Raw genomic sequence first — 57,671 nt, forward strand, 5'->3', positions numbered from 1 at the left:
AACAGCCCGGATGGCAGAAAGGTAAAAGGTACGATTCACTGGGTATCCGCAGCACATGCGGTTCCTGCAACGGTCAGACTGTATGAGAATATCGTGGACGAGGAAAAAGGGGTATACAATGAGGATGGAAGTCTGAACCTCAATCCGAATTCACTGACTGTGTTAAAGAACTGTATGGTGGAGGAGAATCTTGCTGGGGCAAAGGCTTACGACAGTTTCCAGTTTGTACGCCAGGGATTCTTCTGTGTGGATGCAAAGGATTCGACGCCGGAGCAGCTGGTGTTCAACCGCATTGTGTCACTGAAGAGTTCATTCAAGCTGCCAACTGCGTAGGACGCGGTCTGAGATTTAGGAGGAATAGATATGAATTTATTATCCGGTTTGGAAAAATTTGGTTTAAAGGCAGAGGATACCACGAATCTTTTTGCGGAAGAGAAGAAAGAAGTCGTGGGAGAGGACGGCACAAAGCAGGAGGCGGCGCCGACAGAAGAAAGCTTTCTTCTGGACAAGGCTGTGCGTTGTGCAGTGTGTGACAAGGTATTTAAGACAAAGATGATCAAGAGTGGAAGATTAAAGCGTCTTGAGTCCGATATGGATCTGCGCCCGCGCTATGAGCACATCGACACCTTAAAGTACAGTGTGATTTCCTGTCCGTACTGCGGTTATACCGCGATTACGCGCTATTTTGAACACCTGTCCTCCATGCAGGTCAAGATGATCAAGGAGAAGATCTGCGTGAATTTCAAGCCGGCGGACAATGTGGAGCCGACGCTGATCGATTATGATACCGCGATCGAGCGCTACAAGCTGGCACTGTTCAACACGATTGTGAAAAAAGGAAAGAACAGCGAGAAGGCGTACACCTGCCTGAATCTTGCATGGCTGCTGCGCGGCAAGCGTGAGTCTTTAGACGCGAAGGATCCGAAGATGGCAGAGCAGATCAAGGAGTGCAGGGAGCAGGAAGAGGCGTTCTATGCACAGGCGTATGAAGGATTTACAAAGGCGGTATCCACAGAGACCTATCCGATGTGCGGCATGGATGAGTGCACGATGGATTACCTGCTCGCGACGATGGCATACCACTACAAAAAGTACGATGTTGCATCGAAGTGCATTGCAAGAATCCTGCAGTCCGCAGCGGCGTCCAAGAAGATGAAGGACCGCGCGTATGAACTCAAGGAGCGCATTGTCGAGGAGATCAAGAGAAGCAAGGCATAACGACGGATAAGGTTTTATAATGATAGAGATTATGATGAACTTACAGGGGGGAGCGAAAGCTCCCCTCTATGAGAAAATATACGAATACATCAAGAGTGAGATTACAGACGGCAGGATTCCGAGAGGGGAACGGCTGCCGTCCACGCGTCTTCTGGCGAAGAATCTTGCAGTGAGCAGAAGCACCGTAGAGATGGCATACGATCAGCTCCTGGCAGAGGGATATATACAAGCGGAACCCTGCCGGGGTTTTTTTGTATGCGACATCGCGGAGCTGTACCGGCTTCAGGGAAACAGCGCTGGAGAAACGGGACGGGTACACAGAGCGGAAAAACCGGTCTGTCTGGTTGATTTTTCCCCGTATGCGATTGATACCCGCAGTTTTCCGTACAACGTCTGGCGGAAGATCAGCCGGAATGTGCTGTTGGATGACAGCGAGGAACTGCTGATGGCGGGGGACGGACAGGGGGAGTACAGCCTGCGCAGTGAGATTGCGGACTATCTGCATCACGCCAGAGGTGTGAACTGCCGCCCGGAAAACATTGTGCTCGGAGCCGGTAATGAGTATCTGGAGATTCTGCTTACGCAGCTTCTTGGGAAAAATAAGACTGTGCTCATGGAGAACCCAGGATATCCGCAGGCATACCACACGTTTCGGAATATGGGATACCGGGTGGTGACGGTGCCAGCGGACGAGCAGGGGCTTAGCGGCGGTACGGTGCGCGCCGTAGAGCCGGAACTGGTCTATATGATGCCATCACATCAGTTTCCGACCGGCAGCGTCATGCCTCTTGGAAGGAGACTTGAACTTCTTGCGTGGGCGGCAGAGCGGGAGGAGCGCTATCTGATCGAGGACGATCATGACAGCGAGTACCGCTACCGCGGAAAGCCGATTCCATCGCTGCAGAGCGTGGATGGACTTGGAAAGGTGATTTACCTTGGGACATTTTCCAAAAGCATCGCGCCGTCTCTGCGTATCAGCTATATGGTGCTGCCACAGCAGCTGATGGAGCGCTACCGCGCCGTCTGCGGATTTTATTCGACGACGGTGCCGCGCATGCAGCAGGAGATTCTCCGGGAGTTCTTGCGGGACGGGCATTTTGAGCGGCATCTTAATAAGATGCGCGGTATTTACCGCGGCAGGCATGATTTCCTGATCGGTGAACTGAAAAAAAGAAGCTGGGTGCTCTCAGTCAGCGGAGACCATGCGGGACTCCATGTGCTCGTGGAGGCAGATACCGGATGCAGCGAGAGGGAGATCTGTGAGCGTGCGGCTGCGCAGGGCGTGAAAGTATCGGGGCTCGGCGAATATGCGCTGACGAAAGAGAATGGCAGTGACAGAAAATGTCCGGTGCTGCTGCTTGGATATGGCAGCCTGACCGAGCAGGAGATCCAGATGGGGCTTGCCGTGCTGGATGCGATACTGGATGCGCAGGAAAGCGCATGATCAGGAAGAAAATTATCGGAATGTGAATAACCGGACAGAAAAGGAACCCCCGGAAATCTGCCGAAACGGCAGATTTCCGGGGGTTCTTGTGTAAGCAATCCGGATGTACGATTTATTCGTATTTGTTTTTCTCGCCGATTTCCTGCATCTTCATTGCACGAACTTTTAACGGCAGTCCGAACAGTGTGATGAATCCGGAAGCATCGTGGTGATCGTAGAGATCGCCGGTGGTGAAGCTTGCCAAGGACTCGCTGTAGAGAGAATACGGGGAGGTCGTTCCGGCCTTGATGATGTTGCCCTTGTAAAGCTTGAACTTGACTTCACCGGTCACATATTCCTGTGTGGAGGTGACAAATGCTTTCACTGCGTCGCAGAGAGGGGTGTACCATTTGCCCTCGTATACGATCTGAGCGAGCTTGTTGCCCATATCCTTTTTCACTTCCATGGTAGCACGGTCAAGTACCAGCTCCTCGAGCTGCTGATGTGCTTCCATCAGAATGGTTCCGCCAGGAGTCTCATAGACACCGCGGGACTTCATGCCGACAACACGGTTCTCCACGATGTCGATGATGCCGACGCCGTGTTTGCCGCCGAGACGGTTCAACTCACGGATAATATCGGAAACCTTCATCTTCTTGCCGTTGACGGAGGTCGGAACACCTTTCTCGAAGGTCATGGTCACATACTCGCCCTCCTCAGGAGCTTTTTCCGGGGAGACGCCGAGTACCAGAAGGTGATCGTAGTTCGGCTCACAGGCAGGATCCTCGAGCTCAAGACCCTCGTGGCTGATATGCCAGATGTTGCGGTCACGGCTGTAGCTGGTGTCTGCGGAGAACGGAAGATGAATGCCGTGTGCCTGGCAGTATGCGATCTCATCCTCGCGGGACTGCATGGTCCACTTGTCGTCTCTCCATGCAGCGATAATCTTGAGATCCGGAGCGAGAGCCTTGATGGCAAGCTCAAAACGGATCTGGTCGTTTCCTTTTCCGGTAGCGCCGTGGCAGATGGCGGTAGCACCTTCTTTTCTTGCGATCTCAACCAGCTTCTTGCCGATTAACGGACGTGCCATGGAAGTGCCGAGCAGATATTTGTTCTCGTAGATGGCGTTTGCCTGTACGCACGGCATGATGTAGTCATCGCAGAACTCGTCGATGATGTCGACGATGTAAAGCTTGGAAGCTCCGCAGGAGATGGCTCTTTCTTCCAGACCGTCCAGTTCTTCCTCCTGACCGCAGTCGATGCAGCAGCAGATGACTTCGTAATCGTAATTCTCCTTTAACCAGGGAATGATGGCGGTGGTGTCCAGACCGCCGGAGTAAGCTAAGATAACTTTTTCTTTCATGGGCTTTTTTCCTTTCTGTAAATCATTAACTGCAATCAATATACAACATATGCAACGGAAAAGCAAGTGAAAAAATATACATATATTTCAAATAAAAATGCATATACATGTACAAAGCATACAGAATGAAAATAGGGAAAACCTATATAAATTAAGGAAAAAAGAAATCTAAAACAAGAAAAACGTTGCATAAATAGTAAAACAATGCTTGCATAAAAGAAAAAACGGATGTATAATTATGCAAGAATATTTCTAAAAAACGGACAAAAAATACTTTACTATGGCAAAGAGGTAGACTAATATAGGGATATAGTGTGAAAAGATTTTTTGCAGGAAAAGGAAAGGCGGAATACGAACATGATAAAGGCAGGAATCATAGGTGCGACCGGTTATGCGGGAAATGAGCTGGTGCGTCTTCTGATGGGACATAAAGAAGTGGAAATCAAATGGTACGGTTCCAGAAGTTATATAGATCAGAAATACGCAGAAGTATATCAGAACATGTTTGAGATCGTGGATGACGTGTGTATGGACGACAATATGGAAGCACTGGCAGAGCAGGTGGATGTGATCTTTACGGCGACGCCGCAGGGATTTCTGGCAGGCGTCTTAAACGAAGGACTTCTTGAGAAGACAAAGATCATCGATCTGTCCGCGGATTTCCGTATCAAGGACGTTGCGGTGTATGAGAAATGGTATAAGATCGAGCATAAGAGCCCGCAGTTTATCGGGGAGGCGGTGTACGGCCTTTGCGAAGTGAACCGCGATAAAGTGAAAAATGCCAGACTGGTTGCCAATCCGGGCTGCTACACCACCTGTTCGATTCTGACGGCATATCCGCTGGTGAAGGAAGGGCTGATCGATCCGGATACCCTTATCATTGATGCGAAGTCCGGTACCTCCGGCGCAGGGCGCGGTGCGAAGCTGCCGAATCTGTTCTGTGAGGTCAATGAGAATATGAAGGCGTACGGTGTCACGAGCCACAGACATACACCGGAGATTGAAGAGCAGCTCGGCTACGCGGCAGGCAGACCGGTTGTTGTGAATTTTACGCCGCATCTGGTGCCGATGAACCGCGGAATTCTGGCGACAGAATATGCCACCCTGACGAAAAAGGCGGACGGAAGTCTTCCTTCTTACGAGGAGATCAAGGCGGCTTACGATAAGTATTATGCGAAGGAAAAGTTCGTCCGCGTGCTTCCGAAGGATGCGTGCCCGGAGACCAAATGGGTCGAGGGAAGCAATTATGTGGATATCGGTTTTAAGATCGATGAGCGCACGGGCAGAATCGTGATGATGGGAGCGCTTGACAATCTGGTCAAGGGTGCGGCCGGACAGGCAGTGCAGAACATGAATCTGCTGTTTGGATTTGACGAGGCGGAAGGGCTTTGTCTGGTGCCGATGTTCCCGTAGATACAGAGCGAAAACAGAACCCGGGAAGGATTTTCCACGGAAGGAAGCAGCGGGAAAATGAACCGGAAATGATAAAGAGAAGAGATGGAAGTATGAAAGAGACAGAACCGGTCATCCGCGTGATGACAATGGATGATTTTGAGACGGTACATGCGTTATGGATGGAGATTCACGGGTTTGGAATCCGCAGCATCGATGATTCCAGAGAGGGCGTGGAGCGTTTTATAAGACGTAATCCGACCACCAGCATGGTAGCGGTGGCGGAGGGAAAGATTGTGGGCGCGATTCTCTGCGGACATGACGGGAGAAGAGGCTGCCTGTATCATGTATGCGTGCAGGAGGCGTACCGCAAGCACGGGATCGGACAGAAACTCGTGGGTGCCTGCGTGGATGCGCTTGCGGCAGAGCATATCAACAAGATCAACCTGATTGCATTCAAGAAAAATGAAGTCGGAAACCGTTTCTGGCAGGGACTCGGGTGGACTTTCCGCGAGGATGTCAACTATTACGAATATGTCACAAACGAGGATAATATCACGACCTATAATCCATAGGAAGAAAAGGAGTGCGGAATGATAAAGATGATAAAGGGCGGAGTGACCGCCGCAAAAGGATTTTGTGCTGCCAGCACGGCGGCTGGTATCAAATATCAGAACAGACAGGACATGGCAATGCTCTACAGCGAGGTTCCCTGTGCGGTGGCGGGAACTTTTACCACGAATCTGGTGAAGGCTGCCCCGGTAAAGTGGGATCAGAAGATTGTATACGAGAGCAAAAAGGCGCAGGCGGTTGTGATCAATGCGGGGATTGCCAATGCGTGTACCGGCGAGGAGGGAATGCGCTACTGCAGACAGACGGCGGAGAAAGTCGGTGAACTGCTTCCGGTTCCGGAAGATCAGGTGCTCGTGGCATCGACCGGAGTGATCGGCATGCAGCTTCCGATGGAGCGCATCTGTGCGGGAATTGAGGCGATGGTTCCGGCATTGTCGGGTGAGACAGAGAGCGGTCATGCGGCGGCACAGGCGATCATGACGACGGATACCCACGAGAAGGAGATTGCGGTGGAAGTCATGCTTGGCGGCGTTCCTGTTACGATCGGCGGCATGTGCAAAGGCTCGGGCATGATTCATCCGAACATGTGCACGATGTTGAGTTTTGTGACAACGGATGCGGCGATCGCACAGCCCCTGCTTTTAGAAGCGCTGCAGGCAGATGTCTGCGACACCTATAATATGATCTCCGTGGACGGCGACACTTCCACCAATGATACCTGTCTGCTTTTAGCGAACGGGATGGCGGAGAATCCGGTCATTTCAGAGAAAAATGAGGATTACGACAGGTTCTGCGAGGCATTGCGGACAGTCAATGAATATCTGGCGAAGCAGATGGCAGGCGACGGCGAGGGAGCCACGGCGCTGTTTGAGGTGAAGGTCATCGGAGCAGAGACGAAGGAGCAGGCGAAGATCATCAGCAAGTCGGTCATCACATCGAATCTGACCAAGGCGGCAATCTACGGACACGATGCAAACTGGGGAAGAATTCTCTGTGCGATGGGTTACTCGGGCGCACAGTTTGATCCGGAGAAGGTGGATCTGTTCTTTGAGAGTGCGGCAGGAAAAATGCAGATCATAAAGGACGGCGTGGCACTTGACTACAGCGAGGAGGAGGCGACGAAGATCCTCTCGGAGCCGGAGGTGACGGCGATCGCGGATATCAAGATGGGCACGGAGGAGGCGACGGCGTGGGGCTGTGATCTGACATATGATTATGTCAAGATCAACGCGGATTACCGTTCCTAAGCAGAGACGTAAAAATTCAGGGAGAGTGGAGAGAAAATGGACGAGAAAAATATGCAGGAAATTCTGGCAAAGGCGGAAGTGCTGATCGAGGCGCTCCCTTATATACAGCGTTTTAACCGCAAGATCATTGTGGTAAAGTACGGCGGAAGCGCCATGGTGGACGAGGAGTTAAAGCGCCATGTGATCCAGGATGTGACCCTCTTAAAACTGGTTGGATTCAAGCCGATCATCGTGCACGGCGGAGGCAAGGAGATCAGCCGCTGGGTTGGAAAAGTCGGCATGGAGCCGGTGTTTGTCAACGGACTCCGCAAGACGGATGAGGCGACGATGGAGATTGCGGAGATGGTCTTAAATAAGGTCAACAAATCTCTGGTCAAGCTGGTGGAAGAGCTGGGTGTCAATGCAATCGGCATCAGCGGCAAGGACGGCGGACTGCTCAAGGTGGAGAAAAAATATTCCAACGGGGAGGACATCGGATTTGTCGGTGAGATCACGGAGGTCAATCCGAAGATCCTCTACGATCTTCTGGAGAAGGATTTTCTGCCGATCGTGTGTCCGGTCGGAATGGATGATGCCTACAACAGCTACAATATCAACGCGGATGATGCGGCTTGTGCGATTGCAAAGGCGGTCAGCGCGGAGAAGCTTGCATTTTTGACGGACATTGAGGGTGTATACAAGGATCCTTCGGACAAGAGCACGCTCATCTCGGAACTGACCATCGACGAGGCGAGAGCATTGATCGGCGACGGCTTTATCGGGGGCGGTATGCTGCCGAAACTGAACAACTGCATCGACGCCATTGAAAACGGCGTGTCCAGAGTACATATTTTAGACGGGCGGATCGCACATTGTCTGCTCCTTGAGATCTTTACCAACAGAGGTATCGGTACGGCGATCCTTAGTGAGAAAGAGAAGAGGTATTACAATGAATAAAGAGACATGCATGAAAGAGGCGGAGGAGAGCATCCTCCATACCTATAACCGTTTCCCGGTGGTGTTTGACCATGGGGAGGGTGTATACCTGTATGACACGGACGGAAAAGAATATCTGGATTTTGCGGCGGGAATCGCCGTGCAGGCATTTGGGTATCATAACAGGGAGTACAGCGAGGCGCTAAAGACGCAGGTGGATAAGCTGATGCACACGTCCAACCTGTTTTACAACGAGCCGATCACAAGCGCGGCGAAACGTGTCTTAAAGGCAAGCCGGATGGATCGCGTCTTTTTTACGAACAGTGGCACGGAGGCAATCGAGGGAGCCTTAAAAGCCGCAAAGAAATACGCGTACACCAGGGACGGTCATGCAGGGCATGAGATCATTGCCATGAATCACTCGTTCCATGGCAGAAGTCTCGGAGCACTCTCGGTAACCGGCAATAAACATTACCAGGAACCGTTTGAACCGCTGATCCCGGGAATCCGTTTCGCGGAATTTAATCAGTTAGACAGCGTAAAAGCTTTGATAAATGAGAAAACCTGTGCTATTATTTTGGAGACGGTACAGGGCGAGGGTGGAATCTACCCGGCAACCGACGAATTCCTTCAGGGGGTGCGTGCACTCTGCGATGAGCATGACATTCTGCTGATCTTAGATGAGATCCAGTGCGGCATGGGGCGCACCGGCGAGATGTTCGCATGGCAGCACTACGGTGTGAAACCGGACATTATGACCAGCGCGAAGGCGCTTGGATGCGGTGTTCCGGTGGGAGCATTCCTGATGACTGAGCGCGTGGCGGAAAAGTCGCTGGCACCGGGCGATCACGGGACGACCTACGGCGGCAACCCGTTTGTCGGAGCAGCAGTTGACACCGTGCTTAAGATGATGGAGCGGGATCGGATTACAGAGCATGTAAAAGAGATCACGCCGTATCTGGAGCAGAAGCTGGATGCGCTTGTGGAAAAGTATGATTTCCTTACGGCGCGCAGAGGTCTGGGACTGATGCAGGGCGTTGTGTGTGAGAAACCGGTTGGAAAAATTGCGTCAGCAGCATTGGAACACGGACTTGTCGTGATCACGGCAGGCGCCGATGTGCTTCGTTTTGTACCTCCACTGATTATCGGGAAAGAGCATGTGGATGAGATGGCAGAGAAGCTGGATGCGGTTCTGGCAGAGATGTAATTCCCTGATAATGAGAATAAAAAAACGGATTAGGGAAATAAAATGAAACGATTATACAAAAGACTGACGGTGGCAGGACTTGTCGTTGTGCTTGGAATGACAGGAATGGCTGTTATGAATACAGCTGGATGCGGCAGCAGTGGGGAGGGTGTGTCCTCCACGGAGACGGGAGAAACGGCGGCGGATGAAGCTTACCGGAGCGCACCGGCAGACCTTACGCTGTGGTATGCGGATGACAGCTATGCAGACTTTTTTACCGAGGCGGCTGTGCGCTATTACGCTAAGACCGGGAAAAAAGTAGCCGTGCAGTATCAGGATACCATTGATTATCTTGGAACTATTTACGATAAGACCATGCAGGATGATGCATTTCCGGATGTGTACCTCTTACCGGGGGATAATCTGGAGGAAGCATACCTCTATGGTCTTGTTTCCGTGAATCAGACGGATCCGTCGGAAAACGGCGTGTTGGAAAAGGCAGTCGAGGCGGCGACCTACGAAGAGCGCGTGCTCGGGTATCCGCTGTCCTACGATGCGTGCGTGTTTATTTACCAGACGGATTATTTTACCGAGGCGCCGGCATCACTGCAGGCAATCATCGATTATTCCAATGAGAACGAGCCGGCAGAGAATGTGGAATATCTGCTGGAGTGGGATGTCAAGGATGCGTTCTATGATTTCCCGTTTGTCGGCAACAGCGTCACGTTCGCAAAGAGAGGATCGGACGAATTGGATGTCACCTACGATGATACGCTCTATCAGCTGGATCTGGAGTATTTTGACACGATATTGGCATCTTTTTCCATTGATGCGGATCAGGTGTCCGAACAGCATATCGTGAACAATTTCCGGGAAGGGCGGACTCTTTCGGCAATCCTGGATACTGATACACTCTGGCAGCTGGACGGATATGACTATGGGCTGATGCAGATGCCGGAGTTAAGCGATACGCTCTCGGCGGCGACATGTGCGTCTACCGATATGATAGTGGTCAATGATTATACAAAAGACAGTGCAGCGGCGGCAGATTTTGCACAGTTTGTGACAGTCGGCATGGCGGACGAATTGCATGGATTGTCGGGACATTACTCCGTGATTCCGTCAGAGACGCCGGATACCGTGGAGCAGACGGCGTTGGACGCGTATGAGGGGGCAGTTTTAATGCCGGATTCCAAGGATGCCAAAAATTTCTGGGTAACATTGGAAGAAACAATTTTGAAATATTTCTGAAACACTCTTGTCACGGCTGTAAAATTTCGTTAGAATATGAATATCGGGCATTGAGGACTCCTTTTATATAGAAGAAGGAGAATGCTTATGATACGAACATGGAAGAAGATAGGGGCTGGCATGATTCTGTGCATTTTTATGGCGGGATGTGGCAGTCAGAACGAGGTTTATCTGGAGACGGAAGTCTCGCAGGATACCGGGAATGTGCAGGAGACGGAAGAAACGGAGGCTGGGGAGCGTCTGGATATACTGGACGTTTCCGGCGGGGAGCAGACGGGAAGTGTGGATCTGCCGGAGGTTTCCGGTGAGGAATGGGCGGCTGAGGCAGCTCTTGCACCGGAGACGACGGAAGATGCTGATAAGGCAGACCGTGCGTCGGGAAAATGTTATGTCTATGTCTGCGGAGAGGTGGCAGAGCCGGGCGTGTACGTGTTAGAGCCCGGAGACCGCATCTATGAGGCGGTCGAGATGGCGGGCGGCATGACAGAGGATGCCGGGATGTGTGCAGTCAATCTTGCGGAGAGCGTGTACGACGGACTCATGGTGTATATTCCTGACAGCGAAGAAGCGGCCGGGATGACGGGCAGTATGACTTCTGCGGGCGGCAGTGCAGTTTCTGCGGGAGGAAGTGTGACTTCTGCGGACAGCAGTGTCAGGAACGGTGAGGGAACTTCGGGAGGGACGGCATCGTCTCCGGAAGACGGACGTCTGAATCTCAACACGGCGTCGCTGGCAGAGCTTATGACGCTTTCCGGGATCGGACAGACCAAGGCGAAGGCGGTTGTAAACTACCGGGATGCGCACGGAGGATTTTCTTCCGTTGAAGAGATTATGAATGTAGATGGAATCAAAGAGGGATTGTATAATCGGATCAGAGATCAGATAAAGGTGAAATAAATGGCGAAAAAAGTTCTTGTGGTGGATGATGAAAAGTTAATCGTAAAGGGAATCCGTTTCAGTCTGGAGCAGGACGGCATGGAAGTGGATTGCGCCTACGACGGTAAGGAAGCGCTTAAGATGGCGACAGAGAATGCATACGACATGATTCTGCTGGATATTATGCTGCCGAAGATGGACGGATTCGAGGTGTGCCAGCATATCCGCGAGTTTTCCAATATGCCGATTGTCATGCTCACAGCCAAGGGCGATGACATGGATAAGATTCTTGGACTGGAGTACGGCGCGGATGACTATATCACAAAGCCGTTCAACATTCTGGAAGTGAAGGCGAGAATCAAAGCCATCATGAGAAGAACTGCCGCATCGCAGTCCAGGAAAGAAGAATCCAAGGTGATCGAGGCGGGAGACTTAAAGCTGGACTGCGAGAGCAGAAGGCTGTTTATTCTCGGCAGGGAGGTCAATCTCACTGCAAAGGAGTTCGACCTTTTAGAACTGCTCGTGAATAATCCCAACAAGGTATATGGAAGAGAGAATCTTTTGAATCTTGTATGGGGCTATGAGTATCCGGGGGATGTCAGAACGGTGGATGTGCATGTGCGGCGTCTTCGGGAGAAGATCGAGAGCAATCCGAGCGAACCGAAATACGTTCACACAAAGTGGGGCGTCGGGTACTATTATTCACAGAATTAACGGGTGTACACAATGTCTAAATTTAAAAAATTAACCGATTTTCTCAAAAGTCTTAAGTGCAGACTGATTCTTCTCTGCATTCTGATCGGAATTGTACCGAGCGTCCTGCTGCGTGCCGGGATGCTCGGCTCTTATGAAAATCGTGCGGTGTCGATCCGCACGAGTGAGATTCTAAGCCAGGCGAAGATTCTCGCCAATCAGATCGTTTCCAATGATTATCTGAATAATGCGGAGAGTGAGTCTGCGATCAACGTGCAGTTAGAGCAGCTGTCAACGATCTATGACGGGCGTGTCATGATTATCGATGAGGAGTTCCATATCATAAAGGATACCTACAATCTTGACACCGGAAAGACGATTATTTCCGAGGAAGTGATCAAGAGTATCCAGGGGGAGGAAATCAGCAAATATGATTCCCAGAACCGTTACATTGAAATGACGATTCCGTTGGTGCATGTGGACCCGGAGACGGAGAACAAGCGGACGATCGGTGTGATTATGGTGAGCGTTTCGACCGACAGCATCAATCTGAATCTGGAATATCTGGCGCGCAATACGCTTGTCATGGAACTGATTGCGATCGTGGCGATCATCTTTGCGGGAACGTTTATCGCGATTCATCTTGTGGCGCCGTTCCATGCCATGGCAAAGTCGATCGAGGAGATTCAGACGGGATATGGGGATGACGCATTAAAGATTAACGCTTACACCGAGACCAGGCAGATCTGTGAAAAGTTCAATAAGATGTTGGGGCGCATGAAGGTGTTGGATGATTCGAGACAGGAATTTGTGTCCAATGTCTCGCATGAGCTGAAAACGCCGCTGACTTCCATGAAGGTGCTGGCGGATTCCATCAACAGCATGGAGGACGCACCGGTGGAGCTGTATCAGGAATTCATGTCGGATATCGGCAACGAGGTGGACCGTGAGACGAAGATCATCAATGATCTGCTGTCTCTGGTAAAGATGGATAAGTCTGCGGGAGATTTAAACATCACGAATGTCAACATCAACGAACTGTTAGAGCAGATTTTAAAGCGCTTAAAGCCGATTGCGGAAAAGCAGAATATCGAGCTGGTGTTGGAGAGTTTCCGACCGGTCAGTGCGGATGTGGATGAGGTAAAGATTACGCTTGCCTTTACCAACCTGATCGAAAATGCAGTCAAATATAACCGCCCGGACGGATGGGTACATGTCTCTTTGAATGCCGATCACCAGTATTTTTATCTGAAAGTGGAGGATTGCGGAATCGGTATTCCGGAGGAGTCGTTAGAGCATATTTATGAGCGTTTTTACCGTGTGGACAAGTCTCATTCCAGGGAGATTGGCGGAACGGGACTTGGACTTGCCATTACGAGGAGCGCGGTTCTGATGCACCGCGGAGCCATCAAGGTGTTCAGTACCGTGGGAGAGGGAACGATTTTCAACGTCAGAATTCCGCTGAATTATATTTCTTAGATAAGGGAGAGTCTATGAGCCGAGAAGCTTATCGATGGAGAAAAAAGTTAATATGTCTGGGACTGGCATGTCTGATGTTCCTGTCAGGCTCGCTCGCGGCGTGTGGCAGGCAGACGGAGCAGAGTGCCTATCATATCGAATATCTGAATAAGGACAAGAACCGTCTGGTGGAAGAACCTTATGAGCCTTCGGCAACCGATACCGACGGAATGATCAAGGAGTTCCTTGCGAAACTGAGTTCGGATTCGGACAATGTGGATTACCGGAAGCCGATTCCAAATGATGTGGAAATCACGAATTATTCACTGGACGGTGTGCTTTTAACCCTGCATTTTGATGAGGATTACAGCAAAATGAGTGCTGTCGATGAGGTACTGTGCCGAGCGGCGGTTGTCCGGACGATGACACAGATCGACGGGGTGGACTGCGTGGCATTTTACATTGGAGACGCACCGCTTACGGATGCGAAGGGGAATCTTGTCGGTACCATGAATCAGGACAGCTTTATCGAAAATCCGGGAGAGCAGATCAATTCCATTCAGAATACAACACTCACGCTGTATTTTTCCAATCTGGACGGGGACGGTCTGGTCAAGGAAGTGCGCGAGGATGTCTACTACAGCAGCAATATTTCCATGGAAAAACTGATTATGGAGCAGCTTTTAGACGGTCCGAAGACCAAGGATGCAAAGTCTGCGATTCCGGAGGGAACCAAGCTTGTCTCTGTGTCGGTGGTGGACGGCGTCTGCTACGTCAGCCTGGATGAAGCGTTCAAGAATCAGGATTACAAAGTAAACGAGGCAATCGTTATCTATTCGATCGTGGATTCCCTGTCGGAGCTTTCCACGATCAGCAAGGTTCAGATTTCCGTCAACGGCGATACGAGCGGAGTCTACCGCGACAATTTCCCGCTCGCGGATATGTATGACCGCAATATGGATTATGTCACGGGGGCAGAGAGCGCCTTTTCGGAAACGGAGGAACCTACCGAAACGGATTAAAGGGGGAAGTGTGTGACAAAACGGCCTTTGTGTCTTGGCGCAGCGGGCGTTCTGTCGGGGATTCTTGCGGCGGCATACGGCTGGAGCGTATTCGCGCGGGCATTGCTAGCCTGCGGCGTCCTGGCCTGCGGAATTCTTGGCGGCATTTTTGCTGACGGGTACCGTCCGGGCGACGGGATTTCCCCGTCGGAAAGAAAGAGAACGGCTTTTGGCGCCGGAGTTTTTTTGCTGATGTTTGCTCTTGGAAGCGGAAGATATTTGGAGGCGGAGGAGAGCAGGCAGGCGTATCTGGGAGAACTGCAGGATGGCATGTATGTGACCGTACAGGGACAGCTTGCGGGAAAACAGGTACAGAAAAATCGATATGTCTATGAATTAACGTCCTGTATGTTTCGGACGGATTCATCAAATTTCTTACAGGCAGAACCGGTATCGTGCGGTGGGGTTCTGATCTATTCTGATTCCGATGATTGTTCCATCGGAGATATTCTCATATATCACGGAGAGATTACATTATGGAAGCGGGCATCAAATGAGGGTGCGTTTGATGCGAAGGCTTATTATTTTGCGCGCGGATTTGATTTTGCGATGGAAGGTTCGGCACTTGATAGAAAGGTGTGTGCAAAGAGGCAGACGGCGGAAGCCCTCTGGCAGCTTGGCCAGCGGATTAAAGAGGTCTACCTTAAGACGATGGGCGAGCGCGATGCGGGGATACTGGCGACGATGGTCGTCGGCGATAGGGAGTTTTTGGATGCAGAGACGAAGAGACTCTACCAGATCGGGGGATTGTCGCACATTCTGGCGATTTCCGGACTTCATATCTCTGTGATCGGGATGGCGCTCTACCGGATGTTAAAGAAAGCGGGACTGCCGTTTGGCATGGCTGCCCTTGCAGCGGCAGGAGTGATGTACGGATACGGCGGGATGGCTGGATGGGGCGTTTCCGTGAGACGCGCGGTTCTCATGTTCCTGCTGTTTCTGGGAGCACAGGTCATCGGGAGGAGCTATGATACATTTTGTGCGCTCGCATTTGCCGCAGTGGCGCTTCTCTGGAAAAATCCCTGCCTGTTCTGGGACGCCGGATTCCGCTTTTCCTTTGTTGCAATCCTTGGCGTCGTGTGGGTCGGTCAGAGCATCTCTTATGAGAAAAAAGGGATGGGAGCGCTGCGCGGAAAAATCTTTGCGGCATCAGCGGTCTGGTTTACGACACTGCCGCTTGTGGCATGGTATTTTTATGAGATTCCGGTCTATGCGGTTTTCGTCAACCTGCTCATGCTACCGATGATGGGGGTGCTGCTCGGATTCGGAGCGGCAGGCGGAATGGTGGGACTCCTGTCGCTTCCATTGGCAAAAGGGATGCTTTTTCCATGCAGAATTCTGCTCTTTATGGGGAAGCATATATGTGCGCTTGCCGGTATGCTTCCGGGCGCCATGTGGATTGTCGGAAGACCGCAGCGCTGGCAGATCGCGGTATATTATGCGTTTCTGGGAGTTGGAACATGCTTATTGCACCGGCAGAGAGAGCAAAGGGAAAGAGAAAAGGAACACGGCAGGAGGGCAGAGCAAAAGAATGGAGGACATCCGGGCGTTTTCCTTGCCGCACTATTGCTGCTTGCCGTATTGGGAGTTTCGCGGAGCGGGGAGGCGGAACTGGATATGCTGGATGTCGGGCAGGGGGACGCCTGCTATCTGCAGACGAAGGAGGGGTACCACCTGTTTGTGGACGGAGGAAGTTCCAATGTCGGAAAGGTGGGCACTTATCGGATTCTGCCGTTTCTAAAGTACAAAGGGGTCAAAAAGATTGACTGCTGGGTGGTGTCTCATACCGATGAAGACCACATCAGCGGACTGCGGGAGATACTGTCGTCGGGATATCCCGTGGAGTATCTGGCAGTGGCGGAACAGATGCCGCGGGATGAAAACTGGGAGGAACTGGAAGCGTTGGCAGAGGATGCGGGAACAAAAGTGGTGTGGCTGAGGCGGGGCGACATCTGGCATTTTGGAAACGCAACGTTTACGGCACTGCATCCCGGTGAATCTGAGGACGCGTTTGGGGGTCAGTCTGTGGACAAAAACGAGGAGTCGCTGGTGCTTTTTTATCAGGAGGATGACTTTGCCGGTGTCTTTACCGGAGATATCGGAGCGACGCAGGAAGAGGAGATTCTGACCTGGCTGCAGAAGACAAAAACGGGAGCTGACGTGCAGAAAATCGATTTTTATAAGGCGGCGCATCACGGATCGCGCTATTCCAATTCCACCGGGTTTCTGGAGGCGCTGGCACCGGAGATCGCACTGGTGTCGTGCAGCAGAACAAACCGGTACGGACACCCCTCCAAGGAGGCTGTCGGGCATATGCAGCAGGCGGGGAGCCAGGTGTATTATACGATGGAAAGCGGCAGACTGTGCGTCAAAAAGACGGACGGACAAGCCGTCTGTCAGGGGTATCTGGAGGAAAAAGAACAGTGGTGGCAGTGAGGGAAGTTTGCGGCACTGGTAAAGGTATGATATAATGTGCGTAAGCAATGAGCAGTGCCATAAGGAGAAAATATCCGATGCAGTGCTTGCACAATGCATCGGATATTTTTGACGAATGATAGGGCGAATGCCCGTCAGTCCAAGAAATCAGGGATTTCTTGGACGTGCACTGCGAGATCAGCAGAACGCGCTACGCCCGGACTTTTGCCGGAGCATAATATGTATATGATGCCGGAGCGGCTGAAACTATTTAAGACAGGAAGAACAGGACAGAAACTTTTATGAAAACAATTGACGAAGATATCAGATCCGGAAATTTAAAACAGATCTATTTATTATATGGAACGGAAGATTATTTGAAACGCCAGTACCGGGACAAGTTAAAGAATGCGCTCACTGCGGCGGGAGAGGATTCCGGGATGGGCGGCATGCTGTCGGGCGGAGACGGCGATATGAATTTTAACCGCTTCGAGGGAAAGGACATCAACCCGAAGCAGGTTATTGATCTTGCGGAGACCCTTCCGTTTTTTGCGGAGCGCAGAGTCATTCTTATCGAGAACAGCGGTTTTTTCAAAAATGCCTGCGATGAACTGGCGGAGTATCTGGCACAGCCCGCTGCAAGCACCTATTTCGTGTTTGTGGAGGAGGAAGTGGACAAGCGTTCCAGGATGTACAAGGCAGTGAAGAACGCCGGAAAAATAGTGGAATTCGCCACCCAGACGGAAGAACTGATTACGCGCTGGGTGCTGGCGCGCCTGAAAAAAGAGGGAAAGAATATTACGGGATCGGTGATGCAGCTTTTTTTGAGTAAGACGGGATCGGATATGGGCAATATCGACCGGGAACTGGAAAAGCTGATCTGTTATACCATGGACAAAAGTGTCATTGAGGCTGCGGATGTGGAAGCGATTGCGACAGAGCAGACGACGAACCGCATTTTTGAGATGGTCAATGCGATCGCGGAACACAACCAGCGCAGGGCGCTCGATCTGTATTATGACCTTCTGACACTCAAGGAACCGCCGATGCGTATCATGTATCTGATTACCAGACAGTTCCAGATTCTGCTTCATCTGCGGGATATGGCGGGCAAGGGATTTGACAATCAGACGATGGCACAGAAGGCGGGGATTCCGCCGTTTGCCGTAAAGCGGAATCTCACCCAGGCGCGCGGTTTTGGCGCAGGGCAGTTGAGACAGGCGTTGGAGGACGGTGTGGCGCTGGAGGAAGCGGTAAAGACGGGACGGATGAACGATCAGATGGCAGTGGAGCTGTTTATCATCCGCTACAGTGCGGCAAAGCAGAAAAAATAAAAAAACACCAGTATGACGGTACTGGTGTTTTTCATACGGTTGGGTTAGGACCGTATGTTAAGATCTATTCTCTGGAATTAAGCCAGCGTGTTAACAAGCTTTGTTAAACGGGAAACTTTTCTACCAGCGTTGTTCTTGTGATATACGCCCTTGGAAGAAGCGCTCTCAATTGTGGAAATAGCTACTGTAAGGGCAGCCTTAGCAGCTTCCTTATCGTTAGCAGCAACAGCAGCCTCAACTTTCTTGATTGCTGTCTTTACTTCACTTCTGATAGATTTGTTTCTTGCAGCTCTTGTCTCTGTTACTAAAATTCTCTTCTTAGCAGATTTAATGTTAGCCAATCTGTACACCTCCAATTTGTTATGATTATGATTCTAACTGGTAACGGCACATGCAGTGCATCGTTACAATGAAATGTACATCGAAGCCGGACACGGACAGTTCAATGTAAACATACTATGATAGTATAGGCTCTTTTGAGTGACCTGTCAAGAGAAAATGCTGAAATTTGTCAGAAAAATTTGCGGATAACTTTTTTTTTCTGTGGCAGACTAGACAGAAAGAAATGTCCTGTCTGCAGGAATACAAAAAAATGGAGGAGACTATGTATCAGATACGCACCGATCTTGCATTGGAGACACAGGAAAAAATGCAGGAAGATCATGTGGAACTTAAGGGAGTCCGTTTCCTGGAGGAAAAACTCAGCCCGAACCTGACGGTCAGCACGGTTGTGATCGAGACGGAGAACGGGGCAAAGACAATGGGAAAACCCAAGGGAACATACATCACCATCGAGGCGGCAGATATGGATGAGGAGGACAAGGACTACCACAGAGAGGTATCCGAACAGCTTGCGCGGGTGATCAGACAGCTTGTGCGGTTACAAAAGGAGAGCCTCTCGGTGCTGATTGCCGGACTTGGGAATCGTGAGGTGACGCCAGATGCACTGGGACCTGGAGTGGTGGACAATCTGTTTATCACGCGGCATGTTGTGAAAGAGTATGGAAAATATGCATTTGGCAAACAGACGGTGAACCGGATCAGCAGCATTGTGCCGGGCGTGATGGCGCAGACCGGCATGGAGACGCAGGAGATCATTCACAGCATTGTAAAGGAGACAAAGCCGGATCTGGTGGTCGCGGTGGATGCGCTGGCAGCGAGGAGCACGAAACGGCTGAACCGTACGATCCAGGTGACGGATACCGGTATCAATCCGGGAAGCGGAGTGGGAAATCACAGACATGCGCTGGATGAAAAAAGTCTTGGCGTTCCGGTCATTTCCATTGGCGTACCGACCGTGGTCGATGCCGCGACAATCGTGAACGATACGATGTACAATCTGGTTACCGCGCTCACACAGAGCCAGGCGTTTGCAGCGATGGGAAATTCATTAGAAAAATTAAATGATGCGGAAAAATATGAACTCATCCGCGAACTGCTGTCGCCGAATTTAAATGCCATGTTTGTGACGCCGAAGGATATTGACGAGTCGGTCAAGAGACTCTGCTACACCATCTCGGAAGGGCTGAATCTCGCTTTTGCGGGCGGGTGCCTGCATGCGCTTTAAGGAGGGCAGATTGGCGGCATAAAAGAAATTGCCGGTGCATAAAGTAAATTATGCATGTTTATCGATACCAGTATAAAAATTATAATAGAAGTCATGATAAGAGAAAAAAGCGGAGACGAATCCTTCCGGTAACCATACTGATTGTGGCGGCGGCAGTGATATTATCCGGCGGCGTAAGACTGGAACCGGGAGAACTGGGGTTTTTGCTGCAGGAGGAGATCATGGGATTTTTCCTGCCGCAGGCTTGCGGGCAGGCGCAGGGGACGGCGGAGCTTACGATTGCAGACCGGCTTCTCGCGCACTTTTTTTTGCTCCCGGAAGAGAGTGGTGTATCTGCCGATTATCAGACGCAGGTGGAGAGTGACTGGTCCTACGAGGCTATTCTGGCGCGGGAGGCGGCGGACGAGAACTATGTGGATGCGGCGACGGGGGAAGTCATCATGACGCAGGAGGCGGCGGAGCAAAGCAGTACAAGCATGCGGGAGGGAGAGACGAAGGAGCAGACGCAGGGAACCGTACCGGAAGCTGCGGAGGGACAGCAGGCGGAAGCACAGACGGCACAGGCGGAAGCACAGATGGAACAGCAGGCGGAGACACAGGCGGCACAGGCGGCACAGACACAGACAGCACAGGCGGCACAGATACAGACGGCATTGGCTACAGAAAAGGTGGTGGTATATCCGCGGGAAAAACTGAATGATTTTGACTATCTGATTCAGAATTTTTATCAGGTGGACAGCACAACGACAATCAACAGCAGCCAGCTGAATGCCGATGCACTGCTGGGAAAAGATCTGCGCCTGTCACACGATGCATCGACGCCGCAGATCCTGATCTATCACACGCACTCGCAGGAGGGCTACGCAGATTCTGTTCCGGGGGATGCATCGACGTCGGTGGTCGGTGTCGGGGATTACCTGACAAAGCTTTTGACAGAGCAGTATGGATTCAATGTGATTCACCACAAGGGAGAATACGATGTGGGGGACAGGGATCACGCCTATTCCAAGGCAGGACCGGGGCTTGAGGCGGTGCTTGCGGAAAATCCCGGGGTGGAGGTTGTCATTGATCTGCACCGCGACGGCGTGGCGGAGAGTACAAGACTGGTTACGCAGGTCAACGGAATACAGATGGCGCAGGTCATGTTTTTTAACGGGCTGAGCAGGACGACGGCGATGGGGGATATTGATTACCTCTACAATCCTTATATTGCGGATAATCTGGCAATCTCGTTTCAGATGCAGCTAAAGGCGGCGGAGTATTATCCGGGATTTACCCGAAGGATCTACCTGAAGGGGTACCGCTACAATATGCACTACTGTCCGAAAACACTGCTGATTGAGGTGGGAGCGCAGACCAATACGGTGAGTGAGGCGATGAATGCGATGGTGCCTTTGGCAGATCTTTTGAATAAGGTGCTGACCGCACAGAGATAGCACGTCCGGTGATGGCGCAAGGCACAAAAAGAAACGCACTTGTAAGCGGCGCAGACGGGTGCTATAATAAGAATCCTCAAAAGAGAAAAAGAGGGGATACATAACAATGGAACAATTTTTGATTGACTGGGAAGGACCGGTGCTTCTGTGGATTCAGGAGCATATGCGGAATGATTTCCTCACGCCGGTACTCACGTTTCTCACACATCTGGGCGACCACGGTTATTTTTGGATTGCGCTGACGATTCTGTTCCTTCTGCTGCGGAAGACCAGGAAGGTCGGCGGATTGATGACCTGTTCACTGCTGCTCAATACGCTTGTGAACAACGTACTGCTGAAGAATCTGGTGGCGAGGACGAGACCCTACGAGGTCGTGGATGGGCTGCACAGGATCATAGAGGCGCAGAGCGATTACTCGTTCCCATCCGGGCATACGGGGAGTGCATTTGCGGTGGCAGTCGTCGTATTTCTCATGGGTCCGAGGAAGATCGGCGTTCCGGTGCTGGTGTTTGCGTTTGTGATTGCATTCTCAAGACTGTATGTCGGCGTACATTTTCCGACGGACGTACTGGGAGGAGCGCTGATCGGAGCGGTAATCGCATATCTGGTCTGTGCCGTCTACCGGAGAAAAACCGGGCAGAAGGGATCAATATGGAACTTCGAGCGCTGAATGACTTCCTTGCGATCGCGCGGGAGGAGAATATTACACGGGCGGCGGAGCAGCTTCATGTCACCCCGCCGATGTTATCCCGGCAAAGCGCCGATTTGGAAGAAGTGCCAGAAGTTCAAGCTGTGTTATAGAATGACAGGATGCATGTGTATATGGGAGCATCCCAAAGTTTGTGTAAACCTCCAAACTGATGTAAGATAAAATTACTCAGTTTGGAGGTTATTTTTATGGCAAGAAGAAAAGACAGCCCACAAAAAGCAGCAATGCGAGAAATGATGCGTGATTATCTGAAGAATAATGATATCAGCATCAAAGACGGCACCGATGTAAACAGTATCATGCGTGACATGATGTCTGTTCTTCTGGAAGGTGCTTTGGATGAGGAATTGGATGAGGAATTAGGTTATTCCAAGTATGACTATCGAAACAAAGAAACAGATAACAGTCGGAATGGGCATTCTAGCAAAACTATGCACACAAGCTATGGAGATATGGATGTAGCTACTCCAAGAGATCGTAACGGTGAGTATGAGCCTCAGCTAATCAAAAAATATCAGAATACTGTGACTCAGGACATGGAAGAAAAAATCCTTTCCATGTATGCAAAGGGAATGACTACCGGAGATATCGAATCTCACATGCGGGAACTGTATGATATTGATATTTCTGACAGTACCATCAGCCGGATTACGGATAAAATCCTTCCAATTGTAAAAGAATGGAAGGAACGTCCGTTGGAAGAAGTGTACGCTGTCGTATTTATGGATGCTATCCACTATCATGTCCGAAGTGAAGGACGCATTGTAAAACGTGCAGTCTACATTGCTCTTGGCATCGATATGAACGGAAAAAAGGACGTTCTTGGTATGTATGTTGGAGAAAACGAAAGCGCCAAGTTCTGGCTCTCCATCATGAATGGACTAAAGAACCGCGGAGTTGAGGATATCCTGATTGCATGTGTGGATGGACTAAATGGATTTCCACAAGCAATTGAAGCTGTTTATCCAAAAACAGAAATCCAGCAGTGTATCATTCATCAGATCCGTAATTCAACGAAGTTTGTTTCCTACAAAGATATCAAAAAACTGATGGCTGATCTGAAGCTTGTATATGCAGCTCCAACGGAAGAAACGGCATTAAATGAATTGGAATTATTCAAAGATAAATGGGATTCCAAGTACCCCAAGATCTATAAATCCTGGCATGATAACTGGGCTACATTATCCACATATTTCAAGTACCCGGAGGCAGTAAGGCGGCTGATTTATACCACCAATGCGATTGAAGGCTTCAACCGTCAGCTTCGGAAAGTAACCAAAAGCAAGACCGTTTTTCCATCGGATGACAGCCTTTTAAAAATGCTGTATCTTGCGACTATGGATATCACCAAGAAATGGACAGGACACCGGCAGGACTGGGGACAGATCCATTCCCAGCTTGAGATCTATTTTGAAGAACGTCTGGCTGGACGAAACCTGTAAAACAAGCTTGTTTTAGGCAGGTCTTATTGCCATGCCCAAAAACTCCTGTATAATGCAGATATGGGCAGAACCTGGAAAATCGGCTCTGCCCATTTGCAACTATTCACAAATCTTATATCAGCTTTTGTAGTTTACACAAAACTTGAAACGGTCTCTTGCAGTGGGTTCTTAATCATCAGGCATAAATTGCTGTCCCCATTCGCACATAGAGTCCAATAAAGGAATCAGTGTCTTGCCCAATTCACTTAAGCTGTATTCTGTTTTGGGAGGAATGACAGGATATATTTTTTTGATGATTAAGTTATCACTTTCAAGCTCGCGTAACTGTTGGGCAAGCATTTTGTCTGTGATAGCTGGGATTTTTTTCCGAATCTGGTTATACCGCAATGTGTCGCTACCAAGATGATATAAGATTACGGCTTTATATTTGCCTCCAATTTTTGAGATTGTTGCGTCAACAGGACAATTATATACATTTTGCATTTTATGTTTTACACTTTCTTTTTGGTTAGTATATTACAAAAAAGTACGTTCTTGTCTTTTTTATATCGAATCCATTATAATCAAATTGTCTAGACAATACAATCATAATTTTAAGGAGATTTTACAGAAATGAGTATTTTAGATATTGCTAAGCGGCGTTTTTCAGTAAGAAGCTATCTGGATAAAGAAATTTCACAGGAAACATTGGAGACAATTTTGAAAGCAGCTCATGTAGCACCAACCGCAGCAAATATGCAGCCTGTGAGACTATTGATCGTAAAAAGTGATGAAGCGAAGGAAAAACTGGCAAAGGCAGCTAACATTTATAATGCGCCAGTTGCAATCATCGTGTGTGCAGACACGAATAAAGCATGGACGCGCCCATTTGATGGAATGAAAACAACAGATATAGATGCGTCAATTATTACCGATCATATGATGCTTACAGCTACAGAGCAGGGTTTGGGTTCTGTCTGGATTTGTTATTTTAAACCAGATGTGATAAAAGAGGAATTTCATCTTCCGTCGGGACTTGAACCAATCAATATATTGGCGCTTGGTTATACAGAGGAGAAAGCAGATGCAAATAGACATGAATCCCAGCGTATACCAATGAATGAGTTTGCTTCATTTCTTTAATATTGCAGACATGATTAGAAGACAGGGCAGTGAACCAATAATGGGTTGCTGCCCTTTTCACAACAAAAAAAAGTCATTTCACAACAACTGTGTCAGAGACCATCTGTTTGTCCGATATAATAAATATATTTATCAGACAAAAAGGAAGTGACAATATGCGAATTGCTATCTGCGATGATGAAGTATCTATGGTTCAGATATTGGAGGAAAAAATAAAAAAGTTATTGCCGGATGCGGTTATAGAGAAATATTTATCGGGTGAGAAACTGATTGCAAGTGGCTGTAAGCCGGATGTTCTATTTCTGGATATTCAGATGCCGGGAATGGATGGAATGGAAACGGCAAAGATGCTTCGGCAGGACAATGAGGATATGATACTCATTTTTGTGACAGCAGCAGAGGAGTATGTTTTTCAGGCATTTGATGTCGGAGCATTTCATTATCTGGTGAAGCCATTTTACGATGAAAAATTGAAAGAGGTTGTGACAAAGGCAGTCCATGCCGTAAAAAGGAGTTCCAGACTTGAAAAAGACGAAAAATATATCATGGTACAGACCGCCGGAAGCCATATAAAAATTTTCCTGCGTGATATTGTGTATGCTGAGGTGTTTAACCGGAAAGTTATTATCCATACACGAAATACGGATATTGAATACTACGGAAAGCTGCAGGATTTGCAGAATATGGCTGGGGAAGATTTCTTCCGAACACACAGAGCATACCTTGTACATTTTAAATATGTAGAAAAATATGATGCAACTTGTGTGACTATGAAAAATGGAACTGCATTGATTGCAAAACAGAACTATCCGGAGTTTGTCAGGAGGTATCTGAAATACAACCAGAGGAAAGGAAATGAAGTCAGATGAGTTTCGTGGAAAGATGCTGGATGATCACATCGAAGTTTTCTGTTATTGCAATTTTGATTTTTACAGGAATCTGTTTTGGTGTTTTTGTATACCCATATATGAAAAAGAAAAGGGAAGCTGCTCTGGTCAGTATTGTTTATATTGGAATTATGTCTGTGCTGTATCTGATACCGCAGCGGATTGGCAATTTTTCTGCATATTTGATGGGAGTTGTGGCTGCATTTCTTGTGATGTATGTACAGGACAGACGAAACATCTATCAGAAACTATTTCTTGCAGTGACATTCTTTTCTATCCGTTGGCTTGCGGTTGCAATGGCAGGCAGACTGGATGATTTTATCACAAAAGCTCTGGTTTTTGGGAATACGATTGCCGGAAGACAATGGCTGCAATATGGACTTTATGCTGGAACAAGAATTCTGGATATTGTGCTCTGCATCGTTTTCCTTGCAGTCGCAATCGGTCTGATCAATAAAGCCTATGTATACAAAAAAGATGAGATGAGCGGCAAAGAGCTGGTAATGCTCATCATGCCTTCTCTCGTAGGTGTAACAGGATATGGTATTCTGCAATATTATCTGAATATTTATGAAAAGGATACAGGAAAGAGCCTGATTGATACGTATGGATTTTATGGAGCTTTAAGCTTCGTGCATTATTTTATCTCTATCATAGCAATTCTTGTTATGACAATCATGTTTCAAAACTGGAAGGTGGCACAGGAAGAACAGACAGGGCAGGAACTGGTATTAAATCAGGTCAGTGATATGAAAAAGCATATCGGGGAAGTGGAAAAGCTGTATCAGGATATCCGCAGCCTGCGTCATGACATGGGGAATCATATACAGATACTGGAACATCTTGTGGCAGAGAACCATATGGATGATGCAGCAGAATATATGGAGCATTTGAAAAAGGAGTGGAATGAAATATCTCCTGAGATAAAAACGGGGAGTCCTGTCCTTGATGTGATTTTCATGGAAAAGTTAAGAGAAGCGAAGGAGAGGCAGATTCGTTTTACATCAGATTTTCATTATCCGAAGGATACGAAATTAAATGCATTTGATTTGAGCGTGATTTTGAACAATGCACTTAACAATTGTATGGAGAATGTTAGTGGTGAAAATCCTTATATCAGTATTACGTCTTTTCGGAAAAACAGTATTTTTATGATAACTATAAAAAACAGTTACGAGGGCACATTAAAATATAAGGAAAGCGATCTGCCGGAAACAAAGAAATCCGGGAAGGAGCATGGAATTGGACTGCATAATATCCGAAGGGTTGCAAGGATGTATCTGGGAGATATCTCTTTAGAGCAGGAGAATCAGGAAGTGGTTCTAAGTATTATGTTACAGGTAGAATAAAAAGAAGTAGTATTTCAGGAAAGGCACTAACAATAAGAAGTTAGTGCTTTTTATTTGCTTCACAACAAAAAAAGGGCGGTTCACAACATCGCTGTTTATTGTGAAGAAAGATGTGCCGAAGGAATCAGTAAAGAGAAATCATGTTGTACAGATTTTTAAGGAAACGGATTTCAGAATTTAAGTTCAAGGAGTCTAAATCCTCTCCTCACCAGTGGGTTCGGATTTTGCTCCGCAAAACAAGGAGTCTAAATCCTCTCCTCACCAGTGGGTTCGGATTTTGCTCCGCAAAACAAGGAGTCTAAATCCTCTCCTCACCAGTGGGTTCGGATTTTGCTCCGCAAAACAAGGAGTCTAAATCCTCTCCTCACCAGTGGGTTCGGATTTTGCTCCGCAAAACAAGGAGGATTAAATGAGAATTAATGGATTTAGTGGGACAAATATGCAGTCAGGGACAATGGGAATGGCACAGGGGAATGATTCTGTAAGTAAAAATATTCAGAATCAGATTGCAAATGCCAAACAGAAGCTACAGGACTTATCATCGAATGAAGAAATGTCATTAGAGGATAAGATGAAAAAGCGTCAGGAGATACAGCAGGAGATTAACAATCTCAATCAGCAGTTAAGACAGCACCAGATCGAGCAGAGAAAGGAACAGCAGAGTAAAAATTCGTCATCTATGGATGATATGGTGGCTGGAACAAATAACACTTCGAAAAAGAAAGGCACCGGATTGTCCAAGGCAAGTATGCAGGCAATGATCTCCGCAGATTCTTCCATGAAACAGGCAAAGGTGCAGGGCAGTATGGCAACACAGATAGAAGGACGTGCCAGTGTGCTTGAATCTGAAATCAAACAGGATGCCGGAAAAGGAAATACCGAGAAGAAGGAAGAAGAACTGGCAGAGCTTAAGGCAAAGGCACAGTCTGCGACAGCAGCACAGATGTCTACACTTGCTGATGCAAATAAATCAGTAGAAGAAGCTACAAAAGCGGATAACAGCAATACAGAAGGCACAGCAACAAAGAATAATACTGAAAAATCTGAGAAAACACAGAAAGCTACAGGAGCAGCAGAGGAGACAGACAGCGTAAAGAATACGGATATCAAAAGGGAAACACAGGTGACAGTAGAAACACCGACTCCGGAAAATGCACAGAATGCAACACAACAGGCAGTATATACACCGATTGATATTCGCTTATAGTTGGTAAAGGAGAATGGGATTATGTCAGAGATTAAGAGTTTTAGTGATTACACAAGTAAATATAACAGCAATGTAGATTATTCCGCATTATTTGGCGGAACTTCCGACAGTTCATCCGTAGGAAACACCAATATGCTTTCTGATTATGCTGCAATTAAAAACGGAAGCTATGGAAAACTTATGAAAGCATATTATGCAAAGCAGGATGCAGAAAAATTATCGGGGAAAGGCGATACTTCACAGAAGCTTACACTGATGAAAACAAGTGCGGATTCCCTGAAAAAATCAGCAGATGCACTAAACGATGCGTCACTCTGGGAAAAAAAGAAAATTAAAAAGAAGGATGAAAAGACCGGGGAAGAAACAGAGGTAGAGGATTATGACTGGGATGCAATTACCAAAAAAGTGAAAGCTTTTATTGATGATTATAATGACGTTGTTAAGGAGGCAGGAGAATCCAATACAAAAGATGTCCTCAGAAATGCTTCATGGATGACAGGCATGACAGACAAAACCAGTCATTTACTTTCTAAAATAGGTATTACCATAGGAAAGGGGAATAAGCTGGAGCTGGATGAAGATGCATTGAAGAAAGCAGATATCAGTTCATTGAAAACGGTTTTTACAGGTTACAATTCCTTTGCAGGCAAAACAGCCCAGAAAGCAGCTGGTATATCAAATGCTGCAAACCGCGCAAGTGTGACTTATACAAACAATGGTACATATTTGAAAACGGATTCCTCTCTAACGTCAGGTAAGATAGATAAGGAAGTATAATGGTTATTTCGACCAGAAAGCATGACGATTACAAAATCAGTGGGAAATATGTCTGCTGATTTTTTTATTACAAAAAAAAGGTCGGTTCGTTACATTTGAGTAGATAATAAATGAAGAAAGGGCGATATAAAAAACAGATAAATAAAATTTCAGGGAAAGGATAATAGGATAATGAAGATTCAAAATGATACAGGTGTTACCTATGCTGCAAACACGAATCGTTATAGCAACACACAAAATGCTGGCAGCAAAACGGGCAGAACATATAAGAATGCCCATGAATATAAGAACTATTTAACACAAAAATATGATTGCTTAAGAAGCAAAGATTATTCCGTAAATATAAACAGCTCTCTTTTGTCAGAGGTTATGGGAGATGAAAAGACAAAACAATGGCTGGAGTACAATTTATCGCTAATACCAAAAACAATAGAACAGTCAGAAGCTTATGTGGCAGCAAGAGGAGCAAAGATACTGAGTTATAGTATTACTATAAATGGATATGATAGCATGAGTTCTGTAATGTGTACTCAGGATGAGGCTGATCCAGGAACAGAAAAAGCAAGGAAAGAACTTGAAGAAAGACTTGAAAAAAGAAAAGCAGAAAAGAAAGAGACAGAAGAACGGCTGGAAAAACAGCGTGCCGAAAAACAGGAGCAGGAAGAACGGCAATATAATCTGAGAATAGATGGCAAAGATGTGGCAGATCTGACAGGAAAACTGGTGGAACTGCTAGGTACTTCAACATCTATAGGAGTGATGGAAAGCGGAACATCGTCATTTGATGCGTTGGCATAGAAGCGTTGAAAAGGAGCAATATTGATTTAGTTGTTGGAAGAAAAACACTGATAAAGTTCAGAAAGAAACTAGTCAGACAAAGTAAAAACAGATAGGAAGGTAAGATTATGGCAATCACAGGATCCCAACAACGGTATCTGTATCAAGTGCATTTTTAAAGAAGTGCATGAATGACCCAGAAAAAGCAAAATATTTGGAAGAAAATTTAGCGGCTATTCCGGATTGTGCCAAAAGTGCAGTTGCTGGTTGTCAGGGAACCTTGACAAATCTTAGTTATCAGATTGATGCAACACAAATTTACACGAAATAATCCAAGAACAGAAAGCGAAGGAGAAGCAGAAAAATTCATAGTATAATTGTGACACTTATGGTAAAATCGCATCAGATGTCGAAAGATATCTGATACGAAGAGAAAAGGACGAGAAATATGAACAAAAGTGTCAGTATTATTACGGATTTGGATGGTTCAAAAATAGCCCTTATTAATGATATAAGATTTAAGTCGAGGAAGGGGATAGATTGGAATGAAGTAGAGCAGTATCTGAAAGAATATATTGGAGAATACTTTGAAATATCCGAAACCTCAGAGAAAATATATATCGGTTCTGATTTTCCAGATGAGTTCAGTCATTCAAATGATACAAAGGGATTAAAAGGTGCTAATATGAAAGCGAAAGCAAACATTACGCCTGCTATTGGTGAACTTATCCAGATTGCTTCTGAAAAGGCACAGTATCCTGATTATAAGAATAAACATGGGGCAAAGGCACAATTTGGATGGTATCGTTATAATACAAGATTTGGAATACCGGTTTATGATGAAGATGGAAATCTGGAGCGTTATAACATTTTTTCAACAAGAATGCTTGTAAGATGTGATGCAGATGGAAAACTTTATCTATATGATTTGGTAAGAACAAAAAAAGAAACGAGCAAGCCGCATGAGCAATAGCTGTACGGTAGTAAACTTCGTTTCTTCCTAACACCTATAGTAAAGGTATATGTATTGTTTGTCAAGAAGAAAATCTTGAAAGGATGTGATTTCATGGCATACAGCCAGCAACTTTGGGACGAAGCAAAAAGAAAATGTAAGCTTGGGGAAGAAGAAATAAGAATGGCAAAAGAAATGAGGCTTAATCCCAAGAGCCACAAAAGGAAAAAATAACATTTAACTAAGCCGTTATGGAGAGTACATCTTCATGGCGGCTTTTTTTGTTGGCATTTGAAAGAAGGTGAGAAAATTGAAAATCAAAAAGGTTGATAAAGCAAAGAAGGGAATGTTCAGGCAGTATCGGGCAGCATTAAAGGAATCCAAGCAGTCCATTAAGACAAAAAATTCTTCCATTAAGATGAGCATTCGCAACTGTGTCTGCACTTGGAAACTCGGAAAGCAGGGCATAGACGGAAGCCATATGAAGTGTAGGAACGAGGTTTCCCAATTCGGGAAAAAGGATACAAACAAGTCTGGAAACGGAAGATTTCAGTTTTGCTCGTTCTCCAGCTAACGGAATATCCCACTGAAAAAGCGGTCGGCGAGGCGCAGCAGGAAAGCTGCCCCGACCGCTCTGCCAACAGCACTCCTTGCGGCAGGAGAGGATTGTGGCGATTCCGAAGTCAGTTCACGCGGAGCGCATCCAGCAGAATTTCAATGTGAATAATTTTGTTCTGTCTCCTGCGGATATGGTGCAGATTGGCTCCGATATCACTTCGGTTCCAGATTCACCGCCGGGCGGAAGAAAATCCACTGTAGTATCTGCTTTGCGCATATTAGGAGGACACGATTCTGGAGGCGTTTTCTTTTCCTTACACGGACAGATGATATTTTCCCATCCAGTCATTGAGCTGGATAAAATATGCCATAAGCTGGGGTCCCGCCATGAGCTGACCGAACCACGGTCTGCCAAGCTCCTTGGGAGCGGCGAGGAATGCCTTGGCTTTTTTTGGATCGATCAGCGGGTAGACCGGCGCGTTCGGATCGCTTATGATCCGGCGCAGGTGATCCGCGAGAAGCTTCTCGTAGCCCGGGTGGTAAGTCTTCGGGTACGGGCTTTTTTTTGCGGTGCAGCAGTTCTGCCGGAAGCAGATCCGCGCAGGCGTCGCGCAGCAGCGTTTTTTCCACGCCGTTCTGATACTTCATGCTCCACGGCACGTTGAAGACGTACTCCATGATGCGGTGGTCAGCAAAGGGAACGCGCGCTTCCAGACCGGAGTACATGCTGGTGCGGTCCATGCGGTCGAGGAGCGTCTGCATGAACCACTTGATATTCAGGTAGCCGACGGCACGCCTGCGGGCTTCCTCGGGCGATTCGCCGGGAAGCTTCGGGGAAGCACTTATAGTCTCTTCATAGCGGGCGCGCGAGTAACCGGCGAGATCCAGGCGGTCAGTCACGTCGCCGGACAGGAATGCGGCGCGCGCAGAGACATCGGCAGACCACGGAAAACCGTCACGGTTTAAAAGCTCCGGGCGGTAGAACCAGGGATAGCCGCCGAAGATTTCATCGGCACATTCTCCGGTCAGTGTGACTTTGTTGTGTCTGGCGACCAGAGAACAGAAGTAGAGCAGAGAGGCATCCACATCGGTCATGCCGGGAAGATCCCTGGCGTCGACCGCCGAAAAAAGTGCCTCATAAAGCGTGCTCTGGGAGCATTCCAGATAGGTGTGGTGCGTCTGGCAGTGGGCGAGCATGATGTTGACGTAGGGCAGATCGCGCTCGGGCTGAAAGGCGTTTGACTGGAAATATTTATCGTTTTCCGCAAAATCAAAAGAGAACGTATTTAGAGTCTGCCCGTCCTTTTGCATGCAGCCTGCGGCGATCGCGGTTACGATGGAAGAGTCGATGCCGCCGGAGAGAAAGGTGCAGACCGGGACGTCCGAGACCATCTGCCGCTTTACGGCATCGCGCACCAGATAAGAGACCATCTCCACCGTTTTTTCATAGGAATCGGTGTGCGGGGCGGCGGTAAGATCCCAGTAGCACACCTGCTTCGTGCCCTCCCGGGAGAAAATCTGATAATGACCGGGGAGAACCTCGTGCATGCCGGAAAAAATGCCGTTGCCGGGTGTGCGTGCCGGACCGATGGACAGAAGCTCCAACAGGCTGTTTTCATCGATGGTGGGCGTGATATCCGGGTGGCAGAAGAGCGCTTTTGGCTCGGAGCCAAAGACCAGTGTGCCGCCCGGGGTGCTGTAGAAGAGCGGTTTGGTACCGGCACGGTCACGGTACAAAAGCAGTTCACCGGTTCCGCCGTCCCAGATCGCAAAGGCAAAAATGCCGTTCAGGCGGCTGACAAAATCCCTCCCATAGTGCAGATAGGCGCAGAGAATGACTTCCGTGTCGGAAGTGGTGGAAAAAGTATACCCAGCGGCGAGAAGCGGCGGCAGCAGTTCGTCGGTGTTGTAGATCTCGCCATTGTAGACGATCGCGCAGGTGCGTTCCCCATCCTGCCGGATTATGGGCTGACTGCCGCCCGCAATATCGCGGATGCTGAGTCTGGCGTGGGAAAGCCCCACATGCGTGTCTAAATAGGTGCCGAAACTGTCGCTGCCGCGGTGGGCGAGCGCGTGATGCATGTCGGTGAGAATACGTTCCCAGAGGACGGGTTCCTTTTTAAAATTTTTAGAAAAGTCGCAGAAACCGGAGATTCCGCACATATAAAATACTCCTTTCATGGGAGAATGCGCCGGCAGGCTGCCGCACATTCAGATACTGGAATAGTGTATGCCGCGCAAACGGAAATTATGAGCCGGCAGAAAACGGGTACTTGCGCATCTCACGTAAACCGCTATAATAGAGAAGAATGTGAAAGGGTGAGAGATACTTATGAACGAGAAAAAGAACGAACTTCAGATGTCAGAGGCATTTCTGACCAGTATTTTTCTGGCGGTCTCCGGAGGATTTCAGGATGCCTATACCTATAATACGAGGGAGGAGGTCTTCTCCAATGCCCAGACCGGCAACGTGGTGCTGATGAGTCAGAATTTTATGGTGGGCAGATGGATGGACGGACTGCGCTATCTGTTCCCGTTGCTGGCGTTTGCGTTTGGCGTGTTTTTTGCGGAGCGCATACAGGGGCGTTTCAAATACGCGAAGCGGCTTCACTGGAGACAGGGAATTCTGCTGCTTGAGATTGTGATTTTATTTGCAGTGGGATTTATCCCGCAGGAATACAACATGGCGGCGACGGTGCTGGTGTCTTTTGCCTGCGCGATGCAGGTGCAGACGTTCCGCAAGGTAAATGGCTATTCCTATGCGAGCACGATGTGCATTGGCAATCTGCGGAGCGGCACGGCGGCATTTTCCATGTATCTGCGGGACAAGAGACCGGAACAGTTAAGACAGTCGCTCTACTATTTCGGAATCATTCTTTTCTTTGCGATCGGGGCGGGCATCGGCGGCAATCTGTCCATGCGCTACGGTATTCACATGATCTGGGTGTCGGTGGGATGTCTTCTGGTCAGCTTCTTTATGATGTTTTCTGAGCGGGTGAAATAAAAAACAGACAAAAACAGAATACAGGCAGACATAACGGTCTCCGCGGCGGCATCTAATAGAAATAAGATGTTGTTGCGGAGATTTTTTATGCCGAACGAAAAAATGGAGAATCTGCTGAATCTGGCACTGGCGGCGACACAGGAGGAGCGGGAGAAGTCGCTGGAGCTGGACATCGGCTACGATAGTGCCGAACAGACGTGGGAGGTCATTGTAAAATTTGTCGGGACAACGGAGGAGCTTGAGGCGCTCCTTTTTAAAAATTTTCCGGAGGAATATCCGAGGATTCGACTGACAAATCTGCAGAATGAATATGCCGTTTTAGTGCTGCCGGAACATCTCGTGGAGCCGGTGGCAGCGCTGGATAAAATCGAGTACATGGAAAAGCCGAAACTTTTATTTTTCGCGGTGGACAATGGAAAGCGTGCATCCTGCATTACGCAGCTGCAGGAGAGAACCGGCCTGTCGGGTGCCGGTGTCCTTGTGGCGGTCATTGATTCCGGCATCGATTACGCGCATCCGGATTTTCGGAGGGCGGACGGTACGACCCGCATTGTCAGTCTCTGGGATCAGACGATCCCGGCGTCCGGGGGCTTGTCGGCGCCGGCGGGGTATTTCCTTGGAACCGAGTACGATGAGGCGCGCATCAACGAGGCGCTCGCGCAGCCCACGGAACAGCAGCGGTATGCGGTCTGCCCGAGCAGGGATGCATCGGGACACGGGACACACGTGGCGGGAATTGCCGCCGGCAACGGAAGAGCGTCGGAGGGAAGATACCGCGGTGTGGCGTATGAGAGCGATCTTTTGATTGTAAAGCTCGGCAACCAGCGGGAGGGGGCGTTCCCGCGGACAACGGAACTGATGCAGGCGGTGGATTACTGCATTAGAAAAGCGCAGGAGCGGCAGCAGCCGGTCGCTATCAACTTAAGCTTTGGGAATAATTACGGAAGCCACACGGGAACGTCGCTCATCGAGACTTATCTGGATGATCTCGCAAACTACTGGAAGAGCTCGATCGTGATCGGAAGCGGGAATGAGGGAGCGGCTGCCACGCACACGGCGGGAGCGCTTGGAATGGGGCAGGCGGAAAATGTAGAGTTCGCGGTGAGCGCGTACGAGAGCGCCTTAAATCTTCAGATCTGGAAATCCTATGCGGATGAGATGGCGGTGCTTCTCATTCATCCGGGCGGCATGCAGATCGGACCGATCCGCCAGATACAGGGATCGCAGCGTTTTACGCTGGGGCAGACGCAGATTCTGCTCTACTATGGAGAGCCGAGCCCATACAGCCCTTACCAGGAGATCTACCTGGATTTCCTTCCCGTGCGCGACTATGTGGACAGTGGAATCTGGACGGTGCGCCTGATTCCGCAGCGCATCGTCACGGGGCGCTATGATATGTGGTTCCCGGCGGGAGGCGTTTTAAACGAAGGCACCGGATTCCTTCTGCCGCGGGAGGAGACAACGCTTACCATTCCGTCCACTGCGGCGAAGGTGATTACGGTCGGGGCGTACGACGCGCGGTTCGGGCAGCTGGCTGGATTTTCAGGCAGAGGATTTACCGGAAACGGACAGGTCAAGCCGGATCTGGCAGCGCCGGGCGTGGAGATCACCTCCTGTGCGCCGGGCGGAGGCTATACGGCGCGTTCCGGAACTTCGATGGCAACTCCGTTTGTGACGGGGAGCGCCGCGCTTCTGATGGAGTGGGGGATTGTGCGCGGAAACGATGTGTACCTGTACGGAGAAAAAATAAAGGCGTACCTGATCCGCGGTGCGCGCCCGCTGGGAGGAGGAAGAGCTTCTGGTCTGCTGCAGGAATATCCGAATCCGCAGGTGGGGTGGGGAACTTTATGTTTGTCGGACAGTCTGCCGGAGTAGGGAAAACAAAAGAATTGTGGAAGTGCGAAAAAAGACGAAAAAAGAAGACAAGGGAAATTGTGCAGTATTTCAAAGAAAGATAAACAAAATATAAATTAATTGTGAAAAATAAATGAGAAAATTGAAATTTATGTTATACTTTTAACAAAATAAAAAACATACAGTATATTTTATGAGGATGGCTGGTGAAAACCGGCGGTTTCAGCTTACTGCGCGGTAATGAAATTTTGTTAAAGGAGACCGAAGTGGAGTGAATGATATTGTTTATCAGCATGAAGTGATCGTTCCGGACAGGGGACTTCCGTTTAAGCTGTTTCTCTTTGAGGGCGGCGGCGGAAAATACATCAGGGAGAAGCACTGGCACCGTTCTATCGAGATATTTGCCGTGAGACAGGGGCAGCTTGAGTTTTTCCTGAATGAGAAAAAATATGTACTTGCAGCGGGGGATTTTGTGCTGGTGAACAGCAATGAGGTGCATGCGATCCATGCTCCCCTGCCAAACGAGACGATTGTGCTGCAGATTCCGCTTGCCGTCTTTGCGGATTATTATACGGAAGAACAGTTTATCTGGTTTTCCCACAGCGGAAAAGAGGATGACCGTCAGGTGTTTTCTCTGCTCGAGACAATGTTTGTGGCGTACGGTGAGAAACAGACCGGTTACGAATTAAAAATGCTAAGCTGTTTTTATCAGCTGGAGTATCTTCTGGTGACAAGATACCGGAAGTTTGAGGTGGGCGAAGAGATACTTAAGAACAATAAGCAGCTTAAGCGTCTCGGAAGGATTACCGGGTATCTGAAGGAGCATTATACGGAGGATGTTTCGCTGGAAAAACTGGCGGGGATTTTTGGTTATTCACCGGCGTATCTCTCCCGGATGTTTCAAAAATATGCGAAGATCAATTACAAGGAATATCTGTCGAGTGTGCGTCTGGAGCATGCCGTGAGGGATCTGGAAGAGACGGATCTTGCGATTGGCGAGATTGCATTAAACCACGGCTTTCCAAACAGCAAGGCATTTTCCAATCTGTTCCGGAAGCGGTACGGAATGCTGCCGAATCAATACCGGAAGACAGTCACATCAGAAAAAGAACGGTTCTCCTCACATTACTTACCGCATAAAGGCAGCCGTTTATTTCTGATGTGACGGCTTCCGGTAAAACGCTCCGCGGGGGCAGGGGCAAGAACACTAATTTATCGTAGTAATATCTATAGTTTCTCCCGCGTATCCGGAAGGAAATCTGTGCTACCATAGATGTATATAAAATAAAATGGCAGGAGGAGCACAGAATGACAGGACCAGTGGCACCGAGAGACCCGGAAAAAGCAAGAGCACATTTTTATATTATGCGTGGAAAAGAGATCTGCGGACTGAAGCAGGGAGATGGCAAAGCAGTGCAGTTCATCTATGAAAGTGACGGCCGTCTGGCAAACAGTGCACAGATTGTCGGAAATATCACGGATAGCAGAATACTTGAACTGCTCGGTACAGTGAAAGGCTTCCGCACGCTTGTACACAGTATTGGTGTGTCGGTTGAGATGGAGCATCCGGCTGAAAAGATAGAATTTGTTTTTCAGATGTACGGCAAAAAGGATTTGTATGGGGGCGGAACGAATCTGGTGGCAACACTGCAGGGAGATGGGATGGAACAGAGGATCTGTCTGTCGGATTATGAATGGAGTCTGGATGATGATGTGCCCGGACAGATCCGCTTTACATTTGACCAGCCGGAACGGGTGGGAAAGGCAGATGTCCGTTTTTATTTAAACGACGGATTTACGGCACCGGAAGATCTGACAGAAGAAAAAGTGGATCTCCATTCGGAAGAATATTATAAGATGGTGCAGCGCTCTCTTATGAACCTGGGAAATACCTACCGCATCCGGAAAGTGATTGAGAAAGCGCGAGCCGGAAAAGAAGTGACGCTTGCTTTTATCGGAGGGTCCATCACACAGGGGGCAGGGGCAGTGCCGATTCACACAGAGTGTTATGCATATAAGGCATATCAGCTGTTTCAGAAACGATTTGCACGGAACAATAATGTCAGATTCATCAAGGCGGGAGTAGGAGGAACCCCATCGGAGCTTGGAATGATCCGTTTTGACAGAGATGTGTTGCGTGAGGGGGAACAGCCGGATCTTGTTGTAATCGAGTTTGCGGTGAATGATGAGGGAGATGAGACCAAAGGGGACTGCTATGAGAGTCTGGTGCGTAAGGTATTGAAGCTGCCGTGGAGACCTGCGGTGGTACTCTTGTTTTCCGTATTTGCAAATGACTGGAATCTTCAGGAACGTCTGCAGCCGGTGGGAAGACAGTACGACCTTCCGATGGTAAGTATTCTGGATGCGGTTACCCCGCAGTTTTCCGGAAAAGAACAGAAAAGAGTGATTACGAAGAACCAGTTTTTTTATGACATGTTTCATCCGACCAACCTTGGACATACCATTATGGCAGATTGTCTGGAATACCTGATGGAGATATGTGATACGTCCGACCATGCGAGGGTGGACAGCTTCCGGCAGGGCATGACGGAGGAGGAAGTCTTAGAACAGTGTCTGCGCGGGGAGCCTGCAATCGGCAATTCGTTTGAAAAAGTAAAACTCTTAGACCGGCGGGACGGATATGAGGGTGCCAGTATGAGAGAGGGAGGCTTTGATGCGACAGATCACGAACTGCAGTGTGTGGAAATGGATCAGGATCTTTGCACTACGCCGGAATTCCCATATAACTGGATGTATGATGGAACTAAGCCGGATCGGGCGTTTTTTGAACTGACGATCACATGCAGAGCGTTATTTCTGATATTTAAGGATTCCGGCGAGGTGGATGCCGGGACAGCGGATGTGCTGGTGGATGGGGAATTCCGGTTCACAGCAGATCCACATGTCAATAACTGGCTGCACTGTAATGCGGTGCTCGTATTTCAGGAGAAGGAAACGGCAGCACATACCGTGAGAATCCAGATGAGCGGTGAGAATCTGGATAAGAAATTTACGATTCTCGGATTTGGATATGTGGAGTAGGGGGGAAAAGCTATGGTTACAGTTAAGAATCCGATTTTGACGGGATTTTATCCGGACCCGTCGATCTGCCGGGTAGGAGAAGATTTCTATCTGGTAACATCCAGTTTTGCATATGCACCAGGTGTTCCGCTGTTTCACAGCAGGGATCTGGCACATTGGGAGCAAATCGGAAATATTCTGCAGAGAAAAGAGCAGCTTGCTGTTGGGGGAGAGGAGATTTCCAGGGGAATCTATGCGCCGACCATCCGATACCATAAGGGTATTTATTATATGATTACCACAAATGTCAGCTATGGAGGTAATTTTATTGTGACGGCGGAGCACCCGGAGGGACCGTGGTCAGATCCCTGTTATCTGGGAGAAGAAGCAGCCGGGATTGATCCCAGCCTGTTTTTTGATGAGGATGGCAGGTGCTATTATTGCGGAACCAGACCGAATCCCGATGGAGTAAGGTACAATGGGGACTGGGAGATCTGGGTGCAGGAACTGGATCTGACGACGAAGAAGCTGGTCGGAGAGAGTATGGCAATCTGGAAAGGGGCTGTGAGAGGGGCAATCTGGCCGGAGGGACCACATCTGTACAAAAAAGACGGCTATTATTATCTGCTGCATGCAGAAGGAGGAACCGGACCGGAACACAGCATCAGTGTGGCGAGAAGCCGAAAGCTGTTTCAATGGTTTGAGGGATGCCCGCGCAATCCGATCTTTACACATCGGAATCTTGGGGCGGATTATCCTGTGGTCTATGCTGGGCATGGGGATCTGGTGGAGGATCAAAACGGGAACTGGTATGTGGTGATGCTCGCCACGAGACGCTGTAAGAACCATGGAAGTATGGGGCGCGAGACTTTTCTGGCAAAAGTTGTATGGCAGGATGGATGGCCGGTAATTGCTGCCGGAACCGGACGTCTGGAGAAGACACTGGAAGTGCCGCTAAAAGAGTACCGGTTTCCGGAAGAAACAGGAACGTGCGATACCCTGTGTTTCTGGGAGACGAGACCGGATCAGAGGCTGCTTGGGATCGGGGGAAGAAATGAGGCATCCTATTCGCTGACAGAAAAACGCGGTGTATTCCGCTTATACTGTGGAAAACAGACGATCGGTGAAAAAGGATGCAGCAGTTATTTCGGACTCCGGCAGAAAAGCTATCATTTCCATGCAGCGGTCAGATTCCGCTTTGAACCACAGTCGGAGGATGAGACGGCGGGAATGGTATTATACCAGAACCATGAGAATCATCTGAGGATGGAGATCGGGAAAAAGGGAACAGATGTCTGCTTTCGGGTGAGCACATATGTTCATGCCAGGGAAGAGGTCATCCGTGAAGTTCTTCTGAAAGAAGAGCAGGAGTTATGGGAGATTCTGATCCGCGGAGAGGAGCAGAGTGCGGGTATCTGGGTAAGGCTGGGAGAAAAAATGATCTGTGCCTGCGATAAGGTCAGCCTGCTTGCGTATACCACGGAAGAGGCGGGAGGCTTTGTGGGATGCACCATTGGAATGTACGCGTCTTCGCATGGAACTGACAGTAAAAATTATGCGGATTATGTGAGCTTTACGTGCAGTGGAGCAGAAGAATAGAGCAAAAGGAGAGGGAGAGATGAGTCTGGAGACGAAAGAATATGCAAAAAGACTGGTGGAACAGATGACGTTGGAGGAGAAGATCAGCCAGATGCGCTATGAATCACCGGCGATTGAGCGGCTGCATATTCCGGCGTATAACTGGTGGAATGAGGCGCTTCACGGAGTGGCAAGATCCGGTGTGGCGACAATGTTCCCACAGGCAATTGCCCTGGCAGCGACTTTTGATGAAGAACTGATTGAGAAGATCGGAGATGTGGTGTCCACCGAGGGACGGGCAAAGTTTGAAGCGTATTCAGGAAGAGGAGACAGAGGTATTTATAAAGGTCTGACTTTCTGGGCGCCGAATATTAACATTTTTAGAGATCCACGCTGGGGGAGAGGACATGAGACGTACGGGGAGGATCCCTGTCTGACGGCAAAGCTTGGCTGTGCGTATATCAGAGGGATTCAGGGCAAAGATCCGGATCATTTAAAGGCGGCTGCGTGTGCCAAGCATTTTGCCGTGCACAGCGGTCCGGAAGCATTGCGCCATGAGTTTGATGCAAAGGTGTCGCTGCACGATTTGTACGATACGTATTTGTATGCATTTAAGCGGTGTGTCAAGGATGCCGGTGTGGAAGCCGTGATGGGCGCTTATAACCGCGTCAACGGGGAACCGGCGTGCGGAAGCAAGACACTTCTGCAGGATATTTTAAGAGAACAATTCGGTTTTGAGGGACACGTAGTGTCCGACTGCTGGGCAATTCTTGATTTTCATGAGCACCATCATGTGACAAAGACGGTAGAAGAATCTGCGGCAATGGCTGTCAACCATGGCTGTGATTTAAACTGCGGGAAGGCATTTTTGTATTTAAGCCGTGCCTGTGAACAGGGACTGGTGGAGGAAAAGACGATCACAGAAGCGGTGGAGCGCCTGATGGATGTTAGAATCCGGCTGGGGATGATGGAGGATTATCCGTCTCCATATGCGAACATTCCTTATGATGTGGTGGAGTGCCCCGAACATATTGCACTGTCCTTAGAAGCCTCGAAAAGAAGTATGGTGCTGCTTAAGAATGACAACCATTTTCTTCCGCTGAAGCAGGAACAGGTCCATACCATTGCAGTGATCGGACCAAACGCGAACTCCAGAGCAGCGCTGGTTGGAAATTATGAGGGGACATCCTCCAGATACATTACACCGCTGGAGGGAATTCAGGAATACACCGGAGAGAAAACCCGCGTCCTATATGCGCAGGGCTGCCATCTGTATAAGGATCAGGTAGAATTCCTCGGGGAGCCGAAGGACCGGTTTAAGGAAGCGCTGATTGCTGCGGAGCGGGCAGATGTCATTGTGATGTGTCTGGGATTGGATGCGGGCATCGAAGGCGAAGAGGGAGATGCGGGAAATGAGTATGCCAGCGGTGACAAGCTGGGATTAAAGCTTCCCGGACTGCAGCAGGAACTTTTAGAGGCGGTCGCAGCAGTCGGAAAACCGATTGTGCTCACCGTGCTGGCGGGAAGTGCACTGGATCTGTCGTGGGCGCAGGAACATGCACAGATACGGGCAATACTGGATTGCTGGTACCCGGGAGCGAGAGGTGGAAAAGCAATCGCAGAGGCATTGTTCGGAGAATTCTCTCCATGCGGAAAACTGCCGGTTACCTTTTATGAAGGAACGGAATTTCTTCCGGATTTTACGGATTATTCCATGGCAGGACGTACCTACCGGTATACGGACAGACATGTGCTCTATCCGTTTGGATATGGTCTTACCTATTCGCAGATCCGTTATTCTGATGCACATGCAGATGTCACAGATTTTGGAATACTGGAGCCGGTAACGGTGCATGTAACGGTGGAGAATACCGGTACCTACCCGGTACAGGAAGCGGTACAGGTATATGTCAGATTCAGTGAAAGAGAAGCTTACGATCCCGGCTATCAGCTGAAGGGAATCCGGTCGGTTGCACTGGAATGTGGGGAAAAGAAAGAGGTTTGTATCACCCTTTCTCCGCGTGATTTTGCACTGATCTCCGAGGAGGGAAAATGTCTGGTACACCCGGGAAGCTATGAGATCGCAGTCGGAGGGCAGCAGCCGGATGAGAGAAGCAGCCGTCTGACCGGACAGACGGTGAGCACACTTTTTATATGCAAAACGGGAAATGTGACGGAAGTGGAATACTGATGCTGCCGGTATCCGTTGCACTCGATGAAAAACAATGTTAGTATAAAAATACTGGGAGAGGATATGAAGAGAATTCTGCATGCGGTTGAAGCCTGGATGGATGACTTTAAAATAAAAAATAAATTTTATATCCTGTATATCTTGTGCGTGCTGGTTCCGCTGATTGTGACGGACAGTGCGGTATTTTCTGTTGTCATGAAGTCTGAGCGGGAAGCCAGAGAGCATGAGATGGCGAATATTGCCAATGCAGTTGCATACAGTATTTCAAATACGGTCAACAATGCAGCAGAGATCGGGAAGAGTATTTATACGAGCAAATATATTAACCGTTTTTTGGCGAATACCTACAGCGATCCGTTGGACTATGTGGTGAGTTATCAGGATTTTTTTAAAGATACCCTGTTTGAGAGCGGACTTGGCATGAACAACATGGTAATCACGATGTATGCGGATAATGACACGATCGTGAATGGGGGAAAGGTATGTAATATGAAGGAAATACGCGGTACAGAAGTGTACCGCTATTTTCAGGATAACGGATTGAATAAGGGATTATATTTCCAGTATGATGACAGCAGGGCACCTTCGGTGGAGCCGCAGAGACGGATGCTTTTTTTCCAGAAGCTGGACTTTTATGCGGAAAATAATATGGAAAAGGTGCTGCTGATCAACATCGATTACAGTGCAGTAAACCGGACATTAGAGAAAATGAATTATGACACGGATGTATTTATCTGCCAGGGAGATAAGATTGTCTTATCAAATGGCAGATATTCCAGTATCGGAAAGGAATTTCAGACATTTGACCAGACGGGCAGGGTCGGATACTGTCAGGAACTTGAGTTTTACGGAATGGATCTGGATATTTATGTCATGCAGCCCAAACGCCAGCTGTGGACGGAAATCCGGAAAAACCTGCCGCTGATTGGATTCTTAATTGTTGTAAATGCGATTCTGCCACTCCTTCTGGTGCGGGGATTTAACCGGTCATTTACGCAGAGAATCAGCGAACTCAGCAAAGTGTTTGAGACAGTCGGCGGGGAACATCTGGTGCCGATTTCGTATGTGCGTGGAAAAGATGAGATTGGAAGCCTGATGAGCAATTACAACCGCATGGTTGCGAGAACAAATGAACTCATTCAGATTGTGTATAAGAATAAGATTAAAGAACAGGAGATGCTGGTGGAAAGACAGAATGCAGAACTGCTCGCGCTGCACAGCCAGATCAATCCGCATTTTCTGTTTAATGCGTTGGAGAGCATCCGCATGCACAGCCTGTTGAAAAACGAATATGAGACGGCAGACATGGTGGAAAAGCTGGCGCTGATGCAGCGTCAGTATGTGGAATGGGGAAACGACAGTGTCGAGATCCGCAGGGAAATGGAATTTGTGAGAGCGTATCTGGGGCTTCAGAAGTATCGGTTTGGAGAGCGGTTAAGTTACAGTCTTGAAGTGGAAGAGGATTGTTTGGACATTAAAATTCCCAAAATGACAGTTGTCACCTTTGTGGAAAATGCCTGTGTACATGGAATTGAGGCAAAGACAGCTCCCGGCTGGATTTTTGTGCGGATCTGCCAAAAGCAGAAGGCACTTTATCTGGAAGTGGAAGATACCGGATGCGGCATGGACGCCTCCCAGATGCAGGAATTAAAAGAGCGCATGCTAAACGCCAGTATTGATATGCTAAAGGATGGCGGAAGAGTGGGAATCATCAATGCATGTCTGCGGCTGAAAATGGTATTCGGGGAGCAGGTGGCATTTGATATAGAGGGGGAGCAGGGTATCGGTACGACAGTGAGTATCCGGATGCCATTGTAGAGAAGGGAAGGAAAAAGATGGGGGAAGCATTGTTAAAGGTATTGCTCGTGGATGATGAGCCGTTTATATTACAGGGACTGAAGATACTGATTGACTGGGAGCAGGAGGGATTTGAAGTTGTTAAGACGGCGGCAAACGGAGAGGAAGCACTGGAATATCTGCGCGGGGAGCAGGTAGATCTCATTATTGCGGATATAAAAATGCCGGTCGTCACAGGACTGGAACTTCTGGAAAAAATACGCAGGGAAAAGATTTCCGATGCACATTTTGTGATCCTGAGCGGATATGCAGATTTTGAGTATGCGAGAAAGGCGATCCGTTACGACTGCACAGATTATATTTTGAAACCGGTAGACCGGGAAGAATTGCTGAAGGTGCTGAATAAAGTCCAGGTATTGCGAAGGGCGGACAACCAGAAGAAGCAAAGCAGCCGGGAAATGGAGCAGGCGTATCTGTCCAGACATCTGATCGCATTGATTCAGGGAAAGTTTGACAGTGTGAATCTGGAGTATGTGAAGTCGCATATGGATGGGGCATCCGGTATACGGTATGTAGAGATTCAGATGGATGATGACGGCAGAGCCGAGGAAATATCAGATAAGGAAAAACGGGGCTTTCAGCGGCAGCTGTACCAGTATTGTATTGAGTTCCTGGGACCCCATGCATCACATTGTGTCTTTGATGTCTCAACGCATGAGAAGATTTATGACATCGGGTTATTGTATTGTGATGCGTTTGCAAAGGAGCAGGGGATTGATGGGAAAACATATCTGAACCGGTTTCTTGAGTATCTGATTGCTAACATGCACCAGCCGGTCATCATGCTTGTAGGGAAAAAGGTGCAGGATATCAGCAACATTGCCAGATCTTATGGAAATGCGTGTATGCTCCGGTCTTTTCAGGGATTCCGCACAAAAAAGCCGATCTATTACTATGAGGAGGAAGTGCAGGTTACTTCCGGAGGAATTGTTTTATGCAAGAGCAGTCTGGATCGTCTGTTAAAAGCTGTGGAGCAGAACAACCATGTAGAGATACGGAGTGCGATTGAGCAGTTTTACGGGGAGATGATAAGCAGGGAAATGACCGGTGAGACGATGAATCTGAACATCAATTATCTTCTGTTTCAGCTGATCCATCTGGCGAGTGAGCAGGATGACGGGGTAAATCAGGAAGAGATTCTGCGCCTGATCAGTGAGAGTAGCTTTGAAAAGGGGGTAATGCGCGGCAGCAAGGCGCATCTGACCCGGTTTGCATGTGAATACGGGGACTATCTGTCGCAGCTTCGCAAAAATGTATCCAGAGGAGTGTTAGGAGAGATTGAGCGTGAGATCCGGGAAAACTATGCAAAGAATATCACATTAAAGAGCCTGAGTGAAAAATATTACGTCAACAGCGCATATCTGGGACAGCTGTTCCGTAAGAAAAACGGGCAGTCATTCAAAGATTATCTGAATAATTACAGAATGGAACGGGCAGCGGATCTGCTGTTACATACCGATAAGAAGATTGTCGAGATTGCGGAGGAAGTCGGGTATCATGATCTTGATTATTTTGTGAACCGTTTTATTCTGGTAAAAGGCTGTACACCGGCGAAGTTCCGGCGTGAGGCATAAAGGAAATACGGCAAGTTCAAAAGCAGGGCAAAGTATGGAAATAAGAACCTATACTTTGCCCTGCTTTTATCTATACTTCCTCCAATTGTCTGAATCTGCCAGAAAGGTAAAATAGTATTATCAAATAGGGAGGTAGTTACAAGATGAAGAGAAGGAAACTTATCAGTGTATTGCTGGCAGCCACAATGATGGCAGCCATGTTTGCCGGATGCGGGAGTGATGCGGCATCGACAGACGCAAAGGAAAACGCAGACGGTGCAGACAGCACGGAAGCCGGTGGGGTAAAAGAATTTACGGCTTTTTTTGCAGTTCCCGGTTCAGAGATCAATGACGACAATGAGATTCAGCAGATCATTGCCGATAAGACCGGCGTGAAAGTGAAGGAAACATGGCTGACCGGACAGACGGCAGAGGAAGCTGTCGGCATGATGATCACCGGTGGTGAGCTGCCGGACTTTATCTGCGGGGGAAGCGGACAGTCACAGCTCTATGATGCAGACGTTCTGGTAGCACTCGATGATTATCTGGATGATTATCCGAATATCAAAAACTTCTTTACACAGCAGCAGTGGGATCAGCTTCGCCAGGACGACGGACATATCTACTGGATACCGCAGTTCAGCAATATCAAGGGAGAAGAGAAGGTTTGTACACACAACGATGAGGCATTCTGGATTCAGGCCAGGGTATTAAAATGGGCGGATTATCCAGAGATCCGTACCATGGATCAGTATTTTGATCTGATTGAGAGATATAATGAGGCAAATCCGACCATGGAAGACGGAACAGAGAACATTCCGTATACGATTCTCTGCGATGACTGGAGATATTTCTGCCTTGAGAATGCGCCGCAGTTTCTGGATGGATATCCAAACGACGGCTCCTGTATCGTAGATCCGGAGACATTGACGGTGATCGATTATAATACGACGGATACCGCAGTAAAGTATTTCCAGAAATTGAATGAAGAATATCAGAAGGGAATTGTAGATCCGGAATCCTTTACACAGACCTATGATGAGTATATTGCCAAACTGTCAACCGGACGTGTACTTGGCATGATTGACCAGTGGTGGGATTTTGCTTACACTGCGGGAGATGCAATCAAGCAGGCAGGGCTGGATGCACAGGGATGCGATTACATTCCGCTTCCGATTACCATTGATGAGAGTGTCAAAAACCAGTGGCACTGTTCCGGCGGTGTGTTAAATGTATCAGACGGTCTTGCGATCACCACAAGCTGTGAGGATGTGGAAGCTGCACTGCAGTTTGTAGATGACCTCCTCTCACAGGATATTCACAACCTGCGTTTCTGGGGAGTGGAAGGCGTTGACTATAATGTGGATGACAACGGTGAATTTTACCGCACAGAGGAGCAGAGAACCAGAGCGGTTGACACTGCATACAAAGCATCCCATACCTGTACCTATTCTTATTTTCCGCAGTATTCCGGTACAAGTGATGACGGAATCAATGCGAATAAGCCGGATGGACAGGCGAATGAATTTTTTGACGGATTAAATGATGATGTAAAAGAAGCATTTTCTGCTTATGGCGCAGAGACCTATGTGGATATGATCGGAACAAATGAAGCTCCGGGTGCATGGTATCCGATGTGGTCCTATTCAAACAGCTTCACTACCGATACGGAAGGCGGTATGGCATGGAATAAGATCGGTGAGATCAAGCACGAGTATCTCCCACAGGTCGTGATGGCAAAAGATTTTGACGCGGCATGGGCAGAGTACATGGATGCATACAACAGCTGCGATCCGGGTGCGTTTATCGGTGAGTTACAGACAGAACTTGATAAGAGAATGGAAGAAGCAGCGAAATACGAATAACACATAAAATGAAATTGGAAACAGGCAGATGCAAGGAAGATTTCATCTGCCTGTTTTTTTAAGGAGTGGGGTATGGCTTTGACGAGAACAAGATCCAAAGAAAAAGAAAATCAATATAAAGCAAAGATCACCTGGAAAGAAATAAAGAGACAGAAAGTTCTGCTGTTCTGGAGTGGTGTGATGGTAATCTATGGCATCATTTTCTATTACCTTCCACTGGCGGGATGGGCGATGGCGTTCCAGAATTATAAGCCAAAGCTTGGAATTTTCCACTCTGAGTTTGTGGGACTGCAGAAGTTTCAGACCTTATTTTCGGATATGACATTTATCCGTGTCATCCGGAATACGCTTGCGATGGGTGTGATAAACCTGGTTGTGACATTTGTGACAGCAATCGCATTTGCGATTCTCTTAAACGAGATAAAATCACATGGCGGGAAAAAGGTTGTTCAGACCATCTCTTATCTGCCACATTTCCTGTCCTGGATTATCGTAACGGGAATTCTGCATGATATGCTCTCGGGAAGCGGAATCATCAATGAGATATTGATGAATCTGCATGTGATTACACAGCCAATCAATTTTTTTGCACATCCGAATTATTTCTGGCCGATCGTCGCGTTTGCCAATGTGTGGAAAGAGACAGGATGGAATGCCATTATTTACCTGGCAGCCATCACATCCATTGATCCGTCCCTGTATGAAGCGGCTTCCATTGACGGTGCGGGAAGATGGGCAAAAATCAAATACGTGACACTTCCGGGAATCAAACCAACGATTATGATTCTTCTGTTAATGAATGTAGGAAATGTATTAAATGCCGGATTTGAGATTCAGTACCTTCTGGGAAACGGACTGGTGCAGAAAGTGTCTCAGACGATTGATATCTATGTACTTAAATGGGGTATCAGTCAGGGAGATTATTCCATTGGTACGGCTGCAGGTATCTTTAAGAGTGCGGTAAGTATCATTCTGATTGTCATTGCAAACCAGATTGCAAAGCGCAACGGAGAAGAAAGGTTATTCTAAGGAGGGTAATAGCATGCAACAGCTGGCAGGAGCAAATAAAAAAAGAAAGAGAACAGGATCCGTTGATGCATTTCCCATTGTGAACGGAATCATTATGCTTGTGATTGTTGTAATCACATTATATCCGGTGCTGAATACGCTGGCGATTTCATTAAACGATGGCACGGATGCATTGCGTGGCGGAATTTATCTGTGGCCGAGAAAATTTACATGGAAAAATTATATCACGGTATTGCAGAAAGATAATCTGATTACCGGTGCATATGTCACGGTTGCGCGAACAGTTATCGGAACAGTGCTGGCACTGGCTGCAAACGCGATTCTGGCGTTTGTTGTCAGCCGGAAACGATTTCTGTTTAAGAGAAGCCTTTCCCTGTTCTGGGTCATTACAATGTATGTGAATGGAGGAATGATTCCGACATTCCTGCTTTACAAAGGACTCGGTCTTACCAATAGTTTCTGGGTGTATGTAATTCCGGGCATGGTAAGTGCGTTTAATATGCTGGTAATCCGCACTTACATGAATGGTATATCGGACAGTCTGGAAGAATCCGCACAGTTAGACGGTGCCGGATATACGACAATTTTTCTAAAGATTTACTGTCCGCTCTGCAAGCCGGTATTTGCGACGGTGGCATTGTTCGTTGCAGTCGGACAATGGAATTCCTGGTTTGATGCCATGCTGTACAACCGCATGAATTCTGATCTGACGACGCTGCAGTATGAGCTGATGAAGCTGCTGTCATCCGTCACGAATCAGGGAACTTCGGCAGAAGCCATGAAGAATGCAGTGGGAACCGTTACACCGACGTCAGTCCGCTCTGCGGCAACGATACTCACGATGCTGCCGATTATCTGCATCTATCCGTTTTTACAGAAATATTTTGTCACCGGTCTTACACTCGGTGGCGTAAAAGAATAATTCCATATAAAAGCGAAGGAGCGTATGCAATCCCATCTTGCCGGTGTCCCTTAAAAACAGTATAATTGACTGGAAAAGAGGGAAAACAGATGAAAAAGAGACTGGCAGAAGGAATGACCTTAATGGTACTGCTTCTGGTGCTGTGGAACATGGCGGCACACACAGACCGCATGGCAGAAGCGCAGATAAAGCATTTTACGGCTTTTTTTCCGACGGAGGGAAACAGCCTTGAATATGGAAATATCATGAAAGCGAAGATTGCAGAGGTGACAGGAGCAGAGTGTGAAGAACTCTGGCTGTCCGGTCAGACCAAGGAGCAGGCACTCAATTCATACATTGCCCGCGGCAGATATCCGGACTTCATACAGGGGGAAAAAAACTTATACGAAGCAGAGGCATTGATTCCGATTGATGAGTACTGGGAGGAATATCCCAATATCCGGCAATACATGACGAATGAGCAGTGGGATATGCTGCGCCAGGAAGACGGACACATTTACTGGATTCCACAATTCGGGGTGACAAATGGAAAAAGCAGCGATGTGATCCATGACGGGGAAGCATTCTGGATTCAGACGAGGGTTTTAAAATGGGCAGGATATCCGGAAGTTCATACGGTAGAGCAATATTTCGATCTGCTGGAGGCTTATGTGAATGCCAATCCCATGATGGAGAACGGAACCAGGAATATCCCATTTACGGTTCTTAGCGATGACTGGAGATATTTTTGCCTGGAGAATGTGCCGCAGTTTCTGGATGGATATCCCAATGACGGCTGCTGCATGGTCGATCCGCAGACCTTTCAGGTGATGGATTACAACACGACAGAGACGGCGCGGGCTTATTTTGAAAAATTAAATGAAGAATATCGTAAGGGAATACTGGATGCGGAGGCGTTCACAAACAGCTATGAAGAGTATCTGAATAAGCTGTCCACCGGAGCGGTCCTTGGAATGGTGGATCAGTGGTGGCAGTTTTACTATGCGATTTATCCGGCATATGACAGACAGAAATTGAGTGAGCAGGGATGCGATTATGTACCGCTTCCGATTACGATGCAGGAGGGGGTGGAGAACCAGTGGCATGTCGAGAGAGCGGCATCTATCGATACGTCCTCCGGCCTGTCGGTTACGGTCTCGTGTGAAGACATAGACGGTGCCTTGCAGTTTGTGAATGATCTTTTAAAGCCGGAGGTGGAGATTCTGCGTTTCTGGGGGCAGGAAGGAACGGACTATTGCGTGGATGAGGAAGGGGTTTTCTATCTGACGAAGGAACAGTCAAAGCGTTTTTCGGATGATCTGCTGGCATCGGACTATTTCTGCTATTACTCGTATTTCCCACGTTGGGAGGGAATGCTTCCGGATGGGAAAAATGCTTTTTCACTGGAATACCAGCCGGCAGAATTTTTAAAAAGCCAGCCGGGGGACGTCCAGAAATGTCTCAGGGCGTATGGCTGTGAAAGCTATGTGGATATGATTGGGAATCATAAGGCACCGGGAAACTGGTATCCGATGTATTCTTACGCTACATCGCTTTCTGATACCACAGAAGCAGGAATGGTATATGAGCAGATCAATGAGATCAAGCACGAGTGGCTTCCGCGGGTTATTATGGCAGAGGATTTTGATACAGCCTGGCAGGAATACATGGATGCATACAATGCCTGCAGTCCACAGATTTTGATGGAGGATCTGCAGCAGGAAGTGATGCGCCGCATCTGCCGGTAGAACCTTTCATTCTATACGATATTCTCACAGAAGATCTTATAGAATGGGAGGTTTTTTTATGGGGACAGAACTTAACCAGGCGCTGGTGCAGCAGGCACTTTCGTTTGCGCCGGAGATAACGGAAGAACGGCAGGCGGTGAAGGTGTGGGAAGATGGGACGGTAGAATTCTATCTGTATGCACCGACGGCTGAGACGGTGGAAGTGGCGGGTGTGGGCGGTTATTTTGATGCGGCGCCGCTTGCACTCCTGCCGGATGGAAACGGAGGGTTTTACAGGAAGATAGAGAACTTCCCGCGAGGAATGCACTATTATCACTGGTTTGTGGACGGAGTGAAACTGTTTCATCCGAAAGCCGGTTTTTCTTATGGCTGCTTTGAGACAATCAACACATTTGAGGTGCCGGAGCGCGGAGCAGAATTTTACTATCTGAAAGAGGTACCGCATGGAACGGTGCATCTGGCAAAGTACGCATCCGGTGTAAACGGTCACCTGAAAGAATGTTATGTATACACGCCTTATGGAAGCCAGAAAGATCCCAGCCGGCGGTATCCGGTCTTATATTTACAGCATGGTGTCGGTGAAAATGAGACGGGATGGATCTGGCAGGGGAAGCTAAATTACATCATGGACAATCTGATCGCGGAGCATAAATGCAGGGAAATGATCGTGGTGATGAGCTGTGATTATGCGTTTATCGAGGGTGAGGAGGCAATTTTCTTTCCCGGGGATTTTGACAGAGAGCTGATGGAGGATCTGATTCCTTATGTGGAAACACATTTTCCGGTAAAACGGGGCAGAAATTACCGGGCACTGGCAGGTCTTTCACTGGGGCCTGCACTGGCGGCAAGAAGTGTATGCAGGCACCGGGATAAATTTTCGGCACTTGGAATGTTTTCCGGGGTATCGCTTTATGACGCAGAGAGGATCTGCACGGATGAGGCAGAAAAACCGGATGTTGTGTTTTTCTCCTGCGGGAGCAGGGAAGAGGAGATTTCGCGCGGAATAGAGGATATCTGTAAAAAAATGCGCGAATCAGAAACGCTTTGCGTAAAGAAAGTATATGAAGGCTATCATGAATGGCATGTCTGGAGAAAGAGTCTGAGAGATTTTGTGCCGCTTCTGTTTTGTGGCGCAGAGACTGTGGAAGAAACGGCATCTGCATGCTGCATGGAGCGCCGCCTGGATGAAAAACAGCTGTCCGTCCAGAGCATGGAGGAGCAGATGCTCTTTTTTGATCCGGTACACCGGCAGATCCGGTTTGAAACGGATGCGCAGGGGAGACCGGCAGGGAAATATCCAAAGACCATACCGGGCGTAAAAGTGTGCAGTGACGGCACGGCAGAATTCTATCTGGAGGCACCCGGTGCGGCTCGTGTGGATGTCCGGCTTAAGGAGAAGCATGAGATTTTGGCTACGTTAACGGAGCAGCAGCCAGGAATATGGCGAGGAAAAATAGGAGGACTTTCTGCCGGCTATCATGAGGTACATTTTATCGTCAACGGCGTGGAGACGATTCATCCGGAAGTTCCGGCAGGGTATGCCGGATATAACGAACAGGGCAGTTTTGCATGCAATTATTTTGAGATTCCGGAACCGGAGTTCTGTTATCCGCAGCTGGCGAATGTGCCGCATGGCATGCTTCATATGGAATGGTACCGGGAGGAAGAAAATGGCGGATACCGCCTGTGTTATGTGTATACACCGGCAGGATATGAGAAGCATGCAAAACAGAGGTATCCTGTTCTTATTGTGGAGAGCTTTCGGTGGGAGAGCGAATGTGTGTGGATTCATCAGGGAAAAATCGCCAACATGGCTGACCGGCTTATCGCAGAGGGAAAAATGACGGAAATGATTCTTGTGATGCAGAAGTGCAGCAAGCGGAAAGAAGCGAGGATTCCGGAGGAGATCATTCAAAAATACCGTTTGATACCGGGAGAAGAGCATCGGGCGATGATAAAGGTACAGGATGGATCTGACTGGACATCCCGCAGACATCAGCTGGCAGAGCAGCTGAAGAACTCTTTCCGGTAAGGAGAAGGATTGAAAATATGGAAGAGATTATATTTTGGATGGAAGATGCAGCAGATTCCGGGGTAAAGAAGATAGCGGATAAAGTTGCCGGCGATGTGGAGCTGGTAACGGACAGACGCCCGCGGGTGCTGTACGGCACATCACAGGAAGAACTTGCGGATGTGGCAGAACGGGCAGAGACTGTGATTGTTCCGGCTACGGTTGGAAAAAGCAGACTTCTGGAGCAGATGGAGGAAGAAAAGAGAATCGGTCTGGAACAGATCCGGGGAAAACGGGAGTGTTATGGCTGGTTTTTTCTGAACGATCCAGAATGGCATGGAACACAGATTCTTCTGATTGCAGGGAGCGATAAGCGTGGAACAATCTACGGACTGTTTCATCTGTCAGAACTTCTGGGCGTATCTCCGTTTGTCGACTGGTGTGGTATCAGGCCACCTCACCGTGAACATGTGGGGCTTCGTGCATCGATGGCGTGTGTGGCGGGAGAGCCGTCTGTAAGATACCGCGGTTTTTTTATCAATGATGAATGGCCGGCATTTGGAACATGGTGCAACCGGCGCTTTGGGGGATTTGGAACTTCGGTTTATGAGCATGTGTTTGAATTGCTGCTAAGGCTGAAAGGAAACTATCTGTGGCCGGCGATGTGGAGCGCCAGATTTGGGGATGACGGCCCGGGACTTGCAAACGCAAAGCTGGCAGACGAATACGGAATCATTATGGGAATGTCGCATCATGAGCCGTGTCTGAGACAGGGGGAGGAGTATAAGTACCTGCGAGGAAAAGATTCGGTATATGGCGATGCATGGAATTTCCGGACGAACCGGGAAGGCATCATCCGGTTCTGGAAAGACGGACTGCTTCGGAGAGGAAAATTTGAAAATGTGATTACCCTGGGCATGCGTGGAGAGGCGGATACGGCAATTCTCGGAGAAAAAGCAACATTGGAAGACAATATTGAACTGCTGCGCGATGTGCTAAAAACGCAGAATGAGCTGATCCGGGAGTGTGTGGATGAGGACGTAAAGCGTGTCCCGAGAATGCTTGCTCTCTACAAGGAAGTGGAAGCGTTTTTTTATGGAAATGATCAGACGGCGGGGCTGATGGGATCGGAAGAACTGGAAGATGTTATTTTACTGCTGTGTGATGACAACTATGGAAACCTCAGGACACTGCCGACAAAGGAGATGAGGACGCATAAGGGCGGATATGGGATGTACTATCATCTGGACTATCACGGCTGGCCCATTTCCTATGAATGGATCAACAGTTCGTACCTTCCGAAAATCTGGGAACAAATGACAACGGCATATGAATTCGGGGTGCGGGAACTTTGGATTGTCAATGTGGGGGATATTGCAACGCAGGAGTTCCCACTGTCGTATTTTCTGGATATGGCATATGATTTTGGACGTTGGGGAAGTGGTGCCGTCAATCAGACCGCAGAGTATACCAGACAGTGGACGAGGCAGCAGTTTGGAAGCTTTACGGAGGAAATACAGGAACAGATTGCGGACGTTCTGCAGGGATATACCAGATTGATACAAAAGAGAAGACCTGAGGCAATGCGTGCAATGGTGTATCACCCGGTGCATGGAAGAGAAACGCAGGATACACTGGAGGAGATTAAGCGGATACTTACGGAAGCGGAGCGTGTGTATGCGTGGGTGAAGGAACATGCGCCGGAATACGAAGCGGCGTTTGTGGCGCTCATCTATTACCCTGCGGCAGGAACACTGAATCTGACCAGGATGCATCTTCTGGCAGGGATGAATCAATACCTGGCAAAGCTTGGAGCACTTCGCGCGAATGATTACGGGGATGCGGTAGAACAGTGTCTGAAGCGTGACCGGGAACTGGTGACGGCATATCATCAGATGGATCACGGACGCTGGGATGGCATGGGAGCATCGGAGCATATCGGATTTGTGCACTGGAATGAGGATGAATGTTTAAACCCTGTGATTCACCGGGTACTGCCCGCGGATAAACCGAGACTGGTTGTGACAGTGGATCAGACGATGCAGCATGCAGAGGGAAGCCCGTGGCTTACGGAATCCATGAAACTGCCGGATTTTTTAGACCCTGCGTGCAGGAGCGCCGGGATCACCCTGTATGGGCTGAGTGAATGTGAGGCTGCATACGAGGTCACAGAAAAACCGGAATGGCTTTCGGTGTGTCCGATGCAGGGCGTGCTGGACGGGAAAAAGCACAATTATGAAAAGCTGGAACTTGTAATGAACCGGGAGCGTTGGGCAATGAACCGGGATGGAAATACAGGTACGTCTGCTTGTGGAGTGCTTGAAATAAAAACGCCTTCCGGCTGCTGCCGGATCGAGATACCGGTATGTGAAAATCTGCCGGAAGTACCGGAAGGTACCTTTGTGGATACGGCAGGTTATATTGTGATGGAGGCAGAGCATTATGCAGACCGGAAGGATGGATATGCAGCGGATGGTAAGCGGGAAGGAAAAAACGAAAAGGTACGGTTTCAATGCATCAGGGACTATGGAAAAACGCGGTCTGCCATGAAAGCATTTCCGGTCACAGCGTATGGTGTGCCGGGAGAAAATGCACCGTATCTGGAGTATCATTTCTGGGTATCAAAGCCCGGCGGGTATGTACTTACGCTTTATATGCAGCCCTCCAATCCGGTGGCGAACGATCAGAAACTCTGCTACGGTGTGCAGAATAACGGTGGTGAGATCCGGATTTATAACGCAGTACCTGAGGGATACCGGATCGGAGATCAGGGAGAGTTCTGGGCAAAAGGTGTATTAGACCAGATACGCAGACAGGAGATTCCGGTTTCATGCAGAAGTGGTATCAACCGTCTGCGCATTTATTCCGTCACACCTGGGTTTGTTCTGGAAAAGCTGTTGATCCGCCCGGAAGGAACGGATGTCCTGGAAAGTTATCTGGGACCCAAAGAGACGTATCACACATAAAGGAAAGAGGAGAAAAGGAGTAGAACGATGGCGGGAGCATTTGAGACGGGAAAGTATCGCAATGTGTTTGCAGAGTACGGGTATCCGGAAGCGGAGATTCAGAGAAGAGTGGAGCAGACATTTGAGACAATTTTTTATGGGAATGAGGAGGAGCGTTTCTATCATGAGGTGGGAGCCGACATGGCATACATAGAGGATACGGGAAACCATGATGTGCGCACAGAGGGAATGTCCTATGGAATGATGGCATGTGTGCAGATGAACCGCAGGGAAGAGTTTGACCGGCTGTGGAAATGGACCCGGACATATATGTACATCGAGGATGGACCATGTAAGAATTATTTTGCGTGGTCCTGTGCAACAGATGGCAGTAAAAATGCGGAAGGTCCGGCTCCCGACGGAGAAGAATATTTTGCCATGGCACTGTTTTTTGCGGCAGACCGCTGGGGAAATGGAACCGGAATATTCCACTATGCAGATGAGGCGCGGGCAATTCTGCGGGAATGCATCCACAAGGGAGAGCCGGGGCATCCGGGGGAACCGATGTGGGACACATCCAGGCATCTGATCAAGTTTATTACAAATTGTAATTTCAGCGATCCGTCTTACCATCTGCCCCATTTTTATGAATTATTTGCCAGATGGGCGGACGAAGATGACCGGGAGTTCTGGAGAGACGCGGCAGAAGCGAGCAGAGCGTATCTGCATCTGGCATGTCATCCGGACACCGGTTTGTCGGCGGAGTATGCGGAGTATGACGGGACTCCGCATGAGGGACATCAGGAGATTTTCGGCAGGCATGACTGGTATTACAGTGATGCGTACCGGACGATTGCGAATATTGCCATGGACTGGCTGTGGTTTGGGAGAGATCCCTGGCAGCAGGAGATTGCGGGAAAATTACA

45 protein-coding genes and 3 pseudogenes (2 of these 48 running past the window's edge) are annotated in these 57,671 nt (G+C 48.5%); 43 read left to right on the plus strand and 5 right to left on the minus strand.

Translation table 11 applies throughout. The annotated features are described in order from the left end of the window. The 3 genes in view from RHOM_RS05455 to pdxR are tightly spaced (at most 30 nt apart) and all read left to right on the plus strand, a layout consistent with a single transcriptional unit that may run on beyond the window. On the plus strand, positions 1–333 hold the final stretch of the coding sequence (locus tag RHOM_RS05455) for a glutamine--tRNA ligase/YqeY domain fusion protein (RefSeq protein WP_014079275.1). The gene continues 1,356 nt to the left of window position 1, outside the view; the window shows 333 of its 1,689 coding nt (coding positions 1,357–1,689); its start codon lies off the left edge, out of view; its stop codon occupies positions 331–333. 30 nt (positions 334–363) lie between these two features. Further along, complete coding sequence (locus RHOM_RS05460) at positions 364–1,218, plus strand: DUF2225 domain-containing protein (protein WP_014079276.1); 855 nt, start codon at positions 364–366, stop codon at positions 1,216–1,218. A 19-nt stretch (positions 1,219–1,237) separates the two neighbouring features. Beyond that, positions 1,238–2,662, plus strand: a complete 1,425-nt coding sequence (pdxR, locus tag RHOM_RS05465; RefSeq protein WP_014079277.1) for a MocR-like pyridoxine biosynthesis transcription factor PdxR — start codon at positions 1,238–1,240, stop codon at positions 2,660–2,662. Positions 2,663–2,774: 112 nt separating this feature from the next. On the opposite strand, the gene RHOM_RS05470 is transcribed toward pdxR, so the two are convergent. Further along, on the minus strand, positions 2,775–4,004 hold the full coding sequence (locus tag RHOM_RS05470; protein WP_014079279.1) for an argininosuccinate synthase: 1,230 nt from the start codon (positions 4,002–4,004) through the stop codon (positions 2,775–2,777). A gap of 357 nt (positions 4,005–4,361) precedes the next feature. Here RHOM_RS05470 and argC point away from each other — a divergent pair, with 357 nt between their 5' ends. The 12 genes from argC to holA all read left to right on the plus strand — a co-directional run bounded on the left by argC (position 4,362) and on the right by holA (position 18,405). Further along, positions 4,362–5,417 carry an N-acetyl-gamma-glutamyl-phosphate reductase gene (argC, locus tag RHOM_RS05475; RefSeq protein ID WP_014079280.1) on the plus strand — a complete coding sequence of 352 codons (1,056 nt, stop codon included), beginning with the start codon at positions 4,362–4,364 and terminating at the stop codon, positions 5,415–5,417. Between the two features lie 92 nt (positions 5,418–5,509). Continuing rightward, on the plus strand, positions 5,510–5,971 hold the full coding sequence (locus tag RHOM_RS05480; protein WP_044024865.1) for a GNAT family N-acetyltransferase: 462 nt from the start codon (positions 5,510–5,512) through the stop codon (positions 5,969–5,971). A gap of 18 nt (positions 5,972–5,989) precedes the next feature. Beyond that, positions 5,990–7,216, plus strand: coding sequence for a bifunctional glutamate N-acetyltransferase/amino-acid acetyltransferase ArgJ (gene argJ / locus RHOM_RS05485; protein ID WP_014079282.1), 1,227 nt, complete (start codon positions 5,990–5,992; stop codon positions 7,214–7,216). Positions 7,217–7,252: 36 nt separating this feature from the next. After that, a complete protein-coding gene (argB, locus tag RHOM_RS05490) occupies positions 7,253–8,152 on the plus strand; it encodes an acetylglutamate kinase (protein ID WP_014079283.1) in 900 nt (299 codons plus the stop codon). Continuing rightward, positions 8,145–9,338: an aspartate aminotransferase family protein gene (locus RHOM_RS05495; RefSeq protein WP_014079284.1), complete on the plus strand. Its 1,194-nt coding sequence runs from the start codon at positions 8,145–8,147 to the stop codon at positions 9,336–9,338. The genes argB and RHOM_RS05495 overlap by 8 nt, the downstream gene beginning before the upstream one ends. 42 nt (positions 9,339–9,380) lie before the next feature. Next, positions 9,381–10,568 carry a sugar ABC transporter substrate-binding protein gene (locus RHOM_RS05500; RefSeq protein WP_014079285.1) on the plus strand — a complete coding sequence of 396 codons (1,188 nt, stop codon included), beginning with the start codon at positions 9,381–9,383 and terminating at the stop codon, positions 10,566–10,568. Between the two features lie 87 nt (positions 10,569–10,655). Continuing rightward, positions 10,656–11,465: a helix-hairpin-helix domain-containing protein gene (locus RHOM_RS05505; protein ID WP_081467958.1), complete on the plus strand. Its 810-nt coding sequence runs from the start codon at positions 10,656–10,658 to the stop codon at positions 11,463–11,465. Next, positions 11,466–12,158 (plus strand): response regulator transcription factor, encoded by a 693-nt coding sequence (locus RHOM_RS05510; RefSeq protein WP_014079287.1) that lies wholly within the window; start codon positions 11,466–11,468, stop codon positions 12,156–12,158. A gap of 12 nt (positions 12,159–12,170) precedes the next feature. Then, a complete protein-coding gene (locus tag RHOM_RS05515) occupies positions 12,171–13,616 on the plus strand; it encodes a sensor histidine kinase (RefSeq protein WP_014079288.1) in 1,446 nt (481 codons plus the stop codon). Between the two features lie 14 nt (positions 13,617–13,630). Further along, complete coding sequence (locus RHOM_RS05520; protein WP_014079289.1) at positions 13,631–14,617, plus strand: GerMN domain-containing protein; 987 nt, start codon at positions 13,631–13,633, stop codon at positions 14,615–14,617. Between the two features lie 12 nt (positions 14,618–14,629). Beyond that, positions 14,630–17,092, plus strand: coding sequence for a DNA internalization-related competence protein ComEC/Rec2 (locus RHOM_RS05525; RefSeq protein ID WP_014079290.1), 2,463 nt, complete (start codon positions 14,630–14,632; stop codon positions 17,090–17,092). Positions 17,093–17,373: 281 nt separating this feature from the next. Then, positions 17,374–18,405 carry a DNA polymerase III subunit delta gene (gene holA, locus RHOM_RS05535; RefSeq protein ID WP_014079291.1) on the plus strand — a complete coding sequence of 344 codons (1,032 nt, stop codon included), beginning with the start codon at positions 17,374–17,376 and terminating at the stop codon, positions 18,403–18,405. Between the two features lie 77 nt (positions 18,406–18,482). Here holA and rpsT read toward each other — a convergent pair whose 3' ends face one another. Then, positions 18,483–18,746, minus strand: coding sequence for a 30S ribosomal protein S20 (rpsT, locus tag RHOM_RS05540; RefSeq protein ID WP_014079292.1), 264 nt, complete (start codon positions 18,744–18,746; stop codon positions 18,483–18,485). A 263-nt stretch (positions 18,747–19,009) separates the two neighbouring features. Between rpsT and gpr the strand changes: the two genes are divergently transcribed. The 5 genes and pseudogenes from gpr to RHOM_RS05565 all read left to right on the plus strand — a co-directional run bounded on the left by gpr (position 19,010) and on the right by RHOM_RS05565 (position 23,559). After that, positions 19,010–19,972: a GPR endopeptidase gene (gene gpr / locus RHOM_RS05545; protein ID WP_081468034.1), complete on the plus strand. Its 963-nt coding sequence runs from the start codon at positions 19,010–19,012 to the stop codon at positions 19,970–19,972. Positions 19,973–20,022: 50 nt separating this feature from the next. Then, positions 20,023–21,408, plus strand: coding sequence for a stage II sporulation protein P (locus RHOM_RS05550; RefSeq protein WP_044024621.1), 1,386 nt, complete (start codon positions 20,023–20,025; stop codon positions 21,406–21,408). 106 nt (positions 21,409–21,514) lie between these two features. After that, positions 21,515–22,078: a phosphatase PAP2 family protein gene (locus RHOM_RS05555; protein WP_014079295.1), complete on the plus strand. Its 564-nt coding sequence runs from the start codon at positions 21,515–21,517 to the stop codon at positions 22,076–22,078. Further along, positions 22,060–22,182 (plus strand): annotated as a pseudogene (locus RHOM_RS05560) (LysR family transcriptional regulator); the annotation flags it as partial. The gene RHOM_RS05555 and the pseudogene RHOM_RS05560, both read left to right, overlap by 19 nt. 159 nt (positions 22,183–22,341) lie before the next feature. Continuing rightward, on the plus strand, positions 22,342–23,559 hold the full coding sequence (locus RHOM_RS05565; protein ID WP_169312224.1) for an IS256 family transposase: 1,218 nt from the start codon (positions 22,342–22,344) through the stop codon (positions 23,557–23,559). A 168-nt stretch (positions 23,560–23,727) separates the two neighbouring features. Here RHOM_RS05565 and RHOM_RS05570 read toward each other — a convergent pair whose 3' ends face one another. Then, positions 23,728–24,042, minus strand: a complete 315-nt coding sequence (locus tag RHOM_RS05570; RefSeq protein ID WP_014079298.1) for a winged helix-turn-helix transcriptional regulator — start codon at positions 24,040–24,042, stop codon at positions 23,728–23,730. 129 nt (positions 24,043–24,171) lie between these two features. Here RHOM_RS05570 and RHOM_RS05575 point away from each other — a divergent pair, with 129 nt between their 5' ends. The 8 genes from RHOM_RS05575 (at position 24,172) to RHOM_RS05605 (ending at position 30,651) form a co-directional block, all read left to right on the plus strand. Beyond that, on the plus strand, positions 24,172–24,681 hold the full coding sequence (locus tag RHOM_RS05575; RefSeq protein WP_014079299.1) for a nitroreductase family protein: 510 nt from the start codon (positions 24,172–24,174) through the stop codon (positions 24,679–24,681). A 155-nt stretch (positions 24,682–24,836) separates the two neighbouring features. Continuing rightward, complete coding sequence (locus RHOM_RS05580) at positions 24,837–25,550, plus strand: LytR/AlgR family response regulator transcription factor (RefSeq protein ID WP_014079300.1); 714 nt, start codon at positions 24,837–24,839, stop codon at positions 25,548–25,550. Then, on the plus strand, positions 25,547–26,917 hold the full coding sequence (locus tag RHOM_RS05585; protein ID WP_014079301.1) for a GHKL domain-containing protein: 1,371 nt from the start codon (positions 25,547–25,549) through the stop codon (positions 26,915–26,917). Before RHOM_RS05580 ends, RHOM_RS05585 begins: the two co-directional genes overlap by 4 nt. Before the next feature lie 409 nt (positions 26,918–27,326). Further along, entirely contained in the window at positions 27,327–28,124 is a 798-nt protein-coding gene (locus RHOM_RS05590; RefSeq protein WP_014079303.1) for a FlxA-like family protein, read from the plus strand. Between the two features lie 21 nt (positions 28,125–28,145). After that, positions 28,146–28,901: a hypothetical protein gene (locus RHOM_RS05595; RefSeq protein WP_014079304.1), complete on the plus strand. Its 756-nt coding sequence runs from the start codon at positions 28,146–28,148 to the stop codon at positions 28,899–28,901. 171 nt (positions 28,902–29,072) lie between these two features. Then, positions 29,073–29,699: a DUF6033 family protein gene (locus RHOM_RS05600; protein WP_014079305.1), complete on the plus strand. Its 627-nt coding sequence runs from the start codon at positions 29,073–29,075 to the stop codon at positions 29,697–29,699. A gap of 166 nt (positions 29,700–29,865) precedes the next feature. Further along, entirely contained in the window at positions 29,866–30,009 is a 144-nt protein-coding gene (locus RHOM_RS17900) for a hypothetical protein (RefSeq protein ID WP_242823163.1), read from the plus strand. Between the two features lie 117 nt (positions 30,010–30,126). After that, positions 30,127–30,651 carry a hypothetical protein gene (locus tag RHOM_RS05605; RefSeq protein WP_014079306.1) on the plus strand — a complete coding sequence of 175 codons (525 nt, stop codon included), beginning with the start codon at positions 30,127–30,129 and terminating at the stop codon, positions 30,649–30,651. A gap of 394 nt (positions 30,652–31,045) precedes the next feature. Here the strand turns inward: RHOM_RS05605 and RHOM_RS18285 are convergent. Beyond that, positions 31,046–31,195: pseudogene (locus RHOM_RS18285) on the minus strand (IS110 family transposase); the annotation flags it as partial. Positions 31,196–31,502: 307 nt separating this feature from the next. Beyond that, positions 31,503–33,351 (minus strand): annotated as a pseudogene (gene asnB, locus RHOM_RS05615) (asparagine synthase (glutamine-hydrolyzing)). Between the two features lie 169 nt (positions 33,352–33,520). Here asnB and RHOM_RS05620 point away from each other — a divergent pair. The 15 genes from RHOM_RS05620 to RHOM_RS05690 form a co-directional block, all read left to right on the plus strand. Continuing rightward, a complete protein-coding gene (locus RHOM_RS05620) occupies positions 33,521–34,192 on the plus strand; it encodes a YoaK family protein (protein ID WP_014079310.1) in 672 nt (223 codons plus the stop codon). Between the two features lie 87 nt (positions 34,193–34,279). Then, positions 34,280–36,067 carry a S8 family peptidase gene (locus RHOM_RS05625; protein WP_014079311.1) on the plus strand — a complete coding sequence of 596 codons (1,788 nt, stop codon included), beginning with the start codon at positions 34,280–34,282 and terminating at the stop codon, positions 36,065–36,067. 250 nt (positions 36,068–36,317) lie between these two features. After that, on the plus strand, positions 36,318–37,211 hold the full coding sequence (locus RHOM_RS05630) for an AraC family transcriptional regulator (RefSeq protein ID WP_014079312.1): 894 nt from the start codon (positions 36,318–36,320) through the stop codon (positions 37,209–37,211). Between the two features lie 143 nt (positions 37,212–37,354). Beyond that, complete coding sequence (locus tag RHOM_RS05635) at positions 37,355–39,088, plus strand: GDSL-type esterase/lipase family protein (RefSeq protein WP_014079313.1); 1,734 nt, start codon at positions 37,355–37,357, stop codon at positions 39,086–39,088. 12 nt (positions 39,089–39,100) lie between these two features. Further along, positions 39,101–40,666, plus strand: a complete 1,566-nt coding sequence (locus RHOM_RS05640; protein WP_014079314.1) for a glycoside hydrolase family 43 protein — start codon at positions 39,101–39,103, stop codon at positions 40,664–40,666. A gap of 19 nt (positions 40,667–40,685) precedes the next feature. Beyond that, the gene (locus RHOM_RS05645; RefSeq protein WP_014079315.1) at positions 40,686–42,836 is read left to right on the plus strand and encodes a glycoside hydrolase family 3 C-terminal domain-containing protein; all 2,151 of its coding nucleotides are present in this window, start codon (positions 40,686–40,688) and stop codon (positions 42,834–42,836) included. A gap of 63 nt (positions 42,837–42,899) precedes the next feature. Then, positions 42,900–44,654 (plus strand): sensor histidine kinase, encoded by a 1,755-nt coding sequence (locus RHOM_RS05650; RefSeq protein WP_014079316.1) that lies wholly within the window; start codon positions 42,900–42,902, stop codon positions 44,652–44,654. 17 nt (positions 44,655–44,671) lie between these two features. Beyond that, positions 44,672–46,267: a response regulator gene (locus RHOM_RS05655; RefSeq protein ID WP_014079317.1), complete on the plus strand. Its 1,596-nt coding sequence runs from the start codon at positions 44,672–44,674 to the stop codon at positions 46,265–46,267. A gap of 143 nt (positions 46,268–46,410) precedes the next feature. After that, positions 46,411–48,111 carry a type 2 periplasmic-binding domain-containing protein gene (locus RHOM_RS05660; protein ID WP_014079318.1) on the plus strand — a complete coding sequence of 567 codons (1,701 nt, stop codon included), beginning with the start codon at positions 46,411–46,413 and terminating at the stop codon, positions 48,109–48,111. 72 nt (positions 48,112–48,183) lie between these two features. Next, on the plus strand, positions 48,184–49,140 hold the full coding sequence (locus RHOM_RS05665) for an ABC transporter permease (protein ID WP_014079319.1): 957 nt from the start codon (positions 48,184–48,186) through the stop codon (positions 49,138–49,140). Between the two features lie 13 nt (positions 49,141–49,153). Then, entirely contained in the window at positions 49,154–50,062 is a 909-nt protein-coding gene (locus RHOM_RS05670; RefSeq protein WP_014079320.1) for a carbohydrate ABC transporter permease, read from the plus strand. An 89-nt stretch (positions 50,063–50,151) separates the two neighbouring features. Then, positions 50,152–51,789, plus strand: coding sequence for a type 2 periplasmic-binding domain-containing protein (locus tag RHOM_RS05675; RefSeq protein WP_014079321.1), 1,638 nt, complete (start codon positions 50,152–50,154; stop codon positions 51,787–51,789). A gap of 58 nt (positions 51,790–51,847) precedes the next feature. Then, complete coding sequence (locus RHOM_RS05680; protein ID WP_014079322.1) at positions 51,848–53,821, plus strand: alpha/beta hydrolase-fold protein; 1,974 nt, start codon at positions 51,848–51,850, stop codon at positions 53,819–53,821. Between the two features lie 17 nt (positions 53,822–53,838). Next, positions 53,839–56,766 (plus strand): glycosyl hydrolase 115 family protein, encoded by a 2,928-nt coding sequence (locus RHOM_RS05685; RefSeq protein WP_014079323.1) that lies wholly within the window; start codon positions 53,839–53,841, stop codon positions 56,764–56,766. A gap of 27 nt (positions 56,767–56,793) precedes the next feature. After that, positions 56,794–57,671: the 5' portion of a glycosyl hydrolase family 8 gene (locus RHOM_RS05690; protein ID WP_014079324.1), read on the plus strand. 265 nt of this gene lie beyond the right edge of the window; 878 of the gene's 1,143 nt are visible here — the first part of the coding sequence; it begins with the start codon at positions 56,794–56,796; its stop codon lies off the right edge, out of view.

The sequence above is a fragment of the Roseburia hominis A2-183 genome (genome assembly GCF_000225345.1).
Lineage (GTDB): Bacteria > Bacillota > Clostridia > Lachnospirales > Lachnospiraceae > Roseburia > Roseburia hominis.

What these genes read in the sequence shown, in the direction of transcription:
- RHOM_RS05555 (WP_014079295.1), top strand. Translation starts at nt 21,515, where the DNA reads ATGGAACAATTTTTGATTGACTGGGAAGGACCGGTGCTTCTGTGGATT.
- RHOM_RS05510 (WP_014079287.1), top strand. Translation starts at nt 11,466, where the DNA reads ATGGCGAAAAAAGTTCTTGTGGTGGATGATGAAAAGTTAATCGTAAAG.
- RHOM_RS05640 (WP_014079314.1), top strand. Translation starts at nt 39,101, where the DNA reads ATGGTTACAGTTAAGAATCCGATTTTGACGGGATTTTATCCGGACCCG.
- RHOM_RS05590 (WP_014079303.1), top strand. Translation starts at nt 27,327, where the DNA reads ATGAGAATTAATGGATTTAGTGGGACAAATATGCAGTCAGGGACAATG.
- RHOM_RS05660 (WP_014079318.1), top strand. Translation starts at nt 46,411, where the DNA reads ATGAAGAGAAGGAAACTTATCAGTGTATTGCTGGCAGCCACAATGATG.
- RHOM_RS05570 (WP_014079298.1), bottom strand. Translation starts at nt 24,042, where the DNA reads ATGCAAAATGTATATAATTGTCCTGTTGACGCAACAATCTCAAAAATT.
- RHOM_RS05605 (WP_014079306.1), top strand. Translation starts at nt 30,127, where the DNA reads ATGAACAAAAGTGTCAGTATTATTACGGATTTGGATGGTTCAAAAATA.
- RHOM_RS05620 (WP_014079310.1), top strand. Translation starts at nt 33,521, where the DNA reads ATGAACGAGAAAAAGAACGAACTTCAGATGTCAGAGGCATTTCTGACC.
- RHOM_RS05675 (WP_014079321.1), top strand. Translation starts at nt 50,152, where the DNA reads ATGAAAAAGAGACTGGCAGAAGGAATGACCTTAATGGTACTGCTTCTG.
- RHOM_RS05665 (WP_014079319.1), top strand. Translation starts at nt 48,184, where the DNA reads ATGGCTTTGACGAGAACAAGATCCAAAGAAAAAGAAAATCAATATAAA.
- RHOM_RS05635 (WP_014079313.1), top strand. Translation starts at nt 37,355, where the DNA reads ATGACAGGACCAGTGGCACCGAGAGACCCGGAAAAAGCAAGAGCACAT.
- RHOM_RS05580 (WP_014079300.1), top strand. Translation starts at nt 24,837, where the DNA reads ATGCGAATTGCTATCTGCGATGATGAAGTATCTATGGTTCAGATATTG.
- RHOM_RS05565 (WP_169312224.1), top strand. Translation starts at nt 22,342, where the DNA reads ATGCGAGAAATGATGCGTGATTATCTGAAGAATAATGATATCAGCATC.
- RHOM_RS05685 (WP_014079323.1), top strand. Translation starts at nt 53,839, where the DNA reads ATGGAAGAGATTATATTTTGGATGGAAGATGCAGCAGATTCCGGGGTA.
- RHOM_RS05585 (WP_014079301.1), top strand. Translation starts at nt 25,547, where the DNA reads ATGAGTTTCGTGGAAAGATGCTGGATGATCACATCGAAGTTTTCTGTT.
- RHOM_RS05460 (WP_014079276.1), top strand. Translation starts at nt 364, where the DNA reads ATGAATTTATTATCCGGTTTGGAAAAATTTGGTTTAAAGGCAGAGGAT.
- RHOM_RS05650 (WP_014079316.1), top strand. Translation starts at nt 42,900, where the DNA reads ATGAAGAGAATTCTGCATGCGGTTGAAGCCTGGATGGATGACTTTAAA.
- RHOM_RS05625 (WP_014079311.1), top strand. Translation starts at nt 34,280, where the DNA reads ATGCCGAACGAAAAAATGGAGAATCTGCTGAATCTGGCACTGGCGGCG.
- argC (WP_014079280.1), top strand. Translation starts at nt 4,362, where the DNA reads ATGATAAAGGCAGGAATCATAGGTGCGACCGGTTATGCGGGAAATGAG.
- RHOM_RS05470 (WP_014079279.1), bottom strand. Translation starts at nt 4,004, where the DNA reads ATGAAAGAAAAAGTTATCTTAGCTTACTCCGGCGGTCTGGACACCACC.
- RHOM_RS05655 (WP_014079317.1), top strand. Translation starts at nt 44,672, where the DNA reads ATGGGGGAAGCATTGTTAAAGGTATTGCTCGTGGATGATGAGCCGTTT.
- RHOM_RS05505 (WP_081467958.1), top strand. Translation starts at nt 10,656, where the DNA reads ATGATACGAACATGGAAGAAGATAGGGGCTGGCATGATTCTGTGCATT.
- RHOM_RS05550 (WP_044024621.1), top strand. Translation starts at nt 20,023, where the DNA reads ATGCATGTTTATCGATACCAGTATAAAAATTATAATAGAAGTCATGAT.
- RHOM_RS05670 (WP_014079320.1), top strand. Translation starts at nt 49,154, where the DNA reads ATGCAACAGCTGGCAGGAGCAAATAAAAAAAGAAAGAGAACAGGATCC.
- RHOM_RS17900 (WP_242823163.1), top strand. Translation starts at nt 29,866, where the DNA reads ATGAATGACCCAGAAAAAGCAAAATATTTGGAAGAAAATTTAGCGGCT.
- argJ (WP_014079282.1), top strand. Translation starts at nt 5,990, where the DNA reads ATGATAAAGATGATAAAGGGCGGAGTGACCGCCGCAAAAGGATTTTGT.
- RHOM_RS05600 (WP_014079305.1), top strand. Translation starts at nt 29,073, where the DNA reads ATGAAGATTCAAAATGATACAGGTGTTACCTATGCTGCAAACACGAAT.
- RHOM_RS05495 (WP_014079284.1), top strand. Translation starts at nt 8,145, where the DNA reads ATGAATAAAGAGACATGCATGAAAGAGGCGGAGGAGAGCATCCTCCAT.
- RHOM_RS05595 (WP_014079304.1), top strand. Translation starts at nt 28,146, where the DNA reads ATGTCAGAGATTAAGAGTTTTAGTGATTACACAAGTAAATATAACAGC.
- argB (WP_014079283.1), top strand. Translation starts at nt 7,253, where the DNA reads ATGGACGAGAAAAATATGCAGGAAATTCTGGCAAAGGCGGAAGTGCTG.
- RHOM_RS05480 (WP_044024865.1), top strand. Translation starts at nt 5,510, where the DNA reads ATGAAAGAGACAGAACCGGTCATCCGCGTGATGACAATGGATGATTTT.
- RHOM_RS05515 (WP_014079288.1), top strand. Translation starts at nt 12,171, where the DNA reads ATGTCTAAATTTAAAAAATTAACCGATTTTCTCAAAAGTCTTAAGTGC.
- pdxR (WP_014079277.1), top strand. Translation starts at nt 1,238, where the DNA reads ATGATAGAGATTATGATGAACTTACAGGGGGGAGCGAAAGCTCCCCTC.
- RHOM_RS05645 (WP_014079315.1), top strand. Translation starts at nt 40,686, where the DNA reads ATGAGTCTGGAGACGAAAGAATATGCAAAAAGACTGGTGGAACAGATG.
- RHOM_RS05680 (WP_014079322.1), top strand. Translation starts at nt 51,848, where the DNA reads ATGGGGACAGAACTTAACCAGGCGCTGGTGCAGCAGGCACTTTCGTTT.
- RHOM_RS05575 (WP_014079299.1), top strand. Translation starts at nt 24,172, where the DNA reads ATGAGTATTTTAGATATTGCTAAGCGGCGTTTTTCAGTAAGAAGCTAT.
- RHOM_RS05500 (WP_014079285.1), top strand. Translation starts at nt 9,381, where the DNA reads ATGAAACGATTATACAAAAGACTGACGGTGGCAGGACTTGTCGTTGTG.
- RHOM_RS05520 (WP_014079289.1), top strand. Translation starts at nt 13,631, where the DNA reads ATGAGCCGAGAAGCTTATCGATGGAGAAAAAAGTTAATATGTCTGGGA.
- holA (WP_014079291.1), top strand. Translation starts at nt 17,374, where the DNA reads ATGAAAACAATTGACGAAGATATCAGATCCGGAAATTTAAAACAGATC.
- gpr (WP_081468034.1), top strand. Translation starts at nt 19,010, where the DNA reads ATGTATCAGATACGCACCGATCTTGCATTGGAGACACAGGAAAAAATG.